Below are 57,671 nucleotides of genomic sequence, written 5' to 3' on the forward strand. Positions count from 1 at the left end.
GTAAAGAAAAGCGGTCCATGAGGTAATTTTTAACCTTCATGCCCTTCGCCCCACTCTGTAAGAAGCGCATAACCATATCCACGTTTCGTTACAATTGCATTTTGAATGCCTAGCTCCTCTAGTTTCTTCCTTACGCGTTTTACATTAACGGTTAATGTATTATCATCAACAAAAGCTACCTCATCCCACAGGGCTTCTAACAGTTCTTCGCGCGTTACATATTGATTTGCTTGTTTCATTAAACACTCTAATAAGTAAAATTCATTTTTTGTCAGCTCCGTTTGTTGCCCCTGCCACTCAACAATGTGTTGGGACGGGAATAGCAACAGTCCATTTACACCTAAACAATCACTCTCAGCAACAGAGGCATACTCACCATACCCACGGCGAAGTGCACTTTTCACTTTTGCCATTACAATATCTAAATGGAATGGCTTCGTAATGTAATCATCACCGCCATTTTCAATTGCCATTACTTGATCCATTTCCCCTGTTCTTGCAGAAACAAAAATAATCGGCGCATTCGATACTGTACGAATTTGACGACACCAATAAAACCCATCAAAGTATGGTAAATTAATATCCAGTAATACGAGATGAGGATTTATTTTCACGAACTCATCTTTTATATGGCGTAAATCACTTGCTCTAAATGATTGATACCCATACCTTTCTAAATGCTCCTCTAATATTCCCGCTATTTTTTCATCGTCTTCTACAATTAATATTTTATACATATTCGTTTTCTCCCCATAAAAAATTCTTCCAACACCACTCCTTGTTCTATTATAAATTGAAAATTTAATTAGTGGGTATTTTTTCCTATACGAATCAGACATTTACATAAAAAAAAGACTGCCATATTTCGGCAGTCTTAGTCGATAAATTCAAATTCATATTCAAGAATTTTTACAATATCTCCATCTTTTGCACCACGTGCACGAAGCGCTTCATCAATACCCATTCCGCGCATTTGGCGAGCGAAACGACGTATAGATTCATCACGTGAGAAGTCTGTCATTTTGAATGTCTTCTCAATATCGTAACCAGAAATAACAAATGTGCCGTCACTTTCACGTGTAATTTCAAATTTAAGACTTTCAGCATCAAATTTGTACATTACACTCGCTTCAGACTCTTCGACAACATCGTACATTGGGAATTCTGGTGTTGTTTCTAGTAAGTTCGCTACTTCAAATAGTAAGTCACGAACACCTTGTTTCGTTACAGCTGAGATTGGGAAGATTTTTACTTCGTCTCCCACTTTCTCTTTAAATGCTTGTAAGTTTTCTTCTGCATCTGGCATATCCATTTTGTTTGCAACAACAACTTGTGGACGCTCTGTTAAACGCATATTGTATTCTTTTAATTCATTATTGATTGTTACGTAATCTTCATATGGCTCACGGCCTTCTAAACCAGACATATCAATAACGTGTACGATTACACGTGTACGCTCAATATGACGTAAGAATTGGTGTCCAAGTCCGACGCCGGCATGTGCGCCTTCAATTAGTCCAGGAAGGTCAGCCATAACGAAGCTGCGATTATCACCCGTTTCAACAACACCAAGATTTGGAACGATTGTTGTAAAGTGATACTCTGCAATTTTCGGACGCGCTGATGATACAACAGATAATAATGTAGATTTACCTACACTTGGGAATCCAACAAGTCCAACATCTGCTAGCACTTTAAGTTCTAGAATGACATCACGTTCTTGACCTGGTTCCCCGTTCTCAGCGATTTCTGGCGCTGGATTCGTTGCTGTTGCGAAACGTGAGTTACCACGGCCACCACGACCACCTCTTGCGATTACAGCTGTTTGCTCATGCGTTACTAAATCGGCAAGAATTTGTCCTGTTTTTTCATCTTTTACTATTGTTCCTGGTGGAACCTTTACGATTAAATCTTCAGATTTACGACCGTGCTGACCTTTACTCATTCCGTGCTGACCACGATCAGCTTTGAAATGACGTTGGTAGCGGAAGTCCATTAATGTACGTAAGCCTTCCTCAACAACGAAAACAACATCTGCACCTTTACCACCGTCGCCACCTGCTGGGCCACCTTTAGGTACATACTTCTCACGACGATACGCAACCATTCCGTTACCACCGTCGCCGCCTTTTACATATATCTTGACCTGATCTACAAACATTATTTCACCACACTTTTTTCAATTGGTTGTAATATAACTGAGACTTCTTCGTCTCGTACTGTATAAGAAATGGAATACCATTTATTGTTTTGGGTCGCAAGCCAATTCTGTAGTTCTTCTACACTCGTTAGCTTACCACGAAAATCAAAAAAGAAACGAGCATTCTCCGCGTCACATTCAATTGTGATACAAACATAATTTTCAACATATACGTCTAAACTATGCTGAAGCATTGAGAAAAATTGATTCGTCCATGTACATACAGTCTCATCTAAGTGAGATAAGTTATGTAATTTCCCTAATACTTCGTACTCCAATAAGCACGGCTGCTGTTTCCAATTATATGTTAAAATCCACTCTGAAAATAAAGGCATTGATAGCCCTATCAGATTGGATTCTTGTCTCGCTTCTTGGACAAAACGATCGATGAGACTATGAATCTCTTCCACTTTTCCAAGGGAAAGGTTTCCTTTCACCATCTGCATACGATTGAGCCAATCATGTCTTGAATGACGCAATGCATCTATAATTGTCCATTTTTCATTCATTTAGATACCCCTTAATATAGAAAAACTCTAACCTGCACTCAGGTTAGAGTTTTCCGTGAGTTCTTATGCTTCTTGAGCAACAGGATATACGCTCACTTGTTTGCGGTCACGGCCAAGACGCTCAAAGCGTACTACGCCGTCAACTTTCGCGTATAAAGTGTCATCGCCACCACGACCAACGTTAACACCTGGATAAATTTTTGTACCGCGTTGACGGTAAAGAATTGAACCACCTGAAACCGTTTGACCATCTGCGCGTTTAGCACCAAGACGTTTTGACTGAGAGTCACGACCGTTCTTTGTACTACCTACACCTTTCTTAGATGCGAAAAACTGAAGATCTAATCTTAACATACGTTACACCTCCTGCACTTTTTCTATTAAACGGATATACTTTCCGTAATCAAGTTCGATCGTCTTAAGCGAAACAACCAATCCTTCTAAAAGCGTTTGTGCTTTTTCTGCTGCATGAACGTCTAAATCATTAGGCAATTCATACGTTAAGAATCCGCCATCACTTCCGAGTTCAATAGTTGCCTGCACATTACAAAGTTCTTCCACTGCATTTATAGAACCAAACACAACCGCTGTAGTTCCAGCACAGACAAGGTCTTGTCCATGTGGCGCATAATTGGCATGTCCAGTCATTTTAAATGATTGGATACTTCCTAATTTCGTGCGACTTATCGTAATTTTAATCATGTTAACCTGGATTAAGCGTTGATAGCTTCAACAACTAGCTTAGTGTAAGGTTGACGATGACCTTGTTTCTTACGATTGTTCTTTTTCGCTTTGTATTTGAAAACGATGATTTTCTTAGCGCGACCTTGTTTTTCTACTTTCGCAGTAACTGTTGCACCTTCTACAACTGGGCTACCAACTTTAACGTTTTCGCCACCAACGAAAAGAACTTTGTCAAAAGTAACAGTTTCACCAGCTTCAACATCTAATTTTTCAATGTAGATTGCTTGACCAGCTTCAACTTTAATTTGTTTTCCACCTGTTTCGATAATTGCGTACATACTTGCACCTCCTCTTAATTACTAAGACTCGCCAAAAACGAGGTAGACATAAATGTCTTTAGGGAACCTGTTTTGTGCGGTTGTAGCATATAGCCGTTTAGGTGCTATAAACTATAACATAAAGATGTTATCATGAATCATAGACGGTTGTCAATAAATGTTCTGCTAACTATTTTTTCCGTTCTACAATTTCTTTTTTGCTTCCAAAACGGATAATGGCGTACTTTTCGATCATATCATCTTTGAAATAAATTTCAAATGGAATATTTTTTTGTAATTCTTTTTGCAAAAATTGTTTTTGTAGTTCTTTAGGTGCAGCGATTAATACTGCCTCATCCTCTATATCGCCATATGTAATTAGCTCTCTCTCTAACTCATACGCAATTGTTTCATATGACATTACATATCCCGTCGCTTTGCACGGTACACACTCTTCTAGCAATACGTCGCGTAAAGAATGTTTCTTACGTTTACGTGTCATCTCCAAAATCCCTAACTCTGTAAAACCGAGCACTCTTGTATATGTGCGATCATTTTGCATAGCAGCCATGAGACATTCTCTTACTTTTTCTTTATCTTCTCTTCTTTTCATATTAATAAAATCAATTAATATCATACCACCGATATCACGCAGTCTTAATTGACGTGCAATCTCTTCCGCTGCCGCCTCATTTGTACGAAGGACTGTATCTCGTAAATTCTGTTTTCCAGTAAACTTGCCCGTATTCACATCAATTACAGTCATCGTCTCCATTTGTTCCACAATTAAATAAGCACCATTCGGGAGCCACACAATTTTTTGAAGTGCTTTCTCAATCTCACGCTCTATTCCAAAATGGTTAAACATTGAAGATTTTTCATTATAAAAAGATACTTTTTCTTTTCCTACTTTTTCTTCTAATTCTTTCACTATACTTCTTGTATCTACAACTACTTTTTCAATCGTTTCAATTGGATTCTCTTGAAATACACGATCTAAAAAGGTCGCCGGTCGATGAAGTAGTAACGGTGCCTTTCCTTGGCCCTCTTTTCTTTTTAACTCTTCATATAACTGCTGTAACCTTTGCATTTCAGCTTGTATTTCTTCAATTTCTCCTTTTTCAGAAGCAGAGCGGAAAATATACCCTCCCGTCCCTTCTACCTCAATCTGGAGTAGCTGTTGCCTTCTTTTATTATTTTTTATCTTTCGAGAAACTGCACGCATTTCATCATATGGCATATAAACGACATATTTCCCGGTAAATTCTATGTTTGCTGTCAATTTCGGCCCTTTCGTATCAATTGCCTCTTTCACAACTTGTACGAGTACCGCTTGCCCTTCATGTATACGATAGGAAGATGGTACATCATCATATGAAAGGTACGCATGTTTTTCTAAACCGATATTTACAAATGCTGCGTTCATTCCAGCTATTGTTCTTACGATACGTCCGGCATAAACATGCCCAACAATCTCTTGTTCTTCATTTCGTTTCCATAAAAACTCTACAATTTTTTTCTTCTCTTCAATTGCAACGCGTTTCTCTGATCCTGCGTAGTTCATATATAACGTTTTCAAAATTCTTTCCTCACTTTATAATCTTCTTTGCTTTTACAATAATAAAAGGTTAGTGCTATCGTCAACACTAACCGATTAATTCTTCAACCGATGAAGTTGTTCGTTTTTCAGTAAAATACGCATAGAGTAATTCATTTTCATCCAATGTGTAATGTTCTTTATATTTTCCATGGACGATAATAGAGTGCTTATACCCTCTACGAAATTTTGTGAATATCTTATATAAATGATCTTCTGATTGCACTTCAATAGATGCAATCTTTTCAATCCCTCTTTTGTTCCCATAATAACGTTCTAATAAAAAACGCATAAAGGCATACTGTCTTTGTTTCCACTCTTGATATAACGACACCGCTAAAAATATGAGTAGTACCCACATCATAATATTGTTACTATTCCAAAGTAACTGCCACGCCAGTATTACACTAAAAAAAACACATGATAATTTCATCATCTTTTCATGTGCTTGTAAATAAGGAAAACGATATGATAATACGTTAAACAATACTTTCCCGCCATCAAGCGGCCAAATAGGCAGTAAATTAAATGCTAAAATAATTATATTATTCCACATAAAGAAATAATATAAATCTGCACCCAGCCAACCAGCTTCAAACACTATATAACCTACCGCCATCATCCAAATATGTTGTATAGGTCCTGCAATTACGACAACGAGTTCCTCTTTCAATGACTTATTCCCATGTTCCTCAAGCTCAGCCACACCACCAAACGGTAAAAGTTGAATCTTTTTAATACGCCAATTGTAGTGTGCCGCCGCAAAGGCATGCCCAAGTTCATGAATAAGAACGATACAAAATAACAGTAGTAACTCTTTAAAACGTGCCGTAAAAATACCAATAACAATAATAACCCAAAACAACGGATGCACTGAAATCTTCGTTAAAACTTCTCTATATTTAATCAAATGAAATCACCTGAATCGGGTCAATAAATTTTTCATTCTTTTTTATCGCGAAATAAAACTTACCATTTTTATTATTTGCATCATTATTCACCGTTCCAATTTTTTGTTTCTTTGAAACGTAATCATATAATTTCACTGACATGTCATTTAAATTCGCATACCACGATTCCGTTCCATCTGCATGCTGAATTTGAACTGTATTACCAAGTTCCTCTTTCTTTCCTGCAAAAACAACTAACCCTTCATTCACTGACTCAACAGTTGCATTCGTAGCTGTTTGAACAAATACACCTTGGCCATTTTTTTGAAACCCTTGCATCACCTTTCCAGAAGCAGGGATGGCATAATCTTTTTGCTGAATGGTTCCTTCTTTTTTCTCAGTAGGTGAATAAAATACGAGCGGTTTTCCAAACTGCTTTTCGTACCATTTCGCTACAGTAGCAAACTGAAATTCTTCTTTCATTACTTTTTCTGTAACAGCTTTCGCACCGTCGAAAGAAGAGGGTGCATTCTTATATAAAATAGCGACAGAAAGAACTAATATTGCTGATAACAAAACTTTGAAGAAAAATACTTCTTTTCGAAATAAAGGATGAATTTCTTTTTCTCCATCTTCAATAAATACTGTTTCACTATCAAAATTCCCTCCAGCAAAATATTGCTCTTCCTCCATCCTTTCTTGCTCTACCTTCCTTTTCGCAATCCGTTTTTTAATTTCTTCTACACGTTTATTCTTCATACTGTCTCCTTTCTTTCTTTAAGCTAATTAAAATAGAAACAGTTGTATACAGTTTGTACATATGTATGAGCTAAGAAAGAAAGATATTCGTGTGAAGAAAAAAGAAAGCACTTCGCATATGCGCGAAGTGCTTTTAACGGATTCCAAAGAAGTTTTTCATCTTTGTAAATACCGATACCTTTTCTTGTTCAAATGCTTGCAATGGTACATTCTCACCCAACAAGCGTCTTGCAATATTACGATAAGCTAACGCTGCTTTTCCGCTCGGTTGCAACGCTACAGGTTCACCTGTATTTGTAGCACGAATAACTTCATCATCATCCTCGACAACACCAAGAAGCTCGATTGACAATGTACGTACAATTTCATCAACATCTAACATATCCTGTTCATGAAGCATATGACTACGCACACGATTAATAACAAGTTTCGGTGGTTCAATATCCTCTTTTTCTAAAAGCCCGATAATACGATCCGCATCGCGCATTGAGGATACTTCTGGCGTCGTAACAACGATTGCTTTATCCGCACCAGCTACCGCGTTTTTAAATCCCTGCTCAATCCCCGCAGGACAATCAATTAATATGTAATCATAATCTTGACGTAATACTTGTATTAATTCATCCATTTGTTCAGGTGTTACCGCTGATTTATCACTCGTTTGTGCTGCAGGTAATAAATAAAGATCATCAAAACGCTTATCTTTAATAAGCGCCTGAGGTAAACGGCAACGCCCTTCAACGACATCAACAAGATCAAATACAATACGATTTTCCAGCCCCATTACTACGTCTAAGTTTCGAAGACCGATATCTGTGTCAATTAAGCACACTTTCTTTCCAGATAACGCTAGGGCTGTACCAATGTTCGCAGACGTTGTAGTTTTACCTACTCCGCCTTTTCCAGATGTAATTACTATTGCCTCTCCCACAGCTATACAATTCCCCTTTCTAACTTTGTTAAATTAGGTCTAAGATGAGTGAGAAGTTGCAGTCGATCGACAACAATGTGATTGTTCTCATTAATATACGCACATTCTGCCGCCTCCGCTCCGTCTTCTTTCTCTTCCGGAGCCCGCATTGCCACATCACTAATTCGAAGTTGCATCGGGTTCATATCAGATGCAGCGATTACAGCATCCGAATCCCCATAATACCCAGCATGTGCAATTCCTCTTAATGATCCTACGACAAAAATATTCCCCCCAGCGATAACCGTTCCGCCTGGATTAACATCTCCAATTAACAATAAATTTCCTTTTACATGTAAAACTTGTCCAGAGCGAACAATTTTGGAAATAGGGACAATTTCTGTTTCTTCTTTCCAAGCTATTGCTTCTGCTTTCGTTATAACTTCACTTTCAATTGAATCCACAACAAGATTCTTTTTATTACGAATTAACGTACGAATCTCTTCTTGTTGGACTTCTGTTAAATAACGATTTCCCACTTTCACATGCACTTCAATTAAAGAGCGCCCATCACCATCATAGTAATGTGTAGAAAGCTTTTCATCCAATTCCTCCAGTAATTCAGAGAATGAACAACAATCATCTAAATGAAGCGTTATTCCGTCTTTTGTCCCTTTTATTGTTACATTTTGTTGCTTTTTTTCTTCCACTAAAGTTCACCCCACCGATTCAATTCGACATAAAATTAGAAAATCCTTTTTTCTTTTTCTTCCATCGCTTTTGAAAGACGCACTAAATATCGTCTCAGTGGGAAACAAACTATCAATAAGAAAATTGCATTTAGCAATACAGTAGACAGGAGACGATCTGTGAAAAAGACATACGCTGACATATGAGTACGTCCTAACAAAGTTAAAAATCCATACACATAATACTCTAGTGCTACAATACTAGCTAGTACAATAGAAGCAACAATAAATAAATTCGATTGTAATATCTTCATCACACTATAAACTAAATAAGCTAAAATCGGATACGCAAAAATATATATACCGACAAGTTCTGTGTATACGGTATCAAATAAGAAACCAAATAAGAGTCCGTAATAAATCCCTTGGACCGGACTATAGTACACAGTAATAAAACATAACACAATTATAAAGAAATGAGGTGCTGCTATACTGTTTTTCCAAAAAACCTCTGTTGGAACAATAGTAGCAAACATATTTTCAAATAGAAAAACAAAAAGGAGCAAAAGAGGAAGAGCTGCTCTTTTTAAAATCTTCATCATCTCTTCTCCCCCTCCTATTCTAATGGCGCTGAAGGCTTTGCACGTTTCGCAACCATAACATGCTCTACGTCATTTAAATCAGCGGCAGGTTTTACATAAGCTGTTTTTGTTAAACCGTATGGATCTGGCTGAACATCAACAATCGTTCCAATTACAAGACCTTTCGGGAAAATATCACCAAGTCCAGATGTTACAACTAGTTGATCTTTATCTACCTTAGCTTCAGAGCCAATCTTTGTGAAAAGAAGTAAGTGTTTTTCTTTGTCGTAACCTTCAATCAATCCAAAGATTTTCTCATCACCTTGTACGATAGCAGAAACACGATTTGTTCGGCTCATAGAGCTTAGCAATTCTACTGATGATGTAAACTGAGATACACTTTTCACTCGTCCAACTAGACCTTGTGAAGTTACTACAGCCATATCTTTTTTAATTCCTTGCTGTACCCCTTTATCAATTCCAACTAAATCGTACCATTTATCTGGGTTACGAGAAACGACAGTAGCTGGAATTTCAGTATAATCACTAGGCAACTCTTTTTTACCAGTTAACTCTTGTAACTTCTTTTTATCATCTTCTAATTGTTTTACTTTCCCTGATAGACCTGCATAATTATCTAATTTTGCTTTTAATTCTTTATTCTCTTCATACGTGCGCTTTACATCCTCTACATTTTCGAAGAATCCAGCTACGTATTTCGCTGGCTTTTGGAATACACGTTCTACAACACCGACAGTGTCTTTAACAAACTGCTCTGGCCATGTTAAACTGTTCCGTTCTTTCAATGAGATTCCAATCAATGCCACGAGAAGAATAATACTAACTAACAAAACAATTAATCTTTTGTTTAAGAAAAACTGTGGCACGTTCACACCCTCTTAATTTCATTGATTTTTATTTTGCAATATTATCGAGCAGCAGTTTTGAAAAGATCGATATTGTCTAATGCTTTACCCGTTCCAATTGCTACGCAATCTAATGGGTCTTCTGCAACAAGAACTGGCATATTTGTTTCTTCACTAATAACTTTATCTAAGTTACGTAGTAATGCTCCGCCACCTGTTAATACGATACCACGGTCCATAATATCTGCCGCTAATTCAGGTGGAGTTTTCTCTAACGTATTTTTAACAGATTCTACAATTGCATCTACTGTATCCTTTAATGCATCTGCAATTTCTTCTGGCTGAATTAGTACTGTTTTTGGTAAACCACTTACTAAATCACGACCACGAATTTCCATAGGCTCGATACCTTCTGGCTCGCCTGCAGAACCGATTTCTAATTTTAATGCTTCAGCTGTTCTTTCACCAATCATTAAGTTGTAGCTTTTCTTAATGTACTGAATGATTGAATCGTCCATATCATCACCAGCAACACGAACTGATTGACTTGTTACAATACCACCTAAAGAAATGATTGCAACTTCTGTTGTACCACCACCGATATCAACAACCATGCTACCAGTTGGTTCCCAAACAGGTAAGTTTGCACCAATTGCTGCTGCAAATGGTTCTTCGATTGGATAAGCATCACGAGCACCCGCTTGACGAGTCGCATCGATTACTGCACGTCTTTCTACAGCTGTAATACCAGACGGTACACATACCATTACATATGGTTTACGTGAGAAGAATCCATTTGATTTTTGAGCTTGTTGAATGTAGTATTTCATCATTGTTGCCGTCGTTTCGTAATCAGCAATTACACCGTCTTTCATCGGGCGAAGTGCCACAACGTTTCCTGGTGTACGACCAATCATTTGTTTTGCATCGCTACCTACAGCAACGATTTGTTTCGTATCAGTTTGTAACGCTACTACTGAAGGTTCACGTAAAACTACACCTTTTCCTTTTACATATACAAGCGTGTTCGCAGTTCCTAAATCTATTCCAAGATCGCGAGTAAAGCCACCAAATCCAAACATATTATTTATCTTCCTTTCTTGTTTTCACGGACTCATTTTTTTCTTACTTTATATTATAAAAACAGTACGTTTTTTATATCTTTATCCTTCTTGTAGATAAATTTCTACAAAAAACTCATAAATCACATTATAAAACAAAATAAGTAAAAAGCATAGTCTTAAATATGACCTTTTTCCTTTAAACTCACGAATTTATGGTCACCTATTATAATATGGTCAAGCACTTCAATTCCGATAATCTGGCCACATTCTACTAACCGTTTTGTTACTTCAATATCTTCTCGGCTCGGCGTGGGGTCTCCTGAAGGATGGTTATGAAGACATATAATAGAGGCTGCTGCACGGCGGAACGCTTCTTTAAAAACTTCCCTTGGATGTACAATTGATGTGTTTAAACTTCCAATGAAAATTGTTTGCCTATGTATAACTTGATTCTTTGTGTTCAAATATAAACATACAAAATGCTCCTGCTGCAGGAAGCGCATTTCTTCCATCATATATCTCGCACAATCTTCTGGGCTTCGAATGCTGTATCTATTTCGATATTCTAAACGTACCATTCTTCTACCAAGTTCAAAAGCAGCTATAAGCTGGGCTGCCTTTGCAATCCCAACACCATGTATACTGACAAGCTCTTCTAACGTTGCATCTTTCAACATACGTAAACCATCAAAGTGATGTGAAATTTTGTCTGATAACTTTAAAACTGTTTCTTCTTTAGAACCTGTTCTGAGTAACACCGCAAGAAGCTCCCGATTCGATAAACTTCCAGCTCCTTCTAACAATAAACGCTCCCGTGGCTGTTCTTCTTTGACAACATCACGAATACCGTTCATTTCTCCACCCCTTTTATTTGTTCTCTCAAAGAAAATCCCATGCAATTTTACGCATGGGTTACATCAATATTAAATTGTTTTAATTCCCGAACAAGACGTGAAATTGGTAAACCGACTACACTATAATAGTCCCCTTGAATATGTTGAACAAAAATAGATCCTTTACCTTGAATTCCATAACTTCCTGCTTTATCAAGAGGCTCTTTTGATGCAACGTATGCGTCAATTTCCTCTTCTGTTAATTCCCAAAACGTAACTTCTGTACGCTCATAAAAAGTGACTGTTTTGTCTTTTGTTATAATTGCAACACCAGTATACACTTCATGTGTTTTCCCTGATAATAATTGCAACATTTCTTTCGCCTCAGCCTCATTAGATGGCTTTCCAAGAATACGCGATTCATATGTAACAATTGTGTCTGCACCTAACACAATGTGATCACTGTTATTTTCCGCTACTGCAGATGCTTTTTGCAGGGCAAGGGACATTACAATATCAGAAGGCGATGAGTACGCACCAATCGTTTCTTCTACTTCACTTACAATAATTTCAAATGGTACATCCGCTAACTCAAGCAGTTCCTTCCTGCGAGGTGACCCTGATGCTAAAATGATTTTTCTCATATTTTCTCCTTCCTTTCTCACATGAAGCAGAATCATTTATATTAATCGTATCAAAGGAATAGTTTGTCCACAAATGAAAGAAATATTATTTTCTCTAAACAAAATAATACTTTTTTACTAAAATACGATTATATTCCTGCCGTAGAGAAAGCACTTTGCTCTAAATTCAAAAGAAAAGAAAGAAGTACCTATACTTCTTCCTTCGTCATTTCATTATCCTATTATTTCGCCTTTTGTGAAACAATTTTTTCATATGAAAGTATACCATCGATAATAACTTGATTTAATTTCGTCAAAGATTCCTTATCACCTTTTCCATCCTTCACTGTTTGCACAGCTACTGACGTATACATATACAATTTCTTTGCTTCTTCCTGTTTCATACTTTTTCCTTCTTTTTCAATTGCTTTCCACTCTTTTTCAATTGCACCTATATCTTTCGCATTACTTTTTCCACTAGCTTGTACGCTAGAAGCATATTTTGCTAAATGAGTATATAATGGCTGTACTTTTGTTAAAAACGCACCAACTTCTTTATCCTCTTTAAGTAACGCTTTATCTGTTATATCCCAGTTCTTTTTCAATACAGAGACGTTATCATTTTTATACTGCGTCATTAATTGGTTTATATCTTGTTCATCACTAGCAATACCAACAACTAATGCGTACTTATCACCGCTCGGTTTTAAAGCTGCTACGCCTCCATTACCTTTCCACTCTTCAAGAGCGGCCTGTCCCTTTTCTTCGGAAGAATAAATCCCTCCTTGAACAAAAAATAATTTCATTGGATCTAATGACGTTCCTGTCTGCGCTTTTTGTTTTTCCTCTTTTGGTGCTGGTGTTTGTTCTGACGTTCCACCCACCTTTGATTCTTCATTTTGCACCTGCTTCGAAGCTGTTACTTCACTTCCCCCTGTCGCTCCTTGCCCTTTAAGTAACTGTAGCATTCCCATTCCAAACGCCGTACCAATAACAATCGCAGTTGCAACGATTGCAATTAACGTATTGCTCCACTTCTTTCGTTTTTTTTCCGTAGACACTAATTTCGCTTTTTGAAACGGAACAACGTTTTTCGGTCTTTCACTTTCTACTACCATCCATTCAAATTCATCTTTCTTCTTCTCCTCATACTTCGCTTCTGTTCCATTCACTTTCACTGAGATCGTTCGTGATTGCTTGTCCATACACTCACACCTCACCTCTTATCGTTGTCCGCATCATATCATATTCCTTTCACAAAAAAACGAGATATTTGTCAGAGGAATTCGCCAAATAACCCTATATATTTATCTTATATGTATGCATTTGACTTCATTTGTAGAACAAAAAAACTAGATAGCAAAGGCTATCTAGTTTTTCTCGCGAATATATTTTCGAACTTCTGAAATGAAATAAAGAGAACCTGTTATGATAAAAACATCATTTTCTCCAATCATTTCAACCTTTGTATCAATTGCCTCTTTCCAATTTTCAAAAACTAATTTTGACTCTTTCTTTGCATACGATGCAAGCTTATCAGCAGAAATAGCACGATCAAAGGCGAATGTTGTAAAAATAATTTCATCAGCAATTGTTTCTAATTGACCTACCATATTATGCAACTGTTTATCACCAAGAGCAGTAAATAAAACTATTACATTTTTATCTTTGTAATGTGATTCTACTGTTTTCACAAGGCTTTCGATACCTTCTGGGTTATGGGCACCATCTATAATAATATCTGGATTACTTTGTAGTTTTTCAAATCGCCCAATCCAATATGCTTCCTGTAATCCAGTTCTTATTTCTTCTTCCTCAATTAAAAATGATAAGTACGTTTTGACATACATGACTGCCATAAGTGCAAGTGCTGCGTTTCCTACTTGGTGACTACCTTTCATTGAGATTCGCACATCTTCAAAAGTAGCGAAAGGACAAGTGAAATTGAACTGTTCTCCATCTTCGCTAGACTGTTTATGTAACGCTGTAAAATGCTTGCCCATCTCGTATAAGTTTGCATGATTTTCCTTTGCAACCTTTTGAATGACTTGCAATGCTTCCTCATCTTGTACACCAGTAATAACTGGAACACCAGACTTAATAATCCCCGCCTTCTCATATGCAATTTCTCCTAGTGTATTCCCTAAAATATGCATATGATCGTGGCCGATATTTGTAATAATCGTGAGAACAGGATGAATAACATTCGTAGAATCAAAGCGCCCTCCAAGCCCTGTTTCAAATAAAACAACATCACAGAAATTAACTTTACCGAAATAACAAATTGCCATAACAGTAATAATTTCAAACTCAGTCGCTTCCCCTAAATCCGTCTCATCTAGTTTTTCAACGACTGGCTTTACCATCTTTACAAGTTCAGTAATCTCTTCATCTGCAATTGGTGTTCCGTTCACACTAATACGTTCGTTAAATGTTTCAATATAAGGAGAGGTAAATGTTCCTACCTTATATTTTGCATCTTCTAACATGTAGCGCATATATGTTAACGTTGAGCCTTTTCCATTTGTACCAGCAAGATGAACACATTTTATGTGACGCTCTGGATTTCCGAGCTCTTCTAGCATCCATCTCATTCTTTCTAATCCTGGTTTAATACCAAACTTCAATCGGCTATGAATCCACCCTATCGCTTCTTCGTATGTATGTATCACGTATGCTTTCCCCTTTCAAAAGACAACCTTCATACTCCTATTATACGCAAAGAAAAGAGACTCACCAATATAGTGAGCCTCTAAAAAACATTTTACTTTTCAAGATCTGCTAGACGTTGGCGAACTGCTTCACGTTTTTCTAGGTAGTCTTGCTCTTTCGCACGCTCTCCGTCAATAACTGCTGCAGGAGCTTTCGCTACGAAACCTTGGTTTGAAAGTTTCTTCTGTACACGTTCTACTTCTTTGTCGAACTTCTCAAATTCTTTCTCAAGACGTGCTCTCTCTTCATCAAGATTGATAAGATCAGCTAACGGTAAGAATAACTCTGCACCTGATACGATTGCAGTCATTGCTTTTTCTGGTGCTTGTAAATCCGTTTGAATGATTAATTCGCTTGGATTACAGAAACGCTCAATGTAAGAGCTATTTTTTGTAAGTTGAGCAAGGACAGCCTCATCTTTTGCTTTAATTTGCATTTGAACTTTTTTGCTCATTGGCGTATTAACTTCTGCACGGATGTTACGAACAGAGCGAATGATATCAACTAGAAGGTGCATTTCTGCCGCAGCTTCTGTATCTTGTAAATCTTCGCGAACTGTTGGCCATGCTGCTACTGTAATAGATTCACCTTCACGTGGTAAATGTTGCCAAATTTTCTCTGTTACGAATGGCATGAATGGGTGTAATAGACGCATTGTTTGGTCTAATACGTAAGCTAAAATAGAACGAGTTGTTTTCTTAGCTGCTTCATCTTCACCGTATAGTGGAAGTTTCGCCATTTCAATGTACCAGTCACAGAAATCGTCCCAAATGAAGTTGTATAATGAACGACCAGCTTCACCGAACTCATATTTATCCATGTTACGCGTTACGCTTTCGATTGTTTCGTTTAAGCGAGTTAAAATCCACTTATCCGCAACTGATTTTTCACCAGTTAAATCGATTTCTTCATACTTCATATCATCCATGTTCATTAATACGAAACGTGATGCGTTCCAAATTTTATTAATGAAGTTCCAAGTAGATTCTACTTTCTCCATGCTAAAACGTAGATCTTGACCTGGTGCGCTTCCTGTTGATAAGAAATAGCGCATTGCATCTGCACCGTACTTCTCGATAACATCCATTGGATCAATACCGTTACCAAGAGATTTACTCATTTTACGTCCTTGCTCATCACGAACTAAACCATGAATTAATACATCTTTAAATGGACGCTCGCCTGTAAACTCTAAACCTTGGAAAATCATACGAGATACCCAGAAGAAGATGATGTCATAACCCGTTACTAGTGCATCTGTTGAATAGTAACGCTTGAAGTCTGCTGCATCTTCATTTGGCCAACCAAGTGTTGAGAATGGCCATAACGCTGAACTGAACCATGTATCAAGTACGTCGTTATCTTGATTCCAGTTTTCAATATCTGCTGGCTCTTCTGTACCTACGTATACTTCACCAGTTTCTTTATGATACCAAGCTGGAATGCGGTGTCCCCACCATAATTGACGAGAAATACACCAGTCGTGAATGTTTTCCATCCAGCGTAAATATGTGTTTTCGAAACGATCTGGTACGAACGTTACTTTCTCTTCTTCTTTTTGTTGAAGCGCTACTGCCTTCTCAGCAAGTGGAGCCATTTTTACGAACCATTGTGTTGATAAGTAAGGCTCAACAACTGCACCACTACGCTCACTGTGACCTACCGAATGCATATGAGGCTCAATTTCTACTAATACGCCCGCTTCTTGTAAGTCTTTTACTAATGCTTTACGACATTCGAAACGATCCATGCCGTTATACTTACCAGCTTTTTCATTCATCGATCCATCTTCGTTCATTACTAAGATACGTGGTAAGTCATGACGGTTACCCACTTCAAAGTCATTCGGGTCATGAGCTGGTGTAATTTTTACAACGCCTGTTCCGAAATCTTTTTCTACATACTCATCAGCAATAATCGGAATCTCACGGCCTACGATTGGAAGTGTAACTGTTTTTCCGATTAAATGTTTGTAACGATCGTCTTCTGGATGAACTGCTACTGCTGTATCACCAAGCATCGTTTCTGGACGAGTAGTAGCAAGACGAATATGACCAGAACCATCTGTTAATGGGTAGTTCATATGGTAGAATGCACCTTGAACTTCTTTATGAATTACTTCAATATCAGAAAGGGCTGTGCGTGTTGCTGGGTCCCAGTTGATAATATATTCACCACGGTAAATTAAGCCTTTTTCATATAATTGAACGAATACTTTATTAACTGCATCAGATAAACCTTCGTCTAATGTGAAACGCTCGCGAGAATAGTCTAGTCCTAAACCAACTTTCCCCCATTGTTGACGAATGTGAGACGCGTATTCTTCTTTCCACTCCCAAGCTTTTTCAAGGAACTTCTCACGGCCAAGATCGTAACGTGAAATACCTTCTTCACGAAGTTTCCCTTCTACTTTCGCTTGTGTCGCAATACCCGCATGGTCCATTCCTGGAAGCCATAATACATCGTAGCCTTGCATACGCTTCGTACGAGTTAAAATATCTTGAAGAGTTGTATCCCAAGCATGACCTAAGTGTAACTTACCAGTTACGTTCGGAGGTGGAATTACAATTGTATACGGTTGTTTCTTCTCGTCTCCTGTTGCTTCAAAATATTTGCCTTCTAACCACCACTGATAAAGGCCTTCTTCAACGGACATATGATCATATTTAGTTGGTAAATTCTTTTCCGTGTTTGACATTATTTTCCCTCCTTAAAATAAAAAATGCCCCTCATCCAAAAAAGGACGAGGGACATCGCGGTACCACCTTTATTTACAAACAAATTCAGAATTTGCTTATACTCTTAATTTGATAACGGACAAATCCGTCTTTTCCTAATGAGAACTATTCCGTTCAGAAAAGATGCTCCAGGGCTACCTTCTAACATAACTATCTAGAGAATCTCCCAGCTAATGATTCTCCTCTCTGAAGACGTTTCTTGTTATACTCTTCCCCTTCAAGGCATTTATATGATTGTTAATTATTATATACAATAGTGTAAAAAACGAAACCCTATTCGTCAAGATAAATTTAAGACTACGAATTTTTTGACGCACAAAAAAGATAAGTAGAGGATGCTACTTATCTTTTTATCCGTTCCCTTGCTGGGCAGCTTGTAATTGCGAAAGGAAATATTCTATATTGCTAACGAGCCAATGCGATTGTTGCAAGCTCTTTACTCCGAGAAGTTCATTTTCCTCATTACGACTCTCTCTTCTTTTTTTATAAGACTGGATTTGCCGAATAAATTGCGATGGATACGTCATATACGCAAACATAAGTAGTTGCTCTTCTTTCGTAAAAGGAAAATTTTTTTGGTACATTTGATACCATTCAAACCGATCACTTCGCGCAATTGGATATGTGTTTAACGACCGAGAATAAAACCCTACAATATCTTGCACAGGTGTTGCAAACTTCGATTTTTCTAAACTAATAAAATAGCCGTTCCGTTCATAATCAAATAAAAAATGATTAAGTGATACGTTACCATGTACAAAAGTAATACGTGTTTTTTCTTTTTCTTTCATCGCATCGTTCCACTCATTTAATTGCTTCGTTGCGAACTCACGAGCCCTCATGACATGATGATAGTACGTACAATATTGCAATTCAAACGGAGACATATACCACTTCGATTCAGATTCTACAAGAAACTCTTCTAACATCTCACCATCATTTTCCCAACGATCAGATATATTTGTATAATGCTTCTCTAAATCTTCTTCTGTATATGTTTCTTCTTTTACCGTTTTTTGATGCAACGCTCCGAGAGTCTGGAACATTTTATGGTATTGATCATTATCCTCTCCGTTCCCTTCCGCACGTTCTAACCAAGGCATTAAATAATAATTATACGTACCATCATTTAAAATATAATTTCCATCCGTCGCATGGTATATAGGTACATAATTTGAAAAACCTTTCTCCTTCAAATATTGAATATGATGCAGAAAGTTATTCCGCTCTAACTTTCTGCCTTCTATTTTCTTGAGCGCATATGGACCTTGATTCGTGTAAATTTTCGTTACGCTTCCGTGCTCTTCCATATGCTGCGTATCCAATCTATATTGCCTTACAATGGGTTCATAGCGATTTCGTAATTCCATATCCATACGAATAACCCTTTCTATTCAAAACATAGCCTTTAGGAAAATAAGTGAGTGAAAAACACTCACTTATTTCGCTTTTGCCCTTGAAACGGGAATATAAATAATTTGCCCTGCCGTTAAATATATATCTTCTGTTTGATTGACACGATATAAGTTTTGTACAGACGTTTCATAACGATCTGCAACAGATTCGATCGTATCTCCTTCTTGCACGAAATACATTCTTAACTTTGTAAATTCTTCTTCTGGTTCTTTCGTAAATAATTTCGTTAAATACAGTGCATTTTCATCTCGCTGTGAATACGCTTCTTCTTCTTGTTCTTCTTGCTTTTTCTTTTTCTCTTTCTCTTTTTTGAAATCTTTTCGTCCGAACAATTCAAATTGCGGCGTTGTTTCTTTCTCTTCTTCACGCTCTACAAATTCATGTTCTTCTATTTCCGCTTCCTCTACTTCCTGCTCTTTTCTTTCTTCTAGTTGGAACGGTTCAAATGCGTAATCTTCCCACTCATCTGATTCCTTATAAGCTGGTTCTTCTACTTGTGGCGTCGGTCTAGTTTCATACTCTTCTGCTGCATCATCCTCTAACTCAGCATACGCCGTTTCTTCCTCTTCATCCTCAATTCTTTCTTCATCACATAAACCTGTAATAGATATATCCGCTAATAATTGTAAGCAACCATTTTCCTTTAATTCATAATCAAATTCCTCGATAGATACATATAGTTCTTCAATTACTTTCACACGGTTTCTCGGAATTGATATTTCAAGCGGAAAGGAATGAACAAGTTCATTAACCCCATCCTCTCTTGTTTCTACATAATCAATTGATTTCGCTGGTGATAGATCTCTTAATGAATAAGCCGAATCATCTTGCCTTGCAACATACTCTCCCGTTAAATCTAATTGCCCTCTCACGATAACTTCATGATCAAGCTCTTCTATCTCAACGTCTGGATCTAACGAAATTGACAAAAGTTCTTCGACTTCCTGTCCTTTTTGGAACCAAACAGATTCTTTTAATGAAAAACGTAATGAATGATCTGTTGTCACTTCTTTTCCCCCTCCCAAACTATATGTCATTACAGATTTATGTACGGAAAGCTGACTTTATGAATAAAAAAAATCGCCCCCCTTATGGAGAACGATTTTCTTTATTCAATTAAGCTTTTAATTTTGACATGGCAATCTCTGCCGCTGCAATTGTCGCTTCAATATCTGCATCACTATGTGCTGTTGATAAGAATAAGCCTTCGAATTGAGATGGTGGCAAGAATACACCTTGCTCTACCATTTCACGATAATAAGCTGCAAAGAATTCTAAGTTTGAAGATTTTGCTGCATCGTAATTAATAACTTGTTCATCTGTAAAGAAGATACCAATCATAGAACCCGCGCGGTTAATATGATGCGGAATGCCATGTTTTTCAGCCGCTTTACGTAATCCAGCTTCTAACATTTCAGCTTTACGCTCGAATTCTACATATGATTCTGGCGTTAACTGTACTAACGTTTCATAACCTGCTGCCATTGCAAGTGGGTTACCTGATAAAGTACCTGCTTGGTAAATCGGTCCGCTCGGTGCAACTTGTCGCATAATTTCTGCTTTACCACCGTATGCTCCTACCGGTAAGCCACCGCCGATTACTTTACCTAAACAAGTTAAATCAGGTGTTACACCGTAATAACCTTGTCCACAATTATAAGCAACTCGGAATCCTGTCATGACTTCATCAAAAATAAGCAATGCACCATTTTGCTCTGTTACTTCACGAAGGCCTTCTAAAAATCCTGGCTGCGGAGGAACAACACCCATATTCCCTGCTACTGGTTCTACGATGACACAAGCAATATCATCACCGAATTGTTCGAAAGCGTATTTCACACTTTCTAAATCGTTATACGCTACTGTAATTGTATTTTTCGCTACACCTTCTGGTACACCAGGGCTATCTGGTAAACCTAACGTCGCCACACCAGAACCCGCTTTAATTAATAACGAATCACCATGACCGTGATAACAACCGATGAATTTCAAAATTTTGTTACGACCTGTATAACCACGAGCTAAACGTAGCGCACTCATTGTCGCTTCTGTTCCTGAGTTAACCATACGTACAATCTCAATTGATGGTACGCGCTCAATAACAAGTTTCGCTAATTCATTCTCAATTTCCGTTGGAGCACCGAAGCTTGTCCCCCTTTCAGCAACAGATTTTAAAGCATCCACAACACGATCATTCGCATGACCATGAATTAAAGGTCCCCATGATAATACGTAATCGATGTATTCATTTCCATCGATATCATACACTTTAGAGCCTTTTCCACGCTCCATAAACAACGGATTCATACCAACAGACTTAAAGGCACGAACTGGGCTATTTACGCCACCAGGCATTAAATCTTGCGCCTCTTCAAACGCCGCAATCGACTTATCAAACTTTTTCATTATTTAGCGCCTCCTTCTTGTAACCATCTTGCTGCATCTTTCGCATGATACGTAATAATTAAATCTGCTCCTGCACGTTTCATGCTAATTAATTTTTCAAGTACAACTTCTTTTTCATTAATCCAACCATTTTGCGCTGCCGCTTTAATCATTGAATATTCGCCGCTTACGTTATAAGCAACAACTGGTAAATTAAAGTTATTTTTCACATCACGAACGATATCTAAGTAAGAAAGAGCTGGCTTTACAATTAAGAAATCTGCCCCTTCCATTACATCTGATTCTGCTTCACGGAATGCTTCCATGCGGTTCGCTGGGTCCATTTGATATGTTTTACGATCACCAAATTGTGGTGCACCGTGTGCCGCATCACGGAATGGTCCGTAAAATGCTGATGAATATTTCACAGCGTATGACATTACTGGTACATGTCCAAAACCATTTTCATCTAATGCGTGGCGAATTACTGTTACAAATCCGTCCATCATGTTTGATGGCGCAATAATGTCTGCTCCCGCTTTCGCTTGGCTGACAGCTGTTTTCGCAAGAACTGCAAGAGACTCATCATTTAAAATAATACCATCTTCAATTACACCGCAATGACCATGGCTTGTGAATTGACATAAACATGTATCTGCAACTACTACTAGCTCAGGGAATTCACCTTTAATTTGCTGAATTGCACGTTGCACAATTCCATGATCACAATATGCTGATGATCCAACTTCATCTTTTTCAGCAGGTAAACCAAATACAATAACAGAACGAATACCTAAATCAACAACCTCTTGCATTTCAGCCTGCAATAAATCTAAAGACATTTGATATACGCCTGGCATAGAAGGCACTTCATTACGAACGTTTTCTCCTTCTAATACAAAAATAGGGTAAATAAAATCTTCCGTATGTAAAAACGTTTCACGCACAAGCGCACGCATATTACCACTTTGTCTTAAGCGACGATGACGATTAAATTGTAAAGAGTTCATAGATTTCTATCCCCATTCTTTTATTTTATCCCGCTATTTACGGGCAGTAAGACCCCACTAATTAAAGTTTCACTTTATAGATTCACAAATACATTGTAGTAATGCTTCTACCGTGTACTCTTTCGGCATAATAATACGCGGAAAATAAAGGCTCGCCTCTTTTTCCGTAATAGGCCCTATACAAGCAATTGTACATTTTTTTGTCCATTCTCTCCAGTTTGTACCCTCAAGTAAACGAACAAAACTAGTAACAGTTGAAGGGCTCGTAAATGTAATAATGTCTACTTTCCTTACTTCTAACGCTTCTATTAACTCTTGTTTTTTCTCTGCATTTTCTTTCGTACCATATACGATTAGCTCATCTAGAGAAACACCAATTTCGCGAAGTGCAACTGGAATTACATCTCTTGCTAAATTCCCTTTCGGAAATAAAATGCATTCGTTTCCACTTAGTCTTTTTATAAACTCTTCTGCAAATGCTTCTGCAACAAATGAAGTTGGAACGAAGTCCACTTCATAGCCCCGCTTTTCTAACTCTAACCTTGTTTTCACGCCTACTGCAGCAATTTTAGTCGTTACCGGGAGCCTCTTTCTCAAACGATCTAGAAAAAAAGCTACCCCATTTTTACTCGTAAAAATAACCCAGTCATACGAATGTAGTTGCCCTGCTATATGTTGAATCTGTCGATGGGACATACCTTCCATACGCAAAAGCGGAATTTCCAATGGAATTCCGCTCTTTTCTTTCACCACTACACTCATTTGTTTTGCTTGATGCTGGGCACGTGTAATCAATACCGTTTTGCCAGCGAGAGCGTTCATATTTATTGTTGCCCCTTATTTGCAGCAAGAATGAGTTCTTTTGCGCCTTGTTTAATTAAACGGTCCGCAGCCTCTAATCCTACTTCCGCTGGATTCGTTCCTACTACTGTCTCTTTTAATAAAACAGAACCATCCATAGAACCGACAAGAGCTGTTAATTCGATGGCATCGTTTTCTGTAAGGGTTGCATATCCAGCAATCGGAACTTGGCATCCACCTTCAAGTTTATGAAGAAATACTCGCTCAGCTGCCACTGTTCTTTCTGTTACTGCATCATTCATATGCGCTAACAGCTGTCGTAAATCCTTATCGTCCTCACGGCACTCAATCGCTAATGCACCTTGTCCTACAGCAGGTACACATAACGTCTCATCTAAATGTTCTGTAATAACTTCATTATCCCAGCCCATTCTTTGTAATCCAGCTGTCGCTAAAATGATTGCATCGTAATCTTCTTCTTGTAATTTACGTAAACGTGTATCGATATTTCCGCGAATCCACTTCACTTGTAAATCTGGTCTCGCGGCTAATAATTGTGCACTGCGTCTTAAACTACTCGTACCTAAAATAGAACCTTCTGCTAAATCTTTAAACGATGCTCCGCTTTTTGAGATAAAAGCATCACGAGGGTCAACACGCTTCGGTATACAACCAATCATTAATCCTTCTGGAAGTACGGCCGGCATATCTTTCATACTATGTACAGCCATATCAATTTCTTTCGTAAGTAACGCATGTTCAATCTCTTTCACAAACAAGCCTTTTCCGCCTACCTTTGAAAGAGTAACATCTAAAATAACATCACCTTTTGTGACGATTTCTTTCACTTCAAATTCATATGGTAAACCTAGCGCTTTTAACTGATCAATAAACCAGTTTGTTTGCGTTAATGCTAATTTACTCTTTCGTGACCCTACAATAATTTTGCGCATAATTCTCTCTCCTCATTATAAATACCAAAAGTGGAAGTTGGATAAACTGCTTAATAGAAAAATATTAATTAACATTACAAGAAATGCCCCGATGTTCCACTGCACGATTTTCTTCCCTTGCAACACATCTGCCACTCGTAAATATAGGCCAGCACAATATACAAATAGAACGACAAAAGATCCGATCACTTTCGTATCATACCAATGGAAATTGTCCAATTTCGTATATCCCCATATGCACCCTAATAAAATAGCTAGTAAGAAAAATGGAACAGAAAATAAATTTAATCCGTAAGACATCGATTCTAGCTTCGGTAAATTCCCTAACCTTCTTAATCTCGCATTCCATTTTTTCTTTTTTAATAGGCGATATTGTAATAAATACATGATAGAAAAAATGAACGATACAGTGAAAGTTGCATAAGAAATAATAGCCATACCGACGTGTACATATACAAGTTCCGAAACTAATTGCTCAGCAAGTACCGGCGACATCTTTCCGAGCGGTGTAAAAATAGAAAAAGCGCTTACGCCAAATGCGACAACATTTGTAAAAAAGACTAGAAAGTCGATTCTCATAAATCGATTAATGACTAACGACATCGTAATCAATAGCCAAACATAAAAATAAATCCCTGATAATAAAGTTAATATAGGGTTCGTTTCTGAATCTGTAGCCCGAAGTAACATGAAGATAGACTGCAGAACCCATACAATCGAAAGTAACCAAAAAGCAAATCGGTTCGCCTTTCGGTTACTTTGGAAATAATCTATAAAATATAAACTAATGCTACAAGCATATAAAATAATTGCAATATGATAAATAATACTGTTATTTAAAAAACTCATCCGATCATCCTTCCAAATTATAAAGATGGAACGGATGGTGTCCACGCTCTTTTATGTTCTACTTCTTCCGCACTACTCTCTACGTCTTCCATTTCTAAATCGAAAATCTTTGCAAATAACGCTAATTTTTCGTCTGCTCCCTCTTCAGCAGCTATTTCTTTCGCTACTAAAATTGGGTCTTTTAATAATTGATTAATAATACTTTTCGTATGCTTACTAATTACTTTTCTCTCACGATCACTAAGATTCGGTATTTTGCGTTCCAAACTTTCCATCGTTTCACTTTGGATAGCAAGTGCCTTATCACGAAGAGCTGCTATTAACGGAACAACACCAAGTGTACTTAACCACGTTTTAAATAAAACAATTTCCTCTTCAATCATAAATTGAATTTTCTCTGCTTCTTTCAAACGCTCAGCACGATTTGCTTCCACTACTCCTTGCAAATCATCAATGTCATATAAGAAAGAACCTTCTAGTTCATCAATCGCTGGATCAATATCACGCGGCACTGCAATATCCACCATAAATAACGGACGACCAGAGCGCATTTTCTCTACCTTTGTCATCATCTCTTTCGTAATAACATACTCAGATGCACCAGTTGAACTAATTAAAATATCCGCTTCTAATAATGCACATTGCAATTCACTTAAAGGCTTTGCATGTCCCATATATTTCTCAGCCATTACTTCCGCTTTCATAAACGTCCTATTCATAACTGTTACTTTTCGAGCACCGCTTCCATATAAGTTTTGCAGTGCCAGTTCACCCATTTTGCCAGCACCAAGAATAAGTACGTGACAATCTGTTAGCTCGCCGAATATTTTCTTCCCAAGCTCGACAGCAGCATAACTAACCGACATCGCACTTTCACCAATCGTCGTTTCTGAGTGCGCACGTTTCGCTAACGTCACCACTTGCTTAAACAATTCATTAAAAATTGTGCCTGTTGCTTTTACTTGTTGCGCTTCTAAAAAGCTATCTTTTATTTGACCTAAAATCTGCGTTTCTCCGACTACCATAGAATCTAAACCGCACGTTACGCGGAATAAATGGTCTATTGCACCATCTTGTTCAAAAATAGTTAAATATGGTGCGACTTCTTCTATTTCAAGCTGAAACCAATCAGCTAAAAACTTCTTAATATAATACCGTCCCGTGTGTAATTGATCGACAACAGCGTAAATCTCAGTGCGATTACAAGTGGATACAATGACATTCTCTAACACGCTCTTTTGATTTTGTAATGTAGTCATTGCTTGCTCTAGCTCTGCTGCCTGAAATGTGAGTTTCTCACGAAATTCTACAGGGGCTGTTCGATAATTTACACTAACAACAAGAATATGCACGCAGCATGTCCCCCTTCACCCGTTTTATCACTTTATCTACTATCATAATACAACTTTCCTCTTATGAATCTGACAATCGTGTGAACAACCGATTATTTTTTATTTATTCTCCGTATGTAATAAAGGAGATTCAGTAAAACTAATAAAGACTTTCTACTTTATAATGATTATAAATTAATAACTCTATTTGTACGTTACCAAAAAAAGCACTCATAATCAAGTGATGGAAACTATTCCATATGAATTATAACATCATCTTTCCTATCTTCTTTCATCATGAAGGAAAATATGTATGATTGTTCCAAATTGTAGCACAAACTTTCTCAATACAATGTATTTGACATTGTATTTCTTTTTCGTTATATTGATTTCACAAAATTAAATTGTGCACAACTTAATTAGAAGGGAGTTATGTATGACAGAGAATTCTTTACATCTAGATAACCAACTTTGTTTTTCTATTTACGCCTGTTCTAAAGAAGTGACACGCTTTTATCGACCACATTTAGAAGAGATAGGTATTACGTATCCTCAATACATTACTTTACTTGTACTATGGGAGCAAGATGGACTAACAGTAAAAGAAATTGGAGAACGTCTATTTTTAGATTCCGGCACGTTAACACCTATGTTAAAGCGGATGGAATCATTGCAACTTGTAAAACGTGTTCGTTCCAAAGAAGACGAGCGCAAAGTTTGTATTGAATTAACAGAACAAGGTAAAGATTTAAAAGAGAAGGCTTGTTCATTGCCGACAACAATGGCAACAAATTTAGGAATTACAGAACAAGAATATCGTTCTTTATTAATTCAATTAAATAAACTAATGGAAACAATGAAAACAATAAATGAAAGAAAAGGGGAATAAACATGGATAAATTATATACTGCTTCAGTAACTGCTACAGGTGGACGAAACGGAAAAGTAGTTTCAGATGATGGCATATTAAATCTTGATGTAAAAATGCCGAAAGCACTAGGTGGTGCAGGCGGAGAGGCAACAAATCCAGAACAGCTATTTGCTGCTGGTTATGCCGCTTGTTTTGATAGTGCATTACAACTTGTCATTCGTACTAAACGTGTGAAAGTAGAAAGCACAGAAGTAACTGCTCACGTTTCTATCGGCAAAGATACAGATGGCGGTTTCGGCCTATCTGCTGTACTTGATGTACACATTGCTGGCGTTTCTCACGCTGAAGCACAAGAACTTGTAGAAGCTGCTCACGGTGTATGTCCTTATTCGAAAGCAACAAGAGGTAATATTGAGGTTACATTAAACGTAAAATAAAAAAATGTAGTAAATAAAAAAACGCGCGACATTCGTCACGCGTTTTTTGTTTTTGTCATTCTATGAATTGCCTTCCACGCTTCTTCTTTTCCAAGTCCTGTTTCAGAAGAGAATAGAACAATTTCATCGCCAATTTCAACAGCAAGCGTTTCTTTTACAACTTTTAAATGCTTTTGCCATTTCCCTTTCGGAATTTTATCAGCTTTCGTCGCAATAATAATTGTTGGGATTTCATAATGCTTTAAGAAATCATACATCATCACGTCATCATTTGTTGGTTGGTGACGTAAATCAACTACTAATACAGCTGCGTCTAATTGCTCACGCGTTGTAAAGTATGTTTCAATCATCTTGCCCCATGCTGCACGCTCTGATTTAGATACTTTCGCATATCCATAACCTGGAACGTCAACAAAATGCATCATCTCATTGATTAAGAAAAAGTTCAGCGTTTGCGTTTTTCCTGGTTTAGAAGAAATACGTACTAACTTTTTACGATTTAAAATTTTATTAATAAAGGAAGACTTCCCGACATTTGAACGACCTGCTAATGCAATTTCTGGTAAATCACTGTCTGGATATTGTTCTGGTTTAACAGCACTAATTACAATATCTGCTTTTGTTACTTTCATTGTTTCACTCCTACTAATGCGTGCTCCAATACTTCATCTAAATGAGATGCAAGCACAAACGTAAGGTTTTCTTTTACGCTTTCTGGAATATCATCTAAATCTTTCTCGTTTTCTGCTGGCAAAATAATTTTTGTTAAGCCTGCGCGGTGAGCACTTAATGTTTTTTCTTTTAAACCACCGATTGGTAATACACGACCACGAAGTGTAATTTCACCTGTCATCCCCACTTCTTTACTTACAGGAATACCTGTTAGTGCAGAAATAAGTGCCGTTGCCATCGTAATACCTGCTGACGGTCCATCTTTTGGAACTGCTCCTTCTGGAACATGAATATGAATATCATTTTTCTCATGGAAATTCGGATCAATCTGAAGCTCTTCTGCACGAGAACGAATATAGCTAAACGCTGCTTGTGCGGATTCTTTCATAACATCCCCAAGTTTCCCTGTTAAAATTAATTTCCCTTTACCTGGCGCTACAGACACTTCAATCGCTAGTGTATCGCCACCTGCTGCTGTATATGCTAACCCTGTCGCCATACCAACTTGGTCTGTTTTTTCGGCTTGCCCATAACGGAATATGTGCTTACCAAGTAAATCAACGATGTTTTTCTCTGTTACTACAATACGCTTGCGTTCTGCTGTAACGATAATTTTTGCGGCTTTACGACAAACTTTTGCAATTTGGCGCTCTAGTGTACGAACACCAGCCTCACGTGTATAATAACGAATAATTTCAAGAAGTGCTTCATCACGTACTTGTAAATTACCTTTTCGTAAGCCATGCTCTTTTAATTGTTTCGGCAATAAATGTTCACGGGCAATGTGAACTTTTTCAAGTTCAGTATAACCGGCAATCGAAATAATTTCCATACGGTCAAGCAATGGACCTGGAATACTTGAAAGTGTATTCGCAGTTGCTACAAACATAACTTTCGATAAATCATATGGTTCTTCAATGTAATGATCACTGAAGTTATGGTTTTGTTCTGGGTCTAACACTTCAAGTAATGCTGCGGATGGATCTCCACGGAAATCGTTAGACATTTTATCAATCTCATCTAATAAAAAGACTGGATTAACTGTTTTCGCCTTTTTCATACCTTGAATAATGCGTCCTGGCATTGCTCCAACATACGTACGGCGGTGACCACGAATTTCAGATTCATCACGTACACCACCAAGGGATACACGGACAAAATTACGATTTAATGATGTTGCGATCGAACGCGCTAACGAAGTTTTCCCGACCCCAGGAGGTCCTACTAAGCAAAGGATAGGTCCTTTTAATGAATTCGTTAACTTCTGTACAGCTAAATATTCAAGTACGCGCTCTTTCACTTTCTCAAGACCGTAATGATCTTTGTTTAAAATCTCTTCCGAATGAGCAAGATCAATCATATCTTCTGTCGCTTCTGTCCACGGAAGTGCTAATAACCAATCCATATAATTGCGAATAACACCGCTCTCCGCAGAACTTGCTGGTAACTTTTCATAACGATCTAATTCTTTCAGTGCTGCCTTCATTGTTTCTTCCGGCATTCCTGACTGTTCAATTTTCTCACGAAGTTCTTCAACTTCCCCGCCCTTACCTTCTTTATCGCCAAGTTCAGTTTGAATCGCCTTCATTTGCTCACGTAAGAAATATTCTTTTTGCGTGCGCTCCATTGAACGTTTCACTTTTTGTCCAATTTTCTTTTCTAAACTAAGTAACTCTTGTTCATCTTGAATAATTGAAATAAGTGTATGTAATCGTTCCTTCACAGATACAAGCTCTAAGATTTCTTGTTTCTGCTTCGTTTTAATCGGCAAGTGAGAAGCAATTAAATCAGCTAATCTTCCTGGCTCTTCTACATCAGCTACCGTTGCAAATGTTTCATTTGAAACTTTTTTCGAAACTTTAATATATTGTTCGAAATGCTCGAGTAATGTGCGCATAAGAGCTTTCTCTTCTAGATCATCTTCCACTTCTTCCGTTACCGTTTTGATAGAAACTTGCACTACATTTTCTTCTTCGATAAACTCTACTACTTCAGCTCTATGTAAACCTTCTACAAGGACACGAAGCGTACCGTTCGGCAATTTTAACATTTGCTTCACTTTCGCCACTGTACCTACACTATATATGTCATCTTCTTTCGGATCATCGATATTCATTTCTTTTTGCATCGCTAAAAAGATGATATTTTCATCCATTGCCGCCTGCTCTAGTGCTTGTATCGATTTATCACGTCCTACATCAAGATGCAGAACCATCGTTGGATATACGAGAACGCCTCTTAATGGTAGGAGGGGTACGATTCTTTCATTCGTATTCATACTAGACATAGCACCTCCATAATAAATTAAACTCCTGTTCAACTATTTTATATTACAATACATCTAGATGCAATTGCAGAGATTTTCCGCAATTGTAAATCCCTCGTTTTTCTCCCTTATAAAAAGGAAAAAAGACTCCGCTTAAGCATACAAACTTAAACGAAGTCTGGCAAATTTTATTATCGTTCATTCTCACATTGATTGTGCATCTGTTTCATCCACAGCAGTATGTATATCAAGCTCTCGATGCATATTTTCCTGCATAAATGTTAGCTCAAATACTTCTTTTAACTTACGAACAGGAATGATTTCAATGCCTTTTATTGTGTACAAAAACGGTTGCATGTTTTCAGCAGGAATGATGACTTTCTTCGCACCTGCTTTTTTCGCAGCTTTTATTTTTGCATACACACCACCAATAGGTTTCACTTCACCGTGTATACTTATTTCACCGGTCATCGCTACTTCATTATTCACATACGTACGATGCACTGCTGAATATACACCCGTTGCCATAGCAATACCTGCCGAAGGCCCATCAATTGGGATACCACCTGGAAAATTAATATGTATATCGTATCCTTCTGGCAACACATCTAGAGAACGAAGTACCGTTAATACATTATCTACAGAACCTTTCGCCATACTTTTACGGCGAATGGATTTCGTTTGACTACCAATACTTTCCTCTTCAACAATTCCGGTAACATTTACCGATCCTTTATCTTTCGCTTTGATTGCTGTTACTTCAATTTCTAATAACGCGCCTGTATTTGGTCCGTATACAGCCAGTCCATTTACAAGGCCGATTCTTGGAATAGGATAAATACGTTTTTCATATTTTGGTGTAAGTTGACTAGAGTGAACAACCCACTCTATATCTTCATCTTTAATGAAAGAACGTTCTTCATTTATCGCCATACCAGCAGAAATTTGTACAAGATTAATCGCTTCTCGTCCATTTCTTGCATACATCCCAATCATTTCAATACCATTTTCACCTATTTGCATTTCCACTTTGTCAGCTGCATTCTTCGCTACTTTTTGAATCTCTTCTGTATCTAACTCACGGAAAAATACTTCTAAGCAGCGTGACCGAATAGCAGGAGGAATCTCCTCCGGCGAACGTGTCGTCGCCCCAACTAAGCGAAAATCGGCTGGTAAACCTTTTTGAAAAATGTCATGTATATATGTTGGAATCATCGTATTCTCTTCACTATAGTATGCACTTTCCAAAAATACTTTCCGGTCTTCTAGCACCTTTAACATTTTGTTCATTTGAATCGGATGTAGTTCACCAATCTCATCAATAAACAAAATACCACCATGTGCATCTGTTACCGCACCTTTTTTCGGTTGCGGAATACCCGCTTGCCCCATTGCACCAGCACCTTGATAAATCGGATCATGTACCGAACCGATTAAAGGGTCTGCAATACCACGTTCATCAAACCTAGCTGTCGTCGCATCCAGTTCAATAAATGTTGCATTCGTGCGAAATGGAGATTTTGGATTTCGTTTCGCTTCCTCTAAAACAAGACGTGCTGCCGCTGTCTTTCCAACACCTGGCGGACCATATATAATCACATGTTGCGGGTTCGGGCCACAAAGAGCCGCTTTTAACGACTTAATCCCGTCCTCTTGCCCTACAATATCTATAAAGGATGTAGGACGCACCTTTTCCGCAAGCGGCTCTGTTAAAGAAATCTCGCGCATTTTACGAAGTTGTTCTAATTCTTTTTTCGATTCTCGATCAATTGAAACTTTTTGTGTTCGCTGATTTCGAAGTAAATGCCAAAAGTACAATCCGACAATTACACCAAAAACAAGTTGAACAAGTAAAAATATATTTGTCCAGCTCATCATTTATTTCCTCCCGCAATGTTTTATCTCTTAGTATTTCCGCGGAGGAACATAGCTAAACATAAAGAAAAACAGCAATTATAAAAATTGCTGTTTCTCCTTCTCACTATGCAGATGTTTTTGTATCAAGTACAGTACCGTCTTGTAAAACCAATTTCGGCGGTTCATTATCAGCTACTGTTTCTTTCGTAAGAATACACTTCTCAATATCTTTGCGAGATGGCAGTTCGAACATTACATCCAGCATCAAGCCTTCAATAATAGAACGAAGTCCACGAGCACCTGTTTTACGTTCAATTGCTTTTTTCGCAATTTCAATTAGTGCACCTTCTTCAAACTCTAACTCAACATCGTCAAGCTCCAATAATTTTTGGAATTGCTTAACAAGTGCATTTTTCGGTTTCGTTAAAATATCAACAAGAGCATCTTCATCAAGCGGCTCTAGGTTCGCAATAACTGGAAGACGACCAATAAACTCTGGAATTAAACCAAATCTTAAAAGGTCCTCTGGTAATACGTGAGATAAAACATGCTTCTCATTTACATCAGCATTTTTCTTCTCCGCACCAAATCCAATTACTTTTTCACCAAGACGACGTTTAATAATTGGCTCGATGCCATCAAACGCTCCACCACAGATGAATAAGATATTCGTTGTATCAATTTGAATAAACTCTTGGTGCGGATGCTTACGACCACCTTGAGGTGGAACGCTTGCTACAGTACCTTCTAAAATTTTCAGAAGTGCCTGCTGCACACCTTCACCAGATACATCACGTGTAATTGATGGATTTTCGGACTTACGTGCCACTTTATCAATCTCATCAATATAAATGATTCCTTTTTCCGCTTTCTCTACATCATAATCAGCTGCTTGGATCAATTTTAGTAAGATGTTTTCTACATCTTCCCCAACGTATCCAGCTTCAGTTAAAGATGTTGCGTCCGCGATTGCAAATGGAACATTTAAAATACGCGCTAATGTTTGTGCCAGTAATGTTTTACCACTACCCGTTGGCCCAATAAGTGAAATATTACTCTTCGCTAATTCTACATCATCAATTTTGCTGTTAGAATTAATGCGTTTGTAATGGTTATATACCGCTACCGCTAGTGCTTTTTTCGCGTTATCTTGTCCGATGACATACTCATCTAAGATTTCACGAATTTCTACCGGTTTCGGTACATCTTTGAATTCTACTTCTTCGTCCTTCGCAAGCTCCTCTTGTACAATTTCAGTACAAAGTTCGATACACTCGTCACAAATGTAAACACCTGGACCTGCAACTAACTTTCGAACTTGCGTTTGTGTTTTACCACAGAAAGAACATTTTAATTGACCTTTTTCATCATTAAATTTAAACATATTTTCACACCCCTTACAAAGTGCTAACCTCTTGCCTTCGTATGTACACGATAAATGTATCGTATGTAAATACATATTATGTCACTACGTGGCGAGAAATACAAATAATATGACTAGTTATGTACAAATAAAAAAAATTTAAAACTTTTGAAATATGTATATTCGACTTGTAAAGGAAGTTTTCCTTCTTCATCGAAAAGTTTTATAAATATATTTCTATATTTATAAAACAAGGCACGATTAAAATCGTGCCTTGTTATTTTATTATGCAGCGTTTTCTACTAAGAAATCTACAGCTTTACGCACTTTAAGATCTTCAGCTAAAGCGTCTACGCTTCCAAGAGCTTGCTTGATAGCGTCTACTGGCATACCGTACATTTCAGCCATTTTTTCAACTTCTGTAGTTACTTCTTCTTCAGTAACTTCGATGTTTTCAGCTTCAATGATAGCTTCAAGAACAAGGTTGATTCTTACGCGTTTTTGAGCGTCTTCTTTCATTTGCTCTTTTAACTTGTCAGCGTCAGTACCTGTGAATTGGTAGTAAAGCTCAAGGTTCATACCTTGTTGGCTTAAACGTTGCTCGAATTCACGAACCATACGATCTAACTCAGTGTCGATCATAGCTTCTGGAATTTCGATTTCAGCGTTAGCAGCAGCTAATTCTACTACTTCGTCACGTACTTTGTGCTCAGCTTCGTGCTTTTTGCCTTCTTCTAAGTTTGTACGAAGTTTTGTTTTTAATTCATCAAGAGTTGCAACCGCTTCGTCTGCTTCTTTAGCGAACTCGTCGTTTAACTCAGGAAGTTCTTTTGTTTTGATTTCGTGAATTGTCACTTTGAATGTAGCTGGTTTACCAGCTAATTCAGCAGCGTGGTACTCTTCTGGGAATGAAACTTCAACTTCTTTAGAATCACCAGATTTAAGACCAATTACTTGCTCTTCGAAACCAGGGATGAAAGTACCAGAACCGATTGCAAGAGAGTAGTTTTCGCCTTTTCCGCCTTCAAATGCTTCGCCATCAACGAAACCTTCGAAGTCGATTACAGCTGTATCACCGTTTTCAACAGTTCCTTCTTCTTTAACAACTAGTTCAGCTTGACGCTCTTGTAAAGATTTTAATTCGTTCTCTACATCTTCGTCAGTTACAGTTGTTTCAACTTTTTCTACTGCTAAACCTTTGTACTCACCTAATTTAACTTCAGGTTTCACTGTAACTTTTGCAGTGAAGATAAGGTTAGCATTTTTTTCGAACTTCTCGATGTTGATTTCAGGATGATCAACTGGGAAGATACCAGCTTCATCAATCGCTTCACCGTATGCTTTTGGTAAGATGATATCTATAGCATCTTGATATAAAGATTCGATACCAAAGCGTTGTTCGAATAACGGACGAGGCATTTTTCCTTTACGGAAACCTGGTACGTTAATTGTTTGTACTACTTTTTTGAACGCAGCGTCGATAGAGTTGTTTACTTCTTTAGCATCAACTTCGATTGTTAAAACGCCTACGTTACCTTCTAATTTTTCCCATTTTGTAGCCATTTATTCTTTCCCTCCAACTATAATAATGTATGCACATACCTCTATAGATTAAAATCTTCATTATCTCTTTTTTGAAATAACAAAAGTACAAATAATCCTCTAGCAAAAGCTTTCAGATATAATGTTCCAATCTACTAATTGCCTAAAAGACAACTACGGTATATTTTGTTCGAGAATAATATGAAACATATTAAGTAAGAGAATTACACTTCTCTTCTCTTACAAACAGGCAGATTTCTGCCTTTTGCAACCCTTACATTATAACATAGAATATGCTCGTTTCAAGAACCGAACGATTCTTTTTCATAATTATACGGGCAAATATCCTTCTCTTTCAACACGTAATAACCATTGATAGGCAATATGAAACTCTTCCAATTCAATATTATACGCCGTCATAAGCTCTTCTTCATCAATAGTCAATCCGAAACGCTTTCTTCCAATTCTCTCTAAAACAGCAGCCCAAATCTCCACTTTATCCATTAATAGAGCGAATGGGAAAACGCTAATTCGCAATTCTTTCCAATATGTAACCATCGCATCAAATATATCGGGATAATTTTGCTCTAATCGGTTTGATAATGTATGTATAATGTTATCGGATTGCTCCTCATTATGACCTGTAAATGCCGGAATCACCTTAATCGTATTCCCAAACTTTTCTACCTCTATCTCTTCTTCTATTTGATTTTCTATCATTTTATATAAAATAGAAGTTTTCAAATAAGGGTGCTGTTTTTCGTCTATTAAAAATTTCTTTAAAATAGGTAATGCTAGATCCAAGTCTTTTAACGAAAGTTGCTGAATCGCTCTTAGCTTTTGTCCAAAGTTTTCTCCAAACATTTCATTAGTAAACTCATCTAAATCAAAATTTGAATCGACTAGTGACGTATCCACTTCATTTAGCATACCTTCTGCAAATAAAGCGAGCTGCGCTAATTTTTCCTTTTGCTCAGGCATTATATCTTTCGTTTGCAAAACTTTTTCGACGGTTTCAATAACACCTTCATAATCATTTGTTTGAACTAAAATCGTCACATATGTTTCAAGGATATCACCAAATAATACAGCTCCCGTTTCAAGTAACTGTTCACATTTTTCTTTCGCTTCTTCCATATGCTTTAATTCTAACAAACAAATAACAGAAGCGAGTTCCGTTTGTTCCGTTTCTGCATTATACTGACGTAATATTTCAAAGCAGCGCAATGCATCTTCGAATTTCCGCTCTTTCAGTGCTAAAAAACCTTCATCAATATATCGCTCAGATAGCTGCGGAAACAATACGACCGTATTTTCTTTTTTATCCATACGTCCGCCTCTTTTTCTAGATTTTAATTATCTTTAAAGTAAATATATCAAATGAGTAATGAGAACACAACATCCCAAAACTATTTGTTTGAAATATGGAAATATTTAATTTTTATATTTCCATATAAACAAATCCTTACCAAAAATTAAAAATGCGCAAATAAAAATCCTCAGCAATTCAAGCAGAGGATTCATCCTTAATGGAAAGCTTTTATAATAGTGGGGTATATAACAAGGGTAATAATTTGGAGAACAATAATTGCCATAACAATCATGCTACAATAGAAGATCGGTTTACTTCGCTTCATTAAAAACATAATAATAAGCATCGTACAAGCAAACAAACTTAAGAAGAACAAACTCGTTGTCGAACTAAGTATACCACTCGGGACAAAGAACAATAACACTACACTACAAGTACCTATAATTCCAAATAACCATTCCATTCATTCACTCATTCCCTTTCCCTCTCATGGCAGTTTTTTGACTAAGCGATTAAATGTTTTACAACATCAACTACATACGTTAATTTCTCATACGCTACAAATCCAAAAGCAACTGTTAAACCCGTTACGATTAATCCCTTCATCATTTCTTCCTCCTCGTTTTATCGTTGTTACCTTTATTATAGAGGATTAGCAATTTGTTACCATCGAACTTCCTTACAGTTACCTTACAGAATTGTAAGATTTCAAAAGGGAGAGAACAACACCCCCTATTACTTCAGATGGCATCACGGAATTTCTCTGTAATCACTTGTTTTTCTCGTAGTTATTTTTCAGAGAATCCACCCTTAAACTAATAGATTTACTAAATAACTTAGGATTGAAATAATTATTCGTTACTTTCCTTCACTTACCTTCAAATGTTTTCATTTATAAGAAAACACTTTATTGAAATCGTGTTAATATATTTTTATATAATTAAGAATTTAATTTTAAAGGGGGATTATGTATGTTTAAAAAAATGGCTGCAGATGTATTAGGACTAAGCGATGTAGGATCTGTCATCACACCGAAAGATTACGATAAAGTTGATGCTGATGATTATGTGATGCATGAAGACGGGGAAAAAATTTATTTTCTAATTAAATCAAAATCAGATGAATATTGTTTTACAAACAAAGGATTACTCCACTTAGATGGTACAAGCGCAACGAGTAAAAAACGGACACTACGCCGCTTTAGCTATAGTAAATATCAAATTAAAAACGTAGCACTTGAAACTGCTGGAACAATTGATTTAGATATAGAAATTAAGTTCCAAATGGGAGATGAGCATTATTCAATTGATGTTCATAAAAAACATATTGAAGAATTAAAAGATTTATATAAAGCTTTACTTAAAATAGAAGAAATCGCATACGACAACGATATTACATTGCAGTATGCACACAAAAGTCTAGATATGGCATCTAACGCTTTTAGCCGCATTTCAAACGCACAAGTAAATTTAGCAGAACAGTTTAAAGAAATGAACGAAATCGCCTTTAATTGGCTCGTTGATACGAAGAAACAATATAACGTGAAAGATTATGGTTTTGTCTTTGAGAAGTTTATTAATAACTAAACAAGAAACCCTTATTATCTATTGATAACAAGGGTTTCTTAGCGTCCCAGGAGAGATTTGAACTCCCACTCCGCCCATTTCCGTACTATTTTATATATTTTGATCGCAGTCTTAATATATCTTCACCTTCGCGAATGCCTGCCGATCCCTTCCTCACATTTTTTACTACAGTCCAATCCGGGTTAGTTTCATCACCGATGTTCTGTACTGTAAAGTTGCCATCACCATATTTCCGGTGACCTTCTGCCAATTTCTCCGTTAAATCATTCTCATTTGGTCTCGCCATCTTTGCGCCATCTCCCTTTTTTATACAACCTTCTTAAACTGTCCAGTCAATTGGAGATTCTCGCTTTCCGCTTCTATTAATTGTAACACACTGTCGGGGATAAGTTTCGATCACAGCTGCTCAATCGTACTAGAATTGTAAAAAGTTTTATAACATTCTAAGTGATTAATTAGGGGAATCTGGATATGGATTCGAGTTCCATCATAAACCTATTGATTCTTTAAATTAAATAAGAGGAATAGGGCGCATAAATAGCGCTCTTTTCTTAATGAACTTTAATCTGCAATACATAATAATTATCATATATTACGTTATATTTTATACCTCTTGTACATACATCAATTTGTAGACAAACAAAAAACCTTGTTATCAAAAGATAACAAGGTTTTCTTAGCGTCCCAGGAGAGATTCGAACTCCCGACCCGTCAATTACCTACGATATATAAACGATTCTTTCATCGTTTGCTGAACGTTCATTTGAGCGGTCAACTGACCGTTTTTGTTAACTAATATTATACGCTATATAGCAGCTCTACGTCAATGCTGAAAGTACTCTTATTCTACCGATTTCTCCTATCGGTAATTCTGACGCATTTAGATGATACTATACTCATGAAAGAAAAGATAATAACCTAGAATCACGAATCTCGGTATCTCGTATTTCGAATATATGACATAAAAAAAAGAACGACCCTATGTCGCCCCCTATTAGTTTGATAACGCTTGTTTCATAGCCTTACTTCGTCTTTTTCTCTCTCTTACACACTTCATGCAACGGGCTTTCTTGCCGCCTCGTCCGTTACTCTCGAATTTAATTAACGGCTTAATCTCTTCGCATTGCTTGCAAGCTCGTGCCATGACCGGCTCGCCGTCTACCACTATAGTGACTAGCGGTGTATGTTCGAAGGTATACCGTGATTCTCGAAGATTGCAGTATTTACACCACGTATGCAACCCGTCGGAGTTCGTTCTGTTCTTATGAAACTCGCTACTTAACTTCGTCTTCTTACAGTGTGCGCATTGTTTCATATTAAACCCCTCCAAAGAGTACGCTATCTTCATCGCAGCCGTGTCGTTCTACATAAGCCGTCATACCGCCGTCACCTTTCACAACTTTCTTTTGCGCCTTCCATTCGTCCGCATTGTGGTCATACGTGATTAAGTACCGGTTTTCTCCGAACTCCTTGCGAGCCTTTGCAATAATCTCGGGTAATTGTTTATGTACATTTTGCGCTTTAGTTTTAGTAGTTGTCTTCGTTGTTGTCGTTGTCATTCTCCTTCGTCCTCTCTTCGCTTATGTTTATGAATATATGAAAATGGCGGGCAAAGTCCGTAAAGACCTCGCCCAATTTTGTTATTAACCTACGATATGTCGTGACATCGCCATACCACGAACAACTTGTGGCTGCGGTGACGAATAGTTTTCATTTGAGTAGCTTCGCCCTAATCGAGCATAAACCATCCCAGGGCGTGGCTTTGTCGCCTCTTCGTGCTGCACCATTACTTCCTCGCTCGTTAGTTCCTTTGTTTCTTCTTTTACTACCTCTTCGATTGCTTTTGTTGCTTTTTCCATTTATGATCTTTCCCTTCGTTAGTTAATTTAGCTGGGGCGATATCGTCCGCCCCTAACGTTTATTACTTATTAACCTCGACCGTGTGCGTTAAATCTGACGCAAACTTGACCGTAATATCATTGCCTAATCGTTCGTGTAGTCCGTTCATGATACGACTAATCTCGTTATAGCTGATTTGCTTGCCTTTCGTTGCTTCGATTTCGATTACTGTTTTCATTTTCCATTACCCCTTTGTTAGTTAGTTTTTATATTTAGGCGAGACAATAGCCCCGCCGTGTCTTCGCTAGCCTTTTCTACCTGTTCCGCCGCCTGCGATGAATGCATCATTTAGCTCGTCCAGCGTGTACTGTTTCGTTTTCATATTCGCTTACCCCCTTAGATTATTCGCTAAATAAGTCGTGTCCGAATCGCTCATGATTCTCGATTTTCTTTCCTACTAATGCGGCTGTTTCCGCTTGCTCTTCGAAGTATTTAGCGGGTTCATTTACGTATTGCCCCGCAGTATGTCCGAGATTTTCCGTAATAGCCGTTTGTACTTGTCCGATTGCGAATGATGCCGAGCGCATTTGATTAATACTATCTAGTTGCCCTTTGATTTCGTCGAAGTTCGGTACTTGCGATGCATTCGCTAGTTTTTGGCTCATTCCTAATAAGAGCGGGCGAATATGTGGCAAGTTGTCACCTTTGCCGACTAGTTCCGCTAACTGTCCCGTGAAATAGCCTTGTAATTCGTGCGCTGTCTTTCCGTTCTTGCTCGCTACCTCTACCATTCTCTCTAAGTATTGGATAGCTGTATTTTGATTAGGTGCTAGTAACACCTTTGTTTTTAGGTCGCTGATTTCCGCATCATATAAAATACGGTCGGCTTCGTTTAAGTCTTCGAATTGTGGCGTTAATAACGCTCGTGTTTGCTTCTCGGCTTCGTCTAATAACCCATTATACTTGCCTCGGCGGTCTTTCATTTCATCTAGTAATACGTGTGTTGCTACTTTCTTAATGCGTCCTTTTCTTGCTGCCTTGCCTTCGAATGATAGTTCTCGATTTTCTCCTGTTTTGCGAATTTGCTCGTTAACTCCGCCATCTGACATTAGTAACTCACGTACATAACTCGCTGTACCTGCTTTAATATCTCGTGCCTCGTGCATTAGTTCTACTGCTGTTTTTGTGTTTGTCATTTTTATTTATCCCCTTTGTTAGTTAGTAGTTTATGTAACTTATTACGCATATTTTTAAAAGCTCTTTTGAGCTTTGCGCTTACGAATCTTTCTTTCTTGTCTTGTTTCTTCGCATCTTTTATCTCTTTTTGATAAGCGCTAATATAGATGTCGTCTAACGCTTCGAGTATCATCGGATTTTCCATAATGCGGCGACACTCGCTACATTCAGACTTCGCTTTCATTTGAGTTAGCACATACGCACTAGAAAGCGTTTCTTTATATATGGTATCGCTGCACGTATATAAATCGAATGCGAGCGGATACTGACTTTTACAGTTAACTTCTACAATCTCGATTAGTTTTTCTGCGATTGACAGGCCGCTTTTAATGATATCTTTTAGCGGTGCTATAACTTGTCCGACTGTGTGACCGTCTTCGTATACATACGCCACTAAAAACGAGTGTGAGCGATATTCTATGATATCGGCAACGCATAGCGGGCGTTTAGTTTCCTTCTTCTGCTGTGTGTTCATCGCTTAAGATCTCCTTTCTTATCGTTTGCTCTTTTTCTTAGGCTGTCTGATGTTTCTAGCAGCGTCATTCTTGTTCGTATAATTTGGAGGTTGTCGTCTCCAATTAGCTTTTCTAGTTTTTTAATGTTCTTTTTCGCAGGGACTGAATGACCTTTTTCCCATCTGTTTACGGTGAGAAGAGTCACGCCGAGCGAGTTAGCGAATTCGGTTTGTGTTAGCCCAGCTAACTGCCGAATTGCTCGAATTTCTTGCGGATTCATTTGGAATCCCCCTTTCTTAGTTGTTTAATTTTTCATATTGAGGGTATGAATTTTTCATCATACAAATTTAAAAAAACAGAAGGTGCGACGCAGGTAAGGGAAATGCCACGCCATTAGCTTATTAACTATTTATCTCTTCACATATATGTACTTCTACGGATATAAAAATTGGCGTCCTTTTTGATTTGTAACGTAACTGTAATAATGTTTACAACCGGTTACGCATCTTGCACCGCCTTTTTACCCCCTGCATTCGCTATAGGCGCAGCAACCCGCCGAAACGGGTCACTATTCTATTATTTTTCCGTGAATTGGCGGTATAACTTCTTAATCTCGCTCTCTAGCGGATTATTTAATACACCTCTATCGCACACATACGGGCTGATAACATACCCACGCCCTTTAACGCCAGTCTTCGCACCGCTTACCGATATCATTGCCCCGTCATTGATAAGCGTTGATAATAGGTTTCGTGTCGAGTTGCTTGCGATTCCTAAAATCTTCGCTATGTCACGAGAACTTAAAATCTCGACTTGTGACGGCTCGAACTCCTGCGGATTCTTGCATAATACGTATGTATCTTTATGAGCGAATGGCATTAGTTTGAAAATAGCACCTGCTTGGCGGTCTGATAGTTTCGATAGAAGTTGTTTTGCCTCTTCCTTATATACCTTCGTAAAGTTATCGAATGCACCGCCAGCGTTTCCGCATCTTACTAAATCCTCGTTGATATAATAGAGCGTTGGACGCTGCGAGTTATCACGAATCACCGCACCGATCTTTTCTAAATCTTCTAGCGCTTTAAGTGTCGATTTCTTCCCACGCCCTAGTAATTGCTGCATGTCTTTCGTTGTTAGCGGTCGAATACCATACTTGCCTCGCCCCGTGTCGTGCATTAATAAACCGCCCGCATTCATTTGCAGGTATAACGATAGTTTGAAGAATACGCCGAGCTGATTTAATGTGACGTGGCTATATCTCTCGCCCTCGTTTCCGTTAACCATTACGAAGCGGCGTGTATCTTCCTTGCGTGTTTCCTTGTATCGAATCGCATCTAGTTCGGCTGGGGTTCGTACCCTTTGAGTTTCTGCGATTGCTACCGCTTGTTTTAGTGCCGTTTGTTGTGCCTCTGTTAGTCCCTCGATTGAGCCAGCGTGTATAATGGCGCTGATTTCTTCGAATAGATTGCCTGTTTTATTCATTATGATTCCCCTCTCTCGTTGTAATCGGATGTAAACTTGTCACTTATTTGACTCCTTCGTCACTGAATTTGTCACTTATTTGACTCCTTCAAAAAGTGCCTTCAGCCTTAGAGCCGCAATGGATGTAAACGGATTTGCATATAAAAGTACTCTGTTATCTGTGTGGATAACGAAACATCTTTGACGCAGCAACTACATAGCGTCACGGCTTCCTTATCGTTGCCGAATAACGGTTTTGATTAATGCGCTTAATTAAAAGAACATACGCAATAATAGTTATTGTGAGAGCTTGCGAACACTCGAAGCGAAGCGCCGATATATCTTTTAACGTTTCTAAAGAGATTGGCGCAACTCACGGCTGTAATTGGCTAGATTCTGCGATATTTCTCTAAACTATTTTTAACGCCTTCGTATGTATAGGTGCGCCAGCAGTCAAAGAAAGGGCGAATCTATTAAATTATGTTGTGCTGCGTTTTGTCTTCTCACTTCTATTGGCGCACTAGTTATCGAATATTGGTATTGTATTGGCGAATATAAACACCCCGAGATTCAAAAAATAATATACATATTTCTATATATACATTCTTTAAGATGTTATAGAAATGACTTCGTAAAAGCGGCGCAAATGGCTTCGCTGGGACTTCGTTATAATTCGAGGGGATTCGATAGAGAATGCGTGAGGGAAATACGGGAAGGGCTTCGCTAGAGAGCTGCGTCAAGTGCGGGCGGGAAGTAAGGACGCATTTTGCATCTTTACTATTTCCATTTATTAGTACCCGAGTTTTAAAAATTGTAAGCAGGGTCAATACAGCAGTGTAGCGGTATTTGAGGGGGTGGCTTGGAGGGTCGGGCGAATTTCGATTGGGCGGGGTAACTTCTCGCGACTTCGATGCGTTTAACTTCGCAGATTCGCAGAGCTGAACGCTTTAAAACGAACGTTCTTTTCTTCCTCCTCTTTTAATCGCAGAAACAAAACGAATAACAATTCAATTCACTTTCACTTCGAACTCAATGCGATTCAATGGAATGAACTCAACTCACTTCACTCCGAATACTTTACGATTCAAATATAATTCACTTTGAATCCTTTACGAACTCAATCGCAACAACAAACAAAGAAGAAAGACAACGAACAACTTCACAAACTTAATCGCTAATCTTTTAACACAACAAATAAAAAGATCATAAAAAGAAAAGGACAACAACTAATCGAATACACTCATGCAGATACTTACCATGATATGTTATGCACTGGCTGTGCCTGCTGTGGTGGTAGCCTGCTGGCTTATAGATGCGTACAATGGTAGGCTGTGACGTGCCTAGTGCTTTGGCTATCGCCTTCTAGTAACATCGCAGTATAAAGGATAACGAAATATATAGCGGCTGTATGTGGCTGTGTGGTATGGCGTGGTAGTGCGGCATGGTTAAAGTACATATGCCCTATTGGTCGCAGGTAATGGCGTCGGGTATATCGGTGTATTAATGCGTGAAGGTATGCCGCCCTATTCATAATATTATGCGGCGCTGGGAAGTAGTCTAAAAAGGTACACCTTTATGTACGTCGTTAAATACGTCCTATATCAGTCTATTAATTAACGCAAATTAATCTTTATGTACGTCTATAAATTAATTGACCTTTATAGACACATGATATATATTTAGGTTAACAATAAAAGGAAACGGGGTTTTCATTATGGCAATCAGCTTCGGTTACATTCGTGTATCAAGTAAGGAGCAGAACTTAGACAGACAATACAAGGCGCTAGAATCTCATGTAACGGATACAAAATACATATACAGCGATAAGGCTAGCGGTAAGGATTTCGAACGTGAGGGCTTTCAGAATATGCTTAAAGCAATGCGTGAAGGTGATACACTCTATATTAAATCTATCGACCGACTAGGGCGTAATAAGGCGCAGATAAAAGAATATCTCGAATACTTCAAGAAAGAAAAGATTCGTGTTAAAATTATCGACCTTCCTACGACTATGGCAGACATACCAGCGGGTCAAGACTGGGTTATTGATATGATTAATAATATTATTATCGAGGTTTATACATCTATCGCAGAACAAGAAAGAAGAACGATAAAAGAGCGTCAACGTGAAGGCATCGACGCAGCAGCAGCGAAGGGGAAACACCTCGGGCGTCCTGTTATGGCACTTCCTGAAAACTGGGATAACTTATACTGCGATTGGAAAGGCGGAAAGATAAAAGCAGTCGAGTTTATGGCGGCTGTTAATATGAAGAAAGCAACGTTCTATAAGAAGGTAAAAGAATACGAGGCAGCGCAGTAATTGGCGGTGTCTTTTTTTATGTTTAGGTACATAAAGACTAAACCCCGTGAGTTTCAAGACCTCCCTCCAGCAGAACGAGCAGCAGGTGGATAGCCGCCATTCACACCGCCACACACACGCCAATCTGACGATATTTTCCCCCGTGACATCGCTTATTTTGTAAATCATTGTAACTATCGACGTTACACGCAAATCATCGTAAACACTACAGTCGCAAGGGATTCGCTATTTCAACGAAAATATTACACGAGTTTACATTGAGGTTAGCGCCAACAGATTAGAACAAGGAAAGAAGTATCGGGATTTTATGAGAGTCCATGCGATTAACACGTATTCTATAAGAGAGCTGAACGACTTTCTTTTTTTTTTATAATGATGGTAACATTGGAATATATTATAAGAATAATTCTGAAGGGTCACCTTATGAAGAATTAAAGTCGAAAGGAGGAATTTGAATATGAATATAAACAATTACAAAATAAAGGATTTAGAAAAAGCTTTCACACTAATCTTTGAAAATGCTAAAGAATTAATAGAGGAATCTGAAATACTTTTGACCAACGAACGATTTGCAAGATCATATACCTTGTCACACATAGCTTCAGAAGAGTTATCAAAATTACCAATTTTATTTAGGGTTGCCACAGACATTCATTTCAAAATAAAAGTTGATTGGAAAAATGTTAATAAAGACTTACGTGACCATGAAGGAAAATTAAGAAGAAAGTTTATGCAGCAACAAATCCTATCAAATCCAAAGGGAATTAATGATGCATTACTAAACTTTATAAAAGAAAAGGCGAAACATTACAATACTTTAAAAAACGATAGTTTATATGCTGGCATTTGCAATGGAGAATTTACTAAACCAAGTCATACTATCGATAGAGAAATTGCCGAGGCAAATATTCAAGTGGTAAAAGAAGAATTAAAACTACATGAAGTAAATAAATATCACTTAATAGGATTTAGTAAAGCTCTAGCAAAAGTAAATAAGCAAGATTTTCTTTCACTTACATTTAGAGATACAAATAATTAACGAAATACAAATCCCAACAGGCTTGTTACCTATGTATTAAACCCATACTTTGTAACAAGCTATTAAAATACGCTTGCTTATTATTACGTTTCAAGATAAACAAATCTATTAAATTATGATTTTTATGGTAAAGTGTCCAAATAAATGTAGCCCTGAACTCTATAAATCGGTATAATATAGTCATGATTTAACGACAAAAAGCCTACTACGTATTCGCAGTACGTAATAAGCTCATCGTTGTAAGAAAGGCGGTGAGAAAATGGATTTACAAACAGTTGTCGCTTTGTGTGCAGTTCTAACTGTGGTCTTTACTGTAGTATTTGGAATTCTTAATCTACTAGTAAATATCCTCACCAAAAAGTAGTATTTATTATTTTTTAGCTTCTCAGTGTTCGCAGCACTAGGGAAGCTTTTTCTATTATGATATTTTTTATAGTGTATAAGTGTATTATTACTCAGGTAATAACACCTAAAAAGTTTACCTAAAACAAACTTCTACTTCAAAAAAAGATACTCCACGAGTAAATTAGAATTCAATGTTGCATCTAAGGCAACTTGTAAATAAAAAAATTTTACACTTTTACACTTTGAACACTCTAAGTAGCCTTCTAATGTAAAAAATATTCGTATACTCCAGTAAGTTCTCATTTTGAGAACATCTAGTTCTAAAAAAACAAGTTAAAAAGCTAACTTAAATGAACTCTTATATCCTAAAAGTGTTTTCTACCTCACCACCAGGATCGTATATAAAAACTTTTATCAAAAATGATACTTTCTGTATCATTATAGCAACATTATACTTGACTAAAAGTCAACTTACAATAGATTGTACGTATTTTCCATATGTTTTTTGCCAATTCGCATATATTTTTTACCAATTCGTATATACGTTTTTACGTATTGTAAAACATCTCTCTTTCCTTTCTGAACAATAATCATCTTTTTTTATTATTCGTTCGGATTAACGATTTCAATAATATCTTCACTTAACCAAACAACTCATCCAAATTATCCTCCACTTATCGTAGCCAGTAGCGTTATTTTTTCGTTCTTCCTTAATATTTGATATTCCGCTCGCACTCTCCCCTAAATTATTAATAAGGTACATGCATTAATCACTTTACAAATGCGATAACGCATGTTAGTATATAACCAATAACAAAATGTGCGTTATCGCACCAATCGGGAGGATTCTAATGATTTTAAATAAAGTAATTGGAGTTGAAGAAGCTGCAGTTTTATGGAATTTATCGCCCGGATACATAAAAAATCTATGCGCAAAAGGTGATGTACTATCAAAAAAGATAGGGAAAACATGGGTAATTGATGCTACACAAGGACATCCCGCATTACGTTTGTACATAAAGAATATACAAGGAAGCCCATTTCTAAAAGATGTATGTATAAGCGAGGATTCTAAAAACGTCAACATTCAATACGTTAATTCTTTTGAAGAATACGTTGCACTAAATGAAAAAACGGGTAATGACGCTAAAGCATACGAAGAATATTTCGGAACAGGCGACAAGATTAATAAAATACTAACTCAAGAAAGTGCTCGCCTACTACGCCAGTTTTCGTTTTTAGATAACGTTTCAATCAGTATTCCTTATAAAGGATTAGTTCATGAAATTGAGTTGAATCGGGATAAATTGAACGCTTATTTAGGATATAAAATAGAGGATTTAAGCGTCCAGGATAGAACGTGGCATCAAGAATTTCTAGAAAGACACGCATATCCAAAAGAAGGTAGAGCTAGACTTGTAAATGAATTCGTAGCAGTAAGGTGATTTCTGAATCTCGCATATAACGATTAAAGCCGCTGTATTAAGCGGCTCTTTGTGTTACGCAGTTATCTTTTCAGTAGAAAATCCGAAGTGACAACCAATTTTTATAATATAAACATCATAGCCATTCCCTCCTATATGTACGTAACAGAATCAATACTTCCCATTGTTAGATGTTGCGTTGTGATTACGATGCACGATTTCCGTGCGTAGGTGACATTATTGCAAGAAGAGATAGAATGGATTTAATAGATTTCCACTTTTAGGTATAATGATTTAGTTGACTAATATACAAAGGGGGCTTTTTTATGAATAAATTAGGAGAAAAAGAGGTATATAGTGTAGTTTCTTATATTGGGGTAAATAACGGTTATTTGGGTGATTTTTCTTATGCAAGTCACGCAGATTTTTATCCACGTTATTGCGGTCTTGCGATAAATCCGAATGACTATCCAGGGACAACAAGAGAGCGCTTTATTCAGATTTTAGGCAACTGTTCTCCTGAGGATCAAGCCAAAATTTTAAAAGAGGTTTTAGAAAGGTGCCCGTTAAGTAATTTTGAAGACTCATTTGAGAATGGTTACTTAAAGAAATTTGATTTTGAAAAAAAGAAAGAACTACATGAAAAAATTATTAAATGGACTAATGAGTTACAAGGTAAAGGGTTAATTGAGCTAGGTAAGCTTGTAAATGATTTTGAGTATGTAAAAGAAGTACTTAACCACGCAGAAACATTAATTAACCAACATTCTTTTAGTAGTGCTATTGATAGAGTACATGCTGCATTACATGGATACCTAAAAAATATTTGTATGAATGAAGGACTAACTTGCACAACAGCCGATCCCAAAATACAAGATTTATGGAGTAAGATTAAGCAAGAACACCCGAAATTCAGTGTGAATGTGAAAGAGCATTATAAACCAATTAACCAGTGTGTAGATGCCATAGGAAAAGCGTTACATAACATTAATGATGTACGTAATAGATTAAGTTACTCACATCCAAATGCAGAAATAATAGAAGAAAATGAGGCGAAATTAGTAATTAATTTATCGAGGGTTCTTTTGCAATATATTGATAGTAAAATAGGTAATTAGAGACGTAGACCGTTCTATAAGCGGTCTTTTTTGTGTACTTTTCGTGTGATAGAATTAAATATTATTAATTGTACTTATGTCTAAGGGGGAAAATCACTTGGAAATGAAAGAGAAAATAGATAAACACTTTGATTTTATGCATGAATTTTTTAGTGACATGAAAAATCAGGAACCGTTATATATTTTTATTAAAGGTCATTTATATTTAGAATCAATAATGAACAAGATGCTTGTAGATTTTTTTCCAAATACCCCCAAAATGAATATATTTAATTTTTCTCAAAAACTTGAACTAATTAGAAGTATTGGTTTTATTGAATTAGAAACGTACCAAGCAATTTCAAAAGTAAACCGCTTAAGAAATAAATTAGCACATGATTTAAAAATGGAGTTAGATGAAGGAGTGATAGAGGATATCATTGACTTACTCCCACAAAATGTTAAAAAATATATATTCCAGAGGATTAAAGAAACCTCAGAAACTAAAGTGAAAAGTTTATTTTGGGGATTATTTAATTATTTATTATTTAATTTAGAATATCCACATTTGAGCTTTTATCTAAAGGATAAATCATTTAATTTCCTCAAAGATACATATAATATAGATAGGTGCAATAAACAAGATAACTTTTTGTGAGATATTACTGCCTTCGCTAACTATGAGTTATCGGAATACGAACTCGACTGCCTTAAGTGGTGGTCGAGTTTTTATATTTGTACTCCCTTTCAAAAGTAAACATATCCCTTTGTCTCACTTATCGTGTATTCTTTCTGCGTTTCCTACGACGTTCTGTTACAATCGCTGCACCTATCGCAGTAGATATCACCTATTATTATCGTTATACTCTCTTACCTTATCTCTACAGCGCAATGCCGTTTCCGTAAGCTGTGCGGCTATGACAGATAAAGCGAATAGTGCCGAAAATAATTGTACGTAAAAGTTATCCGATACATTCAGTAGCCATAATGCGAATAAAGCTAGCGTAAGCAATATAATAGACGGTTTCCGCTCCTTCTTAATCTTAATTCGAAACATCGTAAGCCCTCCTTAATAAAGAGAAAAGCGCTAGAGTGGTTAATCCTCAGCGCCTTCTTGTATAACGGCTAATGCCGTCCTGTGGTGATATGCATTATCGGCATAGCTGCGCATGCCCTGCGCCAGTGGTGAACCGAAAAATATAATATAAATCGGTTATATTAAATGTACAATAGCTACGACACAATACCGCCGAGTGTTCTACAATTAATATTATATAAGTCTATAATTTCCCACACAACACGAATACACGTTCTAATCAAATGCGTGCGTATGATCTTTCTTGATAATCTTAGCTCATGCTATTGTTCTGCGTTCTCCTGCGCTTCCTTCTCTTCCATTTCTTTTAATTCGTCCTGCCACTTATCGCCGATACCACCGCTAGGCGTATTCCAACGTTTTTCTTGACGGAGGATTCTCGCCTTATCTTCTTCGGTCATTTCATCTTGGTATTTTTTCGCTTCCTTACGTTGCTGTTCTTCATAATCTCTTTCCTGTTGCTCTAGATGTCTTCGGTGTGCCTCTTCATCAATAATCTTATCGCAGTCATGCTCTGGTTCCTTCGTTTCATCGTGTCCGTGTCCGCAATAATCGTTCGGAATTTTAGTACTAGATTTCGTAGCAGGTTTAGAATTACCTGTTGTACGTTCTTCGTTAGCTTTCGCATCTTTAACCGCAGCATTTCTAAGACCGTCTTGTTCTTTCTTCGTTACACTTCCATCAGGATTAAACGTTATAGTCATCGTACCTTCTCCACCCTGACCTAAATATCCGTAGATAGAGAAAGACTTATATTTTTCGATAAATCTAGGCGCACCCGCTATTTCTTTAACTTTATTCGCAGACATTCCAACATTAATTCCTTCATACTGTTCTAACGATACGGTTGGTGCATCATTATTCGCATCTTTATAATATGGACGTCTGTCGTTAATCTCCTTATCTTCTTTCGTTGTTCCCTCCACTTGTTGTAACTTCTCGTCCTTCGCAGGTTCTTCGTCAACCTTCTCGACCTTAGTCGGATTGGACGTTTCCTCTTCTCCTTGCGCAGTTTCAACAGATTCGTGTTTCTTATACGGCTCATAGTCCGCTTTTTCTTTCGTAGAGCAGGCACTAAAGATTGACGTTGTCGCCACACCTAATAAAACTACTTTCTTCAATGACTTCATAGTAATTCCCCCAGTGTTGTTTAATGCATATTAATCAGCCTATGTTAATTCATTATATATTAATAGTAGATTTCATAAAGGTCACTCAACTTCCCATACGTAACGCATTTCGATATTACCCTTTATGTATTATCCCGATACATTCTACTCTTTATTTTACCGCACACAGTAAATTTATGTAATTAATAATTCACTAAGACGCAACCCTCTTTCGTTTTATAAACGAGCGTACCGCCCCTCTAGCACTACCAAAAGAGCGCCCTGTTTTCTTCGCTAAAATTCTAGTAACATCGCTTTTATTTTCCACGTGATCCGAATGCAAAACGATATCCACTATTAACTTATCAATATCCCTTTCGCAATACTTCTCGTATAGTTCCTCTTTTACTGCTGCGCCTATTGCTTCCCCTTCCACATCTATAGCTGTATCTATTCTATCTATTGCGTTCACTTCTTTGCCTACTAGCTGCAATGCCTTGCGCTTTTCTCCCCTATTTCCGCAATAATGACGTAATCCTTGCTGTAATAGCGTATATACCCTACCGCTAAAATCCCCCCGCTCTTCATTAAACGACCTTACTGCGTATTCAATTCGTCTATAGCAATCTTCAATAAAATCCGCTTCGTTATTCATCTTGTACCAATTATCCTGCGTTAACCTCTATATATATCCCATATAGTGCGCCTTAACTTCCCACATCTTCGCATTATCCGCCTTGGCTGCGTTTGCTAGTGCGTTTAGTTCTTCATTTATCATTCTTTCCTCGTCCCCTTGTTAGTGGTAATTATCTATATTTTCCTCTAGCCGTGGTTAGTGGTAGTAATTTCTTTTAAATCTCTTGACCTTATGTTTTTCGGTTTTTATCATGCCGCAGCGAAGTTAGGAAAACGGCTGGCTGGCAGATTTATCCCCTAGATTTCGAAGTTAAAAAGTAACTAAGAAAGCTAGAGAGATAAGTGTCTTCGGTTAATGCCATGCCTTGCTTCGTCAGTGTTCCGTATGTATTAGACCCCATTCACTTAATGACTTTCGCCATATGCATCCTTTTACGTAGGCTTGTCCGCATAATATCGTCCCTATGCGACAAACTGAATGCATTCCCTAGCGCCGTAACGCTAACGATAACCTCCCGAACCTTTTAGACTAAACATCTAGGTAAGTTCTCACCTTCCCGCAGCATACGAATAGGAATACACTACGGGGCGCTATCCTTGTAAAAGTATACTAAGTACTTTCCGCACGACCGATAGCAAGCCAAGCCGTAATTATCCTTGTGTTATACATGTCCATAATTACGGTAATCAGTTTTTTACGTGGTTTACAGGCAGTTCCACGTTCGGAAATCCTGTAACTCATCACCTAAAAATGGCAGCACTTAAGAAGCCTTGCATTACTCGAATTTTTTCGATAAAATGAAGGTACTGAATGACAAGATTGTCCGTTATTTAGTTTTTGATTTTAATTTTGAATTTTTTGGGTCACGGACTGCGCCAACAGTCTACCCTACGAGGAGCATCCGCCAAGATGCTCTTTTTTATTTACAAGAAATTCCTTAGACTTTCCGCTACTTCGTTCTTATCTAAATGTAGATAACGTGTTGTAACGGATATATCGCTATGCCCTAGCGCTTTAGATATCAACGCAACGTTTGCACCTTTCTTTAAGAGATTCTTTGCAAAACCTCTACGTATAGCATGCGGATTAATATTTTTAAGACCGTATTCTTTAGCGTGTTTAGTCATTCGCTTTGATATAATATTATTCGTCGGACTAGTTAAGACACTTCCGCCACTCTTCGTAATAAAGAGATAATCATTTTTTACGTTGTATTCTCTTCGAATGATTTCATTTTGTTTCATAAGAACGTCTAACAATCGTGCAAGAGCGTCGTCAAACGGTAGATATATCGATTCATGATTCTTAATAATACCGCCGTCAACACTTAATACTTTTGTATCTAAATCGACGTGTTTATGCTCGAGCTGCGCCAATGTGCCGACACGTATTCCTGTTTGATACATAAGTAAGATAGCAGTAGCATCTCGTAAATCTAAGAATCGTGTTAAATCGAGTACCGATAACAGGATATTAATTTCTCTATCCGTCGCACCTTCTTTAACAGGCGTATCCACTTTTATCTTCACATTGCGCCAAAAGTTAATATCAATCCACCCGTTATCGTGGCAACGTCCTAGAAACGCCTTTAAGCACTTTAAACGAGTTAATTTCGTTTGATTACTAACGTTCATAGACGATAACCACTCGTAAATATGATTAACGTTTAATTCTTCTAAGTATTGCGTATCTGTTATCTTCGTAAAGTGATTAACGTGTAAATAGTAGTCATTTATCGTACGCTCACGTAACCCTGTCGCCTTCATTTGACGTACAACTATTTCGAGTGCTTTGTCGATTGTTAAATTAAATGTGTAGCGACCCTCTGCGGTCTCTTTCTTCCGTGGATCACTTTTCAATCTATCGCTAAAAATATTCGTTAAGTCTTCGCTAATCGTTAAAGAATCACGTCTTTTGGACATAAAAAAATAAGCCTCCTAACTCGTTAGCGACCGCACATTGTACGATTCAACTTACGAATTAGAAGGCTTATATATTGCGGATTTTGACGTCACCGCAAAAGGTTTTCTTAGCGTCCCAGGAGAGATTCGAACTCCCGACCGTACGCTTAGAAGGCGTATGCTCTATCCGGCTGAGCTACTGGGACATGGAGCGGGTGAAGAGAATCGAACTCTCGACCAGAGCTTGGAAGGCTCTTGTTTTACCACTAAACTACACCCGCATATGTTATTTTATTTTTCTTCGTTAGCGCCGTTGCCCTATCGACAATATTTATTATATGTATAACCATACATAAAGTCAACACCTTTTTTAAAAGAGGATAATTTTTCTTATCCTCTTTTAAAAACTGTTTGTTCAACTAGTTGTCCGTCTAATGTTTCAAAACGAACTTCCATTTGATTTTCATCCATTTCTAATAAAGCAAATGTCTTTTCTACACGTTGACGTGGTAATAAAATACTACCTGGATTAATAAATAAAACGCCATCGATTAATTCCGCACCTAATACATGAGAGTGTCCGAAGCATGCAACTTGCGCTCCTACCTCTTCTGCATGATACGCTAATGTTTGTATTGTCATTTTCACGTTATGACGATGTCCGTGCACAACGACGAAACGAATGCCATCTACATCAGTTACAATTTCATCTTGAAAGTTAGCATAATCACAGTTCCCTTTTACAACATGGAAACCTTGCAGCTCTTCATGAGCAGGCGTTAGCTCTGAATCACCGCAATGAATCATGATATCTACTTTCCCTTCATATTTCTCTTTTAACTGCTGTAATTCCTTCACAGAGCTATGACTATCGCTTACGATTAAAGCTTTCATCAATCTCTCTCCCTTATTCTCCTAAAAACCATTCAGGGATTTTTTCTTCTAGCTTACGAAGAGCACGTCCGCGGTGACTAATGGCATTTTTCTCATCTGAGCTTAGTTCCGCCATCGCTTTTTTATATTCTTCCACATAAAAAATCGGATCATATCCAAAGCCGTTGTCTCCGCGGCGCTGTTCTAAAATATACCCTTCACACGTCCCGTTTACAATGACAGGCTTTTTATCACCTTCAGGGAAAGCCACTGCTAATGCGCAGTAGAAGCGAGCTTTACGCTTATCAAACGCTATCTCATTTAATTCTTGTAACACTTTATCAATATTCGCTTGATCATCCTTCGGCTCTCCAGCAAAACGAGCTGAATACACACCTGGCTTTCCATTTAAGGCATCTACAATAAGACCTGAATCATCCGCAATTACAATCGCATTCAGCTGTTTGCTCAGACTATCCGCTTTTAAGATTGCATTTTCTTCAAATGTTTCACCAGTTTCTTCGACTTCTTCAACATGAGGAAAATCGTGTAATGATTTTACTTCTAAATCAAATCGCTCAAATAACTCAGCAAATTCACGTACTTTCCCCGTATTTTTTGTTGCTACAACAACTTGTTTCATACTTTCCACCTCTACTCTATATGAGATACGATGTCGCCTAACGCTTCTTTTTGCATGTCAATCAGTTGGAAAATACCTTGTTCCGCAGCATCAAGTAATTCATTTAACTGTGCTCTGCTAAACGTCGCTTCTTCTCCAGTTCCTTGTACTTCAACAAACTGGCCTTTTCCAGTCATAATTACGTTCATATCAACGTCTGCTTTAGAATCTTCTACGTAGTTTAAATCTAAAACAACACCTTGTTCTTCAACAATCCCTACTGACGTTGCTGCTAAATAATCTTTTACTGGAATTTTAGATACTTTTTCTGCTTGTAATAACTTCTCAAACGCTAATACCATTGCTACATATGCACCTGTAATAGAAGCAGTTCTCGTTCCACCATCCGCTTGAATAACATCACAATCAATCCAAACTGTTCTTTCACCAAGTGCTTCTAGGTCAACTACCGCACGTAAAGCTCGTCCAATTAAGCGCTGGATTTCCATTGTACGTCCTGTTACTTTCCCTTTACTTGACTCCCTAATTGTACGTTGTTCTGTTGCACGTGGAATCATCGCATATTCAGCTGTTACCCAGCCCTTTCCTTCTCCACGCATAAACGGCGGGACACGCTCTTCAATTGTCGCTGAGCAAATTACCTTTGTATCCCCAACCTCAATTAATACTGATCCCTCTGGATTTTTTAAATAATTCGTATGAATATGTATATGGCGTAATTCTGTTTTCTCTCTACCATCTACTCGCATAAAAATAACCTCCTCATAACTACTTGTTAGTATAGCCAAATTTAAATGTATGATATGTATACAATAAAAGAAGAGGAACCCAAAAAGCAATTCCCCTTTCTTACTTAAGTATATCAAATTATTGACGATTAAAAACTACCTGTATTCACGTTTTCTGGACGATCTACAGGTTTTATTAACTTTCCGCCCTTTTCATCTATCAGATTCGCTTTACCATTTACTTCAATAGAAACACTTTTCACGCCTTTCTTTTCTGTTAAAGATAAAACTAACGACTTCAATACGTAATTTGAAACCATATTTTTATCTGGGTTTATAAATATATTTTCGTTAAAGTTTAATGTAAGATTTCCATCTTGTAATTTCGGGTTCGTAATAAGCTTAACTCCTGGATTAAAATCATTTAGAAGTGACTGATGAATCGGTCCTTTTACAAGCTCATCTATAATTGCTGCATAATCATTTTCTTTTCCTTCTACAACGCGGCGTGTTACAGGTACGTAGTATTGCTGTTTATTATTATTTTGCGCCATAAAATAAAGTGTAACTGGTTTTGTATTCGTTACATCCGCTACTTGTTCATCATCGAAGTTGATACCGTTAGCACGGCTCACCCCTTCACCAAGCGGTGTACCACCAACAGGCATCTTCGCCAATTTCTCGCCATTTATTTGGAACTGCACTTGTTTTACTTCTTTAAACTGCGTCAACGTCCACGCTATTGACTCAACAATTTGACGCTCTTCTTCTTTTGCATAGTTTTTCATTTCTTTAGAGAAATCAATGACTACCGTCCCATCTTTTTTCAAATCTAAGGTCATTGA

General features: G+C 37.5%; 59 protein-coding genes, 2 tRNA genes and 2 other annotated features (2 of these 63 cut by a window edge). Of the genes, 8 read left to right on the plus strand and 53 right to left on the minus strand.

Annotation, left to right across the window (positions count from 1 at the left end):
* The 28 genes from PDL00_RS12980 to hemA form a co-directional block, all read right to left on the minus strand.
* Positions 1-40 carry the beginning of a HAMP domain-containing histidine kinase gene (locus PDL00_RS12980; protein WP_270729416.1) on the minus strand. It extends 1,043 nt beyond the left edge of the window, so only the first 40 of its 1,083 coding nucleotides appear in the window; the start codon lies at positions 38-40; its stop codon lies off the left edge, out of view.
* Positions 30-737: a response regulator transcription factor gene (locus tag PDL00_RS12985; protein WP_000276710.1), complete on the minus strand. Its 708-nt coding sequence runs from the start codon at positions 735-737 to the stop codon at positions 30-32. The genes PDL00_RS12980 and PDL00_RS12985 overlap by 11 nt, the downstream gene beginning before the upstream one ends.
* A 137-nt stretch (positions 738-874) precedes the next feature.
* Positions 875-2,161, minus strand: a complete 1,287-nt coding sequence (obgE, locus tag PDL00_RS12990; protein ID WP_000497121.1) for a GTPase ObgE — start codon at positions 2,159-2,161, stop codon at positions 875-877.
* Positions 2,161-2,709 carry a sporulation initiation phosphotransferase B gene (locus tag PDL00_RS12995; RefSeq protein ID WP_061677164.1) on the minus strand — a complete coding sequence of 183 codons (549 nt, stop codon included), beginning with the start codon at positions 2,707-2,709 and terminating at the stop codon, positions 2,161-2,163. The genes obgE and PDL00_RS12995 overlap by 1 nt, the downstream gene beginning before the upstream one ends.
* A gap of 63 nt (positions 2,710-2,772) precedes the next feature.
* Complete coding sequence (gene rpmA / locus PDL00_RS13000) at positions 2,773-3,063, minus strand: 50S ribosomal protein L27 (RefSeq protein WP_000944957.1); 291 nt, start codon at positions 3,061-3,063, stop codon at positions 2,773-2,775.
* 3 nt (positions 3,064-3,066) lie between these two features.
* Positions 3,067-3,411: a ribosomal-processing cysteine protease Prp gene (locus tag PDL00_RS13005; RefSeq protein WP_061677162.1), complete on the minus strand. Its 345-nt coding sequence runs from the start codon at positions 3,409-3,411 to the stop codon at positions 3,067-3,069.
* 11 nt (positions 3,412-3,422) lie between these two features.
* Positions 3,423-3,731: a 50S ribosomal protein L21 gene (gene rplU, locus PDL00_RS13010; RefSeq protein ID WP_000270907.1), complete on the minus strand. Its 309-nt coding sequence runs from the start codon at positions 3,729-3,731 to the stop codon at positions 3,423-3,425.
* Positions 3,732-3,745: 14 nt separating this feature from the next.
* Positions 3,746-3,823 (minus strand) — a sequence feature (ribosomal protein L21 leader region).
* Positions 3,824-3,900: 77 nt separating this feature from the next.
* Complete coding sequence (locus PDL00_RS13015; RefSeq protein ID WP_270729417.1) at positions 3,901-5,289, minus strand: Rne/Rng family ribonuclease; 1,389 nt, start codon at positions 5,287-5,289, stop codon at positions 3,901-3,903.
* 67 nt (positions 5,290-5,356) lie between these two features.
* Positions 5,357-6,217 carry a stage IV sporulation intramembrane metalloprotease SpoIVFB gene (gene spoIVFB / locus PDL00_RS13020; RefSeq protein ID WP_270729419.1) on the minus strand — a complete coding sequence of 287 codons (861 nt, stop codon included), beginning with the start codon at positions 6,215-6,217 and terminating at the stop codon, positions 5,357-5,359.
* A complete protein-coding gene (gene spoIVFA, locus PDL00_RS13025) occupies positions 6,210-6,956 on the minus strand; it encodes a stage IV sporulation protein SpoIVFA (protein WP_270729421.1) in 747 nt (248 codons plus the stop codon). The genes spoIVFB and spoIVFA overlap by 8 nt, the downstream gene beginning before the upstream one ends.
* A gap of 133 nt (positions 6,957-7,089) precedes the next feature.
* On the minus strand, positions 7,090-7,887 hold the full coding sequence (minD, locus tag PDL00_RS13030; RefSeq protein ID WP_000503310.1) for a septum site-determining protein MinD: 798 nt from the start codon (positions 7,885-7,887) through the stop codon (positions 7,090-7,092).
* A gap of 2 nt (positions 7,888-7,889) precedes the next feature.
* The gene (gene minC / locus PDL00_RS13035) at positions 7,890-8,576 is read right to left on the minus strand and encodes a septum site-determining protein MinC (protein WP_270729423.1); all 687 of its coding nucleotides are present in this window, start codon (positions 8,574-8,576) and stop codon (positions 7,890-7,892) included.
* A gap of 35 nt (positions 8,577-8,611) precedes the next feature.
* Positions 8,612-9,157, minus strand: coding sequence for a rod shape-determining protein MreD (gene mreD, locus PDL00_RS13040; RefSeq protein WP_270729426.1), 546 nt, complete (start codon positions 9,155-9,157; stop codon positions 8,612-8,614).
* 14 nt (positions 9,158-9,171) lie between these two features.
* Positions 9,172-10,023: a rod shape-determining protein MreC gene (gene mreC / locus PDL00_RS13045; RefSeq protein ID WP_270729427.1), complete on the minus strand. Its 852-nt coding sequence runs from the start codon at positions 10,021-10,023 to the stop codon at positions 9,172-9,174.
* 41 nt (positions 10,024-10,064) lie between these two features.
* The gene (mreB, locus tag PDL00_RS13050; RefSeq protein ID WP_000466737.1) at positions 10,065-11,084 is read right to left on the minus strand and encodes a cell shape-determining protein MreB; all 1,020 of its coding nucleotides are present in this window, start codon (positions 11,082-11,084) and stop codon (positions 10,065-10,067) included.
* A gap of 158 nt (positions 11,085-11,242) precedes the next feature.
* A complete protein-coding gene (gene radC, locus PDL00_RS13055; protein ID WP_270729429.1) occupies positions 11,243-11,920 on the minus strand; it encodes a DNA repair protein RadC in 678 nt (225 codons plus the stop codon).
* Positions 11,921-11,967: 47 nt separating this feature from the next.
* Positions 11,968-12,543, minus strand: coding sequence for a Maf family protein (locus PDL00_RS13060; RefSeq protein WP_242254947.1), 576 nt, complete (start codon positions 12,541-12,543; stop codon positions 11,968-11,970).
* Positions 12,544-12,764: 221 nt separating this feature from the next.
* On the minus strand, positions 12,765-13,727 hold the full coding sequence (locus PDL00_RS13065) for a stage II sporulation protein B (RefSeq protein WP_270729431.1): 963 nt from the start codon (positions 13,725-13,727) through the stop codon (positions 12,765-12,767).
* Positions 13,728-13,892: 165 nt separating this feature from the next.
* Positions 13,893-15,194 (minus strand): bifunctional folylpolyglutamate synthase/dihydrofolate synthase, encoded by a 1,302-nt coding sequence (locus PDL00_RS13070; protein WP_270729433.1) that lies wholly within the window; start codon positions 15,192-15,194, stop codon positions 13,893-13,895.
* A gap of 92 nt (positions 15,195-15,286) precedes the next feature.
* A complete protein-coding gene (locus PDL00_RS13075) occupies positions 15,287-17,932 on the minus strand; it encodes a valine--tRNA ligase (RefSeq protein ID WP_270729435.1) in 2,646 nt (881 codons plus the stop codon).
* 38 nt (positions 17,933-17,970) lie between these two features.
* Positions 17,971-18,202, minus strand: a binding site (T-box leader).
* A 120-nt stretch (positions 18,203-18,322) separates the two neighbouring features.
* A complete protein-coding gene (gene ysxE, locus PDL00_RS13080; RefSeq protein WP_061677141.1) occupies positions 18,323-19,348 on the minus strand; it encodes a spore coat protein YsxE in 1,026 nt (341 codons plus the stop codon).
* Positions 19,349-19,411: 63 nt separating this feature from the next.
* Positions 19,412-20,395 (minus strand): stage VI sporulation protein D, encoded by a 984-nt coding sequence (gene spoVID, locus PDL00_RS13085; protein WP_270729437.1) that lies wholly within the window; start codon positions 20,393-20,395, stop codon positions 19,412-19,414.
* Positions 20,396-20,504: 109 nt separating this feature from the next.
* Positions 20,505-21,794 (minus strand): glutamate-1-semialdehyde 2,1-aminomutase, encoded by a 1,290-nt coding sequence (gene hemL, locus PDL00_RS13090; protein WP_270729439.1) that lies wholly within the window; start codon positions 21,792-21,794, stop codon positions 20,505-20,507.
* Positions 21,794-22,783, minus strand: coding sequence for a porphobilinogen synthase (hemB, locus tag PDL00_RS13095; RefSeq protein ID WP_270729442.1), 990 nt, complete (start codon positions 22,781-22,783; stop codon positions 21,794-21,796). Before hemB ends, hemL begins: the two co-directional genes overlap by 1 nt.
* 69 nt (positions 22,784-22,852) lie before the next feature.
* Positions 22,853-23,605 carry a uroporphyrinogen-III synthase gene (hemD, locus tag PDL00_RS13100; RefSeq protein WP_270729444.1) on the minus strand — a complete coding sequence of 251 codons (753 nt, stop codon included), beginning with the start codon at positions 23,603-23,605 and terminating at the stop codon, positions 22,853-22,855.
* A gap of 2 nt (positions 23,606-23,607) precedes the next feature.
* The gene (gene hemC, locus PDL00_RS13105; RefSeq protein WP_270729446.1) at positions 23,608-24,537 is read right to left on the minus strand and encodes a hydroxymethylbilane synthase; all 930 of its coding nucleotides are present in this window, start codon (positions 24,535-24,537) and stop codon (positions 23,608-23,610) included.
* A gap of 15 nt (positions 24,538-24,552) precedes the next feature.
* Positions 24,553-25,386: a cytochrome c biogenesis protein gene (locus PDL00_RS13110; RefSeq protein WP_000008998.1), complete on the minus strand. Its 834-nt coding sequence runs from the start codon at positions 25,384-25,386 to the stop codon at positions 24,553-24,555.
* A 17-nt stretch (positions 25,387-25,403) separates the two neighbouring features.
* Positions 25,404-26,738 carry a glutamyl-tRNA reductase gene (hemA, locus tag PDL00_RS13115; protein WP_270729448.1) on the minus strand — a complete coding sequence of 445 codons (1,335 nt, stop codon included), beginning with the start codon at positions 26,736-26,738 and terminating at the stop codon, positions 25,404-25,406.
* Between the two features lie 415 nt (positions 26,739-27,153).
* On the opposite strand from hemA, the gene PDL00_RS13120 reads away from it, so the two are divergent.
* Entirely contained in the window at positions 27,154-27,606 is a 453-nt protein-coding gene (locus PDL00_RS13120) for a MarR family winged helix-turn-helix transcriptional regulator (RefSeq protein WP_270729450.1), read from the plus strand.
* Between the two features lie 2 nt (positions 27,607-27,608).
* Positions 27,609-28,025 (plus strand): organic hydroperoxide resistance protein, encoded by a 417-nt coding sequence (locus PDL00_RS13125; RefSeq protein ID WP_270729453.1) that lies wholly within the window; start codon positions 27,609-27,611, stop codon positions 28,023-28,025.
* Positions 28,026-28,060: 35 nt separating this feature from the next.
* Here the strand turns inward: PDL00_RS13125 and ysxC are convergent, their stop codons facing one another.
* From ysxC to PDL00_RS13160, 7 genes are all read right to left on the minus strand, one after another.
* A complete protein-coding gene (ysxC, locus tag PDL00_RS13130; protein ID WP_000869115.1) occupies positions 28,061-28,657 on the minus strand; it encodes a ribosome biogenesis GTP-binding protein YsxC in 597 nt (198 codons plus the stop codon).
* On the minus strand, positions 28,654-30,984 hold the full coding sequence (lon, locus tag PDL00_RS13135; protein WP_270729455.1) for an endopeptidase La: 2,331 nt from the start codon (positions 30,982-30,984) through the stop codon (positions 28,654-28,656). Before lon ends, ysxC begins: the two co-directional genes overlap by 4 nt.
* 183 nt (positions 30,985-31,167) lie before the next feature.
* The gene (gene lonB / locus PDL00_RS13140; protein WP_270729457.1) at positions 31,168-32,838 is read right to left on the minus strand and encodes an ATP-dependent protease LonB; all 1,671 of its coding nucleotides are present in this window, start codon (positions 32,836-32,838) and stop codon (positions 31,168-31,170) included.
* Between the two features lie 106 nt (positions 32,839-32,944).
* Positions 32,945-34,204: an ATP-dependent protease ATP-binding subunit ClpX gene (clpX, locus tag PDL00_RS13145; RefSeq protein WP_000472283.1), complete on the minus strand. Its 1,260-nt coding sequence runs from the start codon at positions 34,202-34,204 to the stop codon at positions 32,945-32,947.
* Positions 34,205-34,468: 264 nt separating this feature from the next.
* Positions 34,469-35,746, minus strand: coding sequence for a trigger factor (tig, locus tag PDL00_RS13150; RefSeq protein ID WP_242254970.1), 1,278 nt, complete (start codon positions 35,744-35,746; stop codon positions 34,469-34,471).
* Positions 35,747-36,055: 309 nt separating this feature from the next.
* The gene (locus tag PDL00_RS13155) at positions 36,056-37,054 is read right to left on the minus strand and encodes a hypothetical protein (protein ID WP_270729459.1); all 999 of its coding nucleotides are present in this window, start codon (positions 37,052-37,054) and stop codon (positions 36,056-36,058) included.
* Positions 37,055-37,251: 197 nt separating this feature from the next.
* The gene (locus PDL00_RS13160; RefSeq protein WP_001973787.1) at positions 37,252-37,500 is read right to left on the minus strand and encodes a hypothetical protein; all 249 of its coding nucleotides are present in this window, start codon (positions 37,498-37,500) and stop codon (positions 37,252-37,254) included.
* A gap of 508 nt (positions 37,501-38,008) precedes the next feature.
* Between PDL00_RS13160 and PDL00_RS13165 the strand changes: the two genes are divergently transcribed.
* The gene (locus tag PDL00_RS13165) at positions 38,009-38,623 is read left to right on the plus strand and encodes a PH domain-containing protein (RefSeq protein ID WP_163096185.1); all 615 of its coding nucleotides are present in this window, start codon (positions 38,009-38,011) and stop codon (positions 38,621-38,623) included.
* A gap of 85 nt (positions 38,624-38,708) precedes the next feature.
* Here PDL00_RS13165 and PDL00_RS13170 read toward each other — a convergent pair whose 3' ends face one another.
* The 8 genes from PDL00_RS13170 to PDL00_RS13205 form a co-directional block, all read right to left on the minus strand.
* Positions 38,709-38,909 carry a cytoplasmic protein gene (locus tag PDL00_RS13170; RefSeq protein ID WP_270729462.1) on the minus strand — a complete coding sequence of 67 codons (201 nt, stop codon included), beginning with the start codon at positions 38,907-38,909 and terminating at the stop codon, positions 38,709-38,711.
* A gap of 1,030 nt (positions 38,910-39,939) precedes the next feature.
* On the minus strand, positions 39,940-40,182 hold the full coding sequence (locus tag PDL00_RS13175; protein ID WP_270729464.1) for a hypothetical protein: 243 nt from the start codon (positions 40,180-40,182) through the stop codon (positions 39,940-39,942).
* An 84-nt stretch (positions 40,183-40,266) separates the two neighbouring features.
* A complete protein-coding gene (locus PDL00_RS13180) occupies positions 40,267-40,482 on the minus strand; it encodes a hypothetical protein (RefSeq protein ID WP_270729466.1) in 216 nt (71 codons plus the stop codon).
* Between the two features lie 62 nt (positions 40,483-40,544).
* Positions 40,545-40,700, minus strand: coding sequence for a hypothetical protein (locus PDL00_RS13185; protein ID WP_270729468.1), 156 nt, complete (start codon positions 40,698-40,700; stop codon positions 40,545-40,547).
* A 163-nt stretch (positions 40,701-40,863) separates the two neighbouring features.
* Complete coding sequence (locus tag PDL00_RS13190) at positions 40,864-41,658, minus strand: hypothetical protein (RefSeq protein ID WP_270729470.1); 795 nt, start codon at positions 41,656-41,658, stop codon at positions 40,864-40,866.
* A gap of 2 nt (positions 41,659-41,660) precedes the next feature.
* Positions 41,661-42,173 (minus strand): hypothetical protein, encoded by a 513-nt coding sequence (locus PDL00_RS13195; RefSeq protein WP_270729472.1) that lies wholly within the window; start codon positions 42,171-42,173, stop codon positions 41,661-41,663.
* Positions 42,170-42,433 carry a helix-turn-helix domain-containing protein gene (locus PDL00_RS13200; RefSeq protein WP_270729473.1) on the minus strand — a complete coding sequence of 88 codons (264 nt, stop codon included), beginning with the start codon at positions 42,431-42,433 and terminating at the stop codon, positions 42,170-42,172. The genes PDL00_RS13195 and PDL00_RS13200 overlap by 4 nt, the downstream gene beginning before the upstream one ends.
* A 296-nt stretch (positions 42,434-42,729) precedes the next feature.
* Positions 42,730-43,437, minus strand: a complete 708-nt coding sequence (locus tag PDL00_RS13205) for a hypothetical protein (protein ID WP_270729474.1) — start codon at positions 43,435-43,437, stop codon at positions 42,730-42,732.
* Between the two features lie 1,891 nt (positions 43,438-45,328).
* Here PDL00_RS13205 and PDL00_RS13210 point away from each other — a divergent pair.
* The 5 genes from PDL00_RS13210 (at position 45,329) to PDL00_RS13230 (ending at position 50,497) form a co-directional block, all read left to right on the plus strand.
* A complete protein-coding gene (locus PDL00_RS13210; protein WP_098251581.1) occupies positions 45,329-45,934 on the plus strand; it encodes a recombinase family protein in 606 nt (201 codons plus the stop codon).
* 457 nt (positions 45,935-46,391) lie between these two features.
* The gene (locus PDL00_RS13215) at positions 46,392-46,973 is read left to right on the plus strand and encodes an AbiV family abortive infection protein (RefSeq protein WP_270729475.1); all 582 of its coding nucleotides are present in this window, start codon (positions 46,392-46,394) and stop codon (positions 46,971-46,973) included.
* A 1,196-nt stretch (positions 46,974-48,169) separates the two neighbouring features.
* Complete coding sequence (locus PDL00_RS13220) at positions 48,170-48,763, plus strand: hypothetical protein (protein WP_270729477.1); 594 nt, start codon at positions 48,170-48,172, stop codon at positions 48,761-48,763.
* Positions 48,764-49,068: 305 nt separating this feature from the next.
* A complete protein-coding gene (locus PDL00_RS13225; protein ID WP_270729479.1) occupies positions 49,069-49,860 on the plus strand; it encodes an abortive infection family protein in 792 nt (263 codons plus the stop codon).
* A 97-nt stretch (positions 49,861-49,957) separates the two neighbouring features.
* Positions 49,958-50,497 (plus strand): hypothetical protein, encoded by a 540-nt coding sequence (locus tag PDL00_RS13230; protein ID WP_270729480.1) that lies wholly within the window; start codon positions 49,958-49,960, stop codon positions 50,495-50,497.
* A 186-nt stretch (positions 50,498-50,683) separates the two neighbouring features.
* Here the strand turns inward: PDL00_RS13230 and PDL00_RS13235 are convergent, their stop codons facing one another.
* From PDL00_RS13235 to gerM, 10 genes are all read right to left on the minus strand, one after another.
* The gene (locus tag PDL00_RS13235) at positions 50,684-50,896 is read right to left on the minus strand and encodes a hypothetical protein (protein ID WP_270729482.1); all 213 of its coding nucleotides are present in this window, start codon (positions 50,894-50,896) and stop codon (positions 50,684-50,686) included.
* A gap of 302 nt (positions 50,897-51,198) precedes the next feature.
* Positions 51,199-52,065: a hypothetical protein gene (locus PDL00_RS13240; RefSeq protein WP_098770539.1), complete on the minus strand. Its 867-nt coding sequence runs from the start codon at positions 52,063-52,065 to the stop codon at positions 51,199-51,201.
* 193 nt (positions 52,066-52,258) lie between these two features.
* Positions 52,259-52,699, minus strand: coding sequence for a hypothetical protein (locus PDL00_RS13245; protein WP_270729485.1), 441 nt, complete (start codon positions 52,697-52,699; stop codon positions 52,259-52,261).
* Between the two features lie 905 nt (positions 52,700-53,604).
* Complete coding sequence (locus PDL00_RS13250; RefSeq protein ID WP_270729487.1) at positions 53,605-54,603, minus strand: tyrosine-type recombinase/integrase; 999 nt, start codon at positions 54,601-54,603, stop codon at positions 53,605-53,607.
* Between the two features lie 111 nt (positions 54,604-54,714).
* Positions 54,715-54,788, minus strand: a tRNA-Arg gene (locus PDL00_RS13255).
* Between the two features lies 1 nt (position 54,789).
* A tRNA-Gly gene (locus tag PDL00_RS13260) sits at positions 54,790-54,863 on the minus strand.
* Positions 54,864-54,972: 109 nt separating this feature from the next.
* Positions 54,973-55,476 carry a metallophosphoesterase gene (locus tag PDL00_RS13265; protein WP_242256440.1) on the minus strand — a complete coding sequence of 168 codons (504 nt, stop codon included), beginning with the start codon at positions 55,474-55,476 and terminating at the stop codon, positions 54,973-54,975.
* A 13-nt stretch (positions 55,477-55,489) separates the two neighbouring features.
* Positions 55,490-56,098 carry an XTP/dITP diphosphatase gene (locus PDL00_RS13270; protein ID WP_242256442.1) on the minus strand — a complete coding sequence of 203 codons (609 nt, stop codon included), beginning with the start codon at positions 56,096-56,098 and terminating at the stop codon, positions 55,490-55,492.
* A gap of 11 nt (positions 56,099-56,109) precedes the next feature.
* Complete coding sequence (gene rph, locus PDL00_RS13275; protein WP_001261774.1) at positions 56,110-56,847, minus strand: ribonuclease PH; 738 nt, start codon at positions 56,845-56,847, stop codon at positions 56,110-56,112.
* A gap of 128 nt (positions 56,848-56,975) precedes the next feature.
* Positions 56,976-57,671, minus strand: the 3' portion of a protein-coding gene (gene gerM / locus PDL00_RS13280; protein ID WP_242256444.1) for a spore germination protein GerM. The gene runs 354 nt beyond the window's last position; only the last 696 of its 1,050 coding nucleotides appear in the window; its start codon lies off the right edge, out of view; the stop codon is at positions 56,976-56,978.

This window comes from Bacillus cereus group sp. TH152-1LC, from assembly GCF_027710505.1.
Taxonomy (GTDB): domain Bacteria; phylum Bacillota; class Bacilli; order Bacillales; family Bacillaceae_G; genus Bacillus_A; species Bacillus_A mobilis.

Coding starts and splice junctions, on each gene's coding strand:
- hemL (WP_270729439.1), bottom strand. CDS start 21,794: ATGAAAAAGTTTGATAAGTCGATTGCGGCGTTTGAAGAGGCGCAAGAT.
- radC (WP_270729429.1), bottom strand. CDS start 11,920: ATGAACGGTATTCGTGATGTTGTCAAAGAAGAACAGCCACGGGAGCGT.
- hemB (WP_270729442.1), bottom strand. CDS start 22,783: ATGAACTCTTTACAATTTAATCGTCATCGTCGCTTAAGACAAAGTGGT.
- lon (WP_270729455.1), bottom strand. CDS start 30,984: ATGTCTAGTATGAATACGAATGAAAGAATCGTACCCCTCCTACCATTA.
- PDL00_RS13265 (WP_242256440.1), bottom strand. CDS start 55,476: ATGAAAGCTTTAATCGTAAGCGATAGTCATAGCTCTGTGAAGGAATTA.
- PDL00_RS13210 (WP_098251581.1), top strand. CDS start 45,329: ATGGCAATCAGCTTCGGTTACATTCGTGTATCAAGTAAGGAGCAGAAC.
- PDL00_RS13065 (WP_270729431.1), bottom strand. CDS start 13,727: ATGGACAAGCAATCACGAACGATCTCAGTGAAAGTGAATGGAACAGAA.
- PDL00_RS13165 (WP_163096185.1), top strand. CDS start 38,009: ATGTTTAAAAAAATGGCTGCAGATGTATTAGGACTAAGCGATGTAGGA.
- tig (WP_242254970.1), bottom strand. CDS start 35,746: ATGGCTACAAAATGGGAAAAATTAGAAGGTAACGTAGGCGTTTTAACA.
- PDL00_RS13235 (WP_270729482.1), bottom strand. CDS start 50,896: ATGTTTCGAATTAAGATTAAGAAGGAGCGGAAACCGTCTATTATATTG.
- PDL00_RS13225 (WP_270729479.1), top strand. CDS start 49,069: ATGAATAAATTAGGAGAAAAAGAGGTATATAGTGTAGTTTCTTATATT.
- clpX (WP_000472283.1), bottom strand. CDS start 34,204: ATGTTTAAATTTAATGATGAAAAAGGTCAATTAAAATGTTCTTTCTGT.
- PDL00_RS13075 (WP_270729435.1), bottom strand. CDS start 17,932: ATGTCAAACACGGAAAAGAATTTACCAACTAAATATGATCATATGTCC.
- PDL00_RS13240 (WP_098770539.1), bottom strand. CDS start 52,065: ATGAAGTCATTGAAGAAAGTAGTTTTATTAGGTGTGGCGACAACGTCA.
- PDL00_RS13190 (WP_270729470.1), bottom strand. CDS start 41,658: ATGACAAACACAAAAACAGCAGTAGAACTAATGCACGAGGCACGAGAT.
- PDL00_RS13125 (WP_270729453.1), top strand. CDS start 27,609: ATGGATAAATTATATACTGCTTCAGTAACTGCTACAGGTGGACGAAAC.
- PDL00_RS12995 (WP_061677164.1), bottom strand. CDS start 2,709: ATGAATGAAAAATGGACAATTATAGATGCATTGCGTCATTCAAGACAT.
- PDL00_RS12985 (WP_000276710.1), bottom strand. CDS start 737: ATGTATAAAATATTAATTGTAGAAGACGATGAAAAAATAGCGGGAATA.
- PDL00_RS13185 (WP_270729468.1), bottom strand. CDS start 40,700: ATGAAAACAGTAATCGAAATCGAAGCAACGAAAGGCAAGCAAATCAGC.
- rplU (WP_000270907.1), bottom strand. CDS start 3,731: ATGTACGCAATTATCGAAACAGGTGGAAAACAAATTAAAGTTGAAGCT.
- PDL00_RS13160 (WP_001973787.1), bottom strand. CDS start 37,500: ATGGAATGGTTATTTGGAATTATAGGTACTTGTAGTGTAGTGTTATTG.
- PDL00_RS13245 (WP_270729485.1), bottom strand. CDS start 52,699: ATGAATAACGAAGCGGATTTTATTGAAGATTGCTATAGACGAATTGAA.
- mreD (WP_270729426.1), bottom strand. CDS start 9,157: ATGATGAAGATTTTAAAAAGAGCAGCTCTTCCTCTTTTGCTCCTTTTT.
- PDL00_RS13205 (WP_270729474.1), bottom strand. CDS start 43,437: ATGGTTAACGGAAACGAGGGCGAGAGATATAGCCACGTCACATTAAAT.
- PDL00_RS13110 (WP_000008998.1), bottom strand. CDS start 25,386: ATGAGTTTTTTAAATAACAGTATTATTTATCATATTGCAATTATTTTA.
- hemD (WP_270729444.1), bottom strand. CDS start 23,605: ATGAACGCTCTCGCTGGCAAAACGGTATTGATTACACGTGCCCAGCAT.
- PDL00_RS13195 (WP_270729472.1), bottom strand. CDS start 42,173: ATGAACACACAGCAGAAGAAGGAAACTAAACGCCCGCTATGCGTTGCC.
- lonB (WP_270729457.1), bottom strand. CDS start 32,838: ATGAGCTGGACAAATATATTTTTACTTGTTCAACTTGTTTTTGGTGTA.
- ysxE (WP_061677141.1), bottom strand. CDS start 19,348: ATGGATATGGAATTACGAAATCGCTATGAACCCATTGTAAGGCAATAT.
- PDL00_RS13005 (WP_061677162.1), bottom strand. CDS start 3,411: ATGATTAAAATTACGATAAGTCGCACGAAATTAGGAAGTATCCAATCA.
- PDL00_RS13250 (WP_270729487.1), bottom strand. CDS start 54,603: ATGTCCAAAAGACGTGATTCTTTAACGATTAGCGAAGACTTAACGAAT.
- ysxC (WP_000869115.1), bottom strand. CDS start 28,657: ATGAAAGTAACAAAAGCAGATATTGTAATTAGTGCTGTTAAACCAGAA.
- spoIVFA (WP_270729421.1), bottom strand. CDS start 6,956: ATGAAGAATAAACGTGTAGAAGAAATTAAAAAACGGATTGCGAAAAGG.
- PDL00_RS13170 (WP_270729462.1), bottom strand. CDS start 38,909: ATGGCGAGACCAAATGAGAATGATTTAACGGAGAAATTGGCAGAAGGT.
- hemC (WP_270729446.1), bottom strand. CDS start 24,537: ATGCGCAAAATTATTGTAGGGTCACGAAAGAGTAAATTAGCATTAACG.
- mreB (WP_000466737.1), bottom strand. CDS start 11,084: ATGTTTGGATTTGGTGGCTTTACTCGCGATCTTGGAATAGATTTAGGA.
- obgE (WP_000497121.1), bottom strand. CDS start 2,161: ATGTTTGTAGATCAGGTCAAGATATATGTAAAAGGCGGCGACGGTGGT.
- rph (WP_001261774.1), bottom strand. CDS start 56,847: ATGCGAGTAGATGGTAGAGAGAAAACAGAATTACGCCATATACATATT.
- rpmA (WP_000944957.1), bottom strand. CDS start 3,063: ATGTTAAGATTAGATCTTCAGTTTTTCGCATCTAAGAAAGGTGTAGGT.
- PDL00_RS13215 (WP_270729475.1), top strand. CDS start 46,392: ATGAATATAAACAATTACAAAATAAAGGATTTAGAAAAAGCTTTCACA.
- PDL00_RS13270 (WP_242256442.1), bottom strand. CDS start 56,098: ATGAAACAAGTTGTTGTAGCAACAAAAAATACGGGGAAAGTACGTGAA.
- PDL00_RS13120 (WP_270729450.1), top strand. CDS start 27,154: ATGACAGAGAATTCTTTACATCTAGATAACCAACTTTGTTTTTCTATT.
- PDL00_RS13060 (WP_242254947.1), bottom strand. CDS start 12,543: ATGAGAAAAATCATTTTAGCATCAGGGTCACCTCGCAGGAAGGAACTG.
- PDL00_RS13220 (WP_270729477.1), top strand. CDS start 48,170: ATGATTTTAAATAAAGTAATTGGAGTTGAAGAAGCTGCAGTTTTATGG.
- PDL00_RS13155 (WP_270729459.1), bottom strand. CDS start 37,054: ATGGATAAAAAAGAAAATACGGTCGTATTGTTTCCGCAGCTATCTGAG.
- PDL00_RS13200 (WP_270729473.1), bottom strand. CDS start 42,433: ATGAATCCGCAAGAAATTCGAGCAATTCGGCAGTTAGCTGGGCTAACA.
- PDL00_RS13175 (WP_270729464.1), bottom strand. CDS start 40,182: ATGACAACGACAACAACGAAGACAACTACTAAAACTAAAGCGCAAAAT.
- PDL00_RS13180 (WP_270729466.1), bottom strand. CDS start 40,482: ATGGAAAAAGCAACAAAAGCAATCGAAGAGGTAGTAAAAGAAGAAACA.